This is a genomic window from Nostoc sp. EspVER01, from assembly GCF_034530635.1.
GTDB lineage: Bacteria > Cyanobacteriota > Cyanobacteriia > Cyanobacteriales > Nostocaceae > Nostoc.
Genome location: NZ_JAVRCS010000051.1, coordinates 1 through 41,401 on the forward strand (window position 1 = coordinate 1; position 41,401 = coordinate 41,401).

At 41.7% G+C, this 41,401-nt stretch carries 42 protein-coding genes; 19 read left to right on the plus strand and 23 right to left on the minus strand.

Features of this window, described 5'->3' with window-relative positions; all coding sequences use genetic code 11:
* Positions 1 to 319: 319 nt before the first annotated feature.
* The 4 genes from RMX69_RS26845 to ndhL all read right to left on the minus strand — a co-directional run bounded on the left by RMX69_RS26845 (position 320) and on the right by ndhL (position 2,724).
* Complete coding sequence (locus RMX69_RS26845) at positions 320 to 994, minus strand: heterocyst differentiation related protein (protein ID WP_322639238.1); 675 nt, start codon at positions 992 to 994, stop codon at positions 320 to 322.
* A 236-nt stretch (positions 995 to 1,230) separates the two neighbouring features.
* Positions 1,231 to 2,058 (minus strand): tryptophan synthase subunit alpha, encoded by an 828-nt coding sequence (gene trpA, locus RMX69_RS26850; protein WP_289797390.1) that lies wholly within the window; start codon positions 2,056 to 2,058, stop codon positions 1,231 to 1,233.
* Positions 2,059 to 2,175: 117 nt separating this feature from the next.
* Positions 2,176 to 2,487 carry a DUF3007 family protein gene (locus RMX69_RS26855; protein ID WP_289797391.1) on the minus strand — a complete coding sequence of 104 codons (312 nt, stop codon included), beginning with the start codon at positions 2,485 to 2,487 and terminating at the stop codon, positions 2,176 to 2,178.
* Positions 2,488 to 2,511: 24 nt separating this feature from the next.
* Positions 2,512 to 2,724, minus strand: coding sequence for an NAD(P)H-quinone oxidoreductase subunit L (ndhL, locus tag RMX69_RS26860; protein ID WP_185581107.1), 213 nt, complete (start codon positions 2,722 to 2,724; stop codon positions 2,512 to 2,514).
* 1,056 nt (positions 2,725 to 3,780) lie between these two features.
* On the opposite strand from ndhL, the gene RMX69_RS26865 reads away from it, so the two are divergent.
* A complete protein-coding gene (locus RMX69_RS26865) occupies positions 3,781 to 5,103 on the plus strand; it encodes a hypothetical protein (RefSeq protein ID WP_289797392.1) in 1,323 nt (440 codons plus the stop codon).
* A gap of 12 nt (positions 5,104 to 5,115) precedes the next feature.
* On the opposite strand, the gene RMX69_RS26870 is transcribed toward RMX69_RS26865, so the two are convergent.
* Positions 5,116 to 6,036, minus strand: coding sequence for a lysylphosphatidylglycerol synthase domain-containing protein (locus RMX69_RS26870; protein ID WP_322639239.1), 921 nt, complete (start codon positions 6,034 to 6,036; stop codon positions 5,116 to 5,118).
* 335 nt (positions 6,037 to 6,371) lie between these two features.
* Here RMX69_RS26870 and RMX69_RS26875 point away from each other — a divergent pair, with 335 nt between their 5' ends.
* The 3 genes from RMX69_RS26875 to RMX69_RS26885 all read left to right on the plus strand — a co-directional run bounded on the left by RMX69_RS26875 (position 6,372) and on the right by RMX69_RS26885 (position 9,561).
* Positions 6,372 to 6,971, plus strand: a complete 600-nt coding sequence (locus tag RMX69_RS26875; RefSeq protein WP_289797394.1) for a hypothetical protein — start codon at positions 6,372 to 6,374, stop codon at positions 6,969 to 6,971.
* Positions 6,972 to 7,826: 855 nt separating this feature from the next.
* Positions 7,827 to 9,362, plus strand: coding sequence for an AAA-like domain-containing protein (locus tag RMX69_RS26880; protein ID WP_322639240.1), 1,536 nt, complete (start codon positions 7,827 to 7,829; stop codon positions 9,360 to 9,362).
* Positions 9,355 to 9,561, plus strand: coding sequence for a hypothetical protein (locus RMX69_RS26885; RefSeq protein WP_322639241.1), 207 nt, complete (start codon positions 9,355 to 9,357; stop codon positions 9,559 to 9,561). The genes RMX69_RS26880 and RMX69_RS26885 overlap by 8 nt, the downstream gene beginning before the upstream one ends.
* Before the next feature lie 102 nt (positions 9,562 to 9,663).
* On the opposite strand, the gene RMX69_RS26890 is transcribed toward RMX69_RS26885, so the two are convergent.
* Positions 9,664 to 10,536, minus strand: coding sequence for an S-methyl-5'-thioadenosine phosphorylase (locus tag RMX69_RS26890; protein WP_322639242.1), 873 nt, complete (start codon positions 10,534 to 10,536; stop codon positions 9,664 to 9,666).
* A gap of 467 nt (positions 10,537 to 11,003) precedes the next feature.
* Here RMX69_RS26890 and RMX69_RS26895 point away from each other — a divergent pair, with 467 nt between their 5' ends.
* Positions 11,004 to 12,131 (plus strand): metallophosphoesterase family protein, encoded by a 1,128-nt coding sequence (locus RMX69_RS26895; RefSeq protein WP_322639243.1) that lies wholly within the window; start codon positions 11,004 to 11,006, stop codon positions 12,129 to 12,131.
* A 74-nt stretch (positions 12,132 to 12,205) separates the two neighbouring features.
* Here the strand turns inward: RMX69_RS26895 and RMX69_RS26900 are convergent, their stop codons facing one another.
* Positions 12,206 to 13,438 carry an FIST signal transduction protein gene (locus tag RMX69_RS26900; protein WP_289797398.1) on the minus strand — a complete coding sequence of 411 codons (1,233 nt, stop codon included), beginning with the start codon at positions 13,436 to 13,438 and terminating at the stop codon, positions 12,206 to 12,208.
* Positions 13,439 to 13,812: 374 nt separating this feature from the next.
* Between RMX69_RS26900 and RMX69_RS26905 the strand changes: the two genes are divergently transcribed.
* The 8 genes from RMX69_RS26905 (at position 13,813) to RMX69_RS26940 (ending at position 20,652) form a co-directional block, all read left to right on the plus strand.
* Positions 13,813 to 14,058, plus strand: coding sequence for a Calvin cycle protein CP12 (locus RMX69_RS26905; protein WP_069074399.1), 246 nt, complete (start codon positions 13,813 to 13,815; stop codon positions 14,056 to 14,058).
* Positions 14,059 to 14,539: 481 nt separating this feature from the next.
* Positions 14,540 to 15,136 (plus strand): DUF3177 family protein, encoded by a 597-nt coding sequence (locus tag RMX69_RS26910; RefSeq protein ID WP_322639244.1) that lies wholly within the window; start codon positions 14,540 to 14,542, stop codon positions 15,134 to 15,136.
* Between the two features lie 36 nt (positions 15,137 to 15,172).
* Positions 15,173 to 15,469, plus strand: a complete 297-nt coding sequence (locus tag RMX69_RS26915) for a hypothetical protein (RefSeq protein ID WP_322639245.1) — start codon at positions 15,173 to 15,175, stop codon at positions 15,467 to 15,469.
* 570 nt (positions 15,470 to 16,039) lie between these two features.
* Positions 16,040 to 16,264, plus strand: a complete 225-nt coding sequence (locus RMX69_RS26920; protein ID WP_322639246.1) for a DUF433 domain-containing protein — start codon at positions 16,040 to 16,042, stop codon at positions 16,262 to 16,264.
* Complete coding sequence (locus tag RMX69_RS26925) at positions 16,261 to 16,593, plus strand: DUF5615 family PIN-like protein (RefSeq protein ID WP_322639247.1); 333 nt, start codon at positions 16,261 to 16,263, stop codon at positions 16,591 to 16,593. The genes RMX69_RS26920 and RMX69_RS26925 overlap by 4 nt, the downstream gene beginning before the upstream one ends.
* 34 nt (positions 16,594 to 16,627) lie before the next feature.
* Positions 16,628 to 17,743, plus strand: a complete 1,116-nt coding sequence (gene cbiD / locus RMX69_RS26930) for a cobalt-precorrin-5B (C(1))-methyltransferase CbiD (RefSeq protein ID WP_322639248.1) — start codon at positions 16,628 to 16,630, stop codon at positions 17,741 to 17,743.
* Positions 17,744 to 17,971: 228 nt separating this feature from the next.
* Entirely contained in the window at positions 17,972 to 19,594 is a 1,623-nt protein-coding gene (gene guaA / locus RMX69_RS26935; RefSeq protein WP_322639249.1) for a glutamine-hydrolyzing GMP synthase, read from the plus strand.
* A gap of 653 nt (positions 19,595 to 20,247) precedes the next feature.
* Positions 20,248 to 20,652 (plus strand): response regulator, encoded by a 405-nt coding sequence (locus RMX69_RS26940; protein WP_322639250.1) that lies wholly within the window; start codon positions 20,248 to 20,250, stop codon positions 20,650 to 20,652.
* A gap of 245 nt (positions 20,653 to 20,897) precedes the next feature.
* Here RMX69_RS26940 and RMX69_RS26945 read toward each other — a convergent pair whose 3' ends face one another.
* On the minus strand, positions 20,898 to 21,803 hold the full coding sequence (locus RMX69_RS26945) for a cation diffusion facilitator family transporter (RefSeq protein WP_322639251.1): 906 nt from the start codon (positions 21,801 to 21,803) through the stop codon (positions 20,898 to 20,900).
* A gap of 377 nt (positions 21,804 to 22,180) precedes the next feature.
* On the opposite strand from RMX69_RS26945, the gene RMX69_RS26950 reads away from it, so the two are divergent.
* Both RMX69_RS26950 and RMX69_RS26955 read left to right on the plus strand, forming a co-directional pair.
* Positions 22,181 to 22,390, plus strand: coding sequence for an SDR family oxidoreductase (locus RMX69_RS26950; RefSeq protein ID WP_322639259.1), 210 nt, complete (start codon positions 22,181 to 22,183; stop codon positions 22,388 to 22,390).
* Between the two features lie 249 nt (positions 22,391 to 22,639).
* Positions 22,640 to 22,993, plus strand: a complete 354-nt coding sequence (locus tag RMX69_RS26955; RefSeq protein WP_194046709.1) for a hypothetical protein — start codon at positions 22,640 to 22,642, stop codon at positions 22,991 to 22,993.
* A gap of 526 nt (positions 22,994 to 23,519) precedes the next feature.
* On the opposite strand, the gene RMX69_RS26960 is transcribed toward RMX69_RS26955, so the two are convergent.
* The 3 genes from RMX69_RS26960 to RMX69_RS26970 form a co-directional block, all read right to left on the minus strand.
* Positions 23,520 to 23,756, minus strand: coding sequence for a DUF4327 family protein (locus tag RMX69_RS26960; RefSeq protein ID WP_094347157.1), 237 nt, complete (start codon positions 23,754 to 23,756; stop codon positions 23,520 to 23,522).
* Positions 23,757 to 24,595: 839 nt separating this feature from the next.
* Entirely contained in the window at positions 24,596 to 25,015 is a 420-nt protein-coding gene (gene rbfA / locus RMX69_RS26965) for a 30S ribosome-binding factor RbfA (RefSeq protein ID WP_099099512.1), read from the minus strand.
* Positions 25,016 to 25,138: 123 nt separating this feature from the next.
* Positions 25,139 to 25,345: a DUF751 family protein gene (locus RMX69_RS26970; RefSeq protein ID WP_289797409.1), complete on the minus strand. Its 207-nt coding sequence runs from the start codon at positions 25,343 to 25,345 to the stop codon at positions 25,139 to 25,141.
* A 165-nt stretch (positions 25,346 to 25,510) separates the two neighbouring features.
* Between RMX69_RS26970 and RMX69_RS26975 the strand changes: the two genes are divergently transcribed.
* On the plus strand, positions 25,511 to 26,368 hold the full coding sequence (locus tag RMX69_RS26975; RefSeq protein WP_322639252.1) for a DNA adenine methylase: 858 nt from the start codon (positions 25,511 to 25,513) through the stop codon (positions 26,366 to 26,368).
* On the opposite strand, the gene RMX69_RS26980 is transcribed toward RMX69_RS26975, so the two are convergent.
* The 3 genes from RMX69_RS26980 to RMX69_RS26990 form a co-directional block, all read right to left on the minus strand.
* Positions 26,340 to 26,816: a PD-(D/E)XK nuclease superfamily protein gene (locus RMX69_RS26980; RefSeq protein ID WP_322639260.1), complete on the minus strand. Its 477-nt coding sequence runs from the start codon at positions 26,814 to 26,816 to the stop codon at positions 26,340 to 26,342. The genes RMX69_RS26975 and RMX69_RS26980 overlap by 29 nt on opposite strands.
* Before the next feature lie 454 nt (positions 26,817 to 27,270).
* Positions 27,271 to 28,491, minus strand: a complete 1,221-nt coding sequence (locus tag RMX69_RS26985) for a HetZ-related protein (protein ID WP_289797413.1) — start codon at positions 28,489 to 28,491, stop codon at positions 27,271 to 27,273.
* 405 nt (positions 28,492 to 28,896) lie between these two features.
* The gene (locus RMX69_RS26990) at positions 28,897 to 29,556 is read right to left on the minus strand and encodes an L-threonylcarbamoyladenylate synthase (RefSeq protein ID WP_289797414.1); all 660 of its coding nucleotides are present in this window, start codon (positions 29,554 to 29,556) and stop codon (positions 28,897 to 28,899) included.
* A 202-nt stretch (positions 29,557 to 29,758) separates the two neighbouring features.
* On the opposite strand from RMX69_RS26990, the gene larC reads away from it, so the two are divergent.
* A complete protein-coding gene (larC, locus tag RMX69_RS26995) occupies positions 29,759 to 31,045 on the plus strand; it encodes a nickel pincer cofactor biosynthesis protein LarC (protein ID WP_322639261.1) in 1,287 nt (428 codons plus the stop codon).
* 41 nt (positions 31,046 to 31,086) lie between these two features.
* Here the strand turns inward: larC and RMX69_RS27000 are convergent, their stop codons facing one another.
* Positions 31,087 to 31,488 carry a hypothetical protein gene (locus RMX69_RS27000; protein WP_322639253.1) on the minus strand — a complete coding sequence of 134 codons (402 nt, stop codon included), beginning with the start codon at positions 31,486 to 31,488 and terminating at the stop codon, positions 31,087 to 31,089.
* Entirely contained in the window at positions 31,445 to 31,834 is a 390-nt protein-coding gene (locus tag RMX69_RS27005; protein ID WP_322639262.1) for a hypothetical protein, read from the minus strand. Before RMX69_RS27005 ends, RMX69_RS27000 begins: the two co-directional genes overlap by 44 nt.
* A gap of 167 nt (positions 31,835 to 32,001) precedes the next feature.
* Between RMX69_RS27005 and RMX69_RS27010 the strand changes: the two genes are divergently transcribed.
* Positions 32,002 to 33,687 (plus strand): SulP family inorganic anion transporter, encoded by a 1,686-nt coding sequence (locus tag RMX69_RS27010; protein ID WP_322639254.1) that lies wholly within the window; start codon positions 32,002 to 32,004, stop codon positions 33,685 to 33,687.
* Between the two features lie 512 nt (positions 33,688 to 34,199).
* Here the strand turns inward: RMX69_RS27010 and RMX69_RS27015 are convergent.
* Both RMX69_RS27015 and RMX69_RS27020 read right to left on the minus strand, forming a co-directional pair.
* On the minus strand, positions 34,200 to 34,871 hold the full coding sequence (locus tag RMX69_RS27015; RefSeq protein WP_322639255.1) for a pentapeptide repeat-containing protein: 672 nt from the start codon (positions 34,869 to 34,871) through the stop codon (positions 34,200 to 34,202).
* Positions 34,872 to 35,114: 243 nt separating this feature from the next.
* Positions 35,115 to 35,789, minus strand: coding sequence for a cadmium resistance transporter (locus RMX69_RS27020; protein ID WP_289797415.1), 675 nt, complete (start codon positions 35,787 to 35,789; stop codon positions 35,115 to 35,117).
* Positions 35,790 to 36,376: 587 nt separating this feature from the next.
* Here RMX69_RS27020 and RMX69_RS27025 point away from each other — a divergent pair.
* A complete protein-coding gene (locus RMX69_RS27025; RefSeq protein WP_069074674.1) occupies positions 36,377 to 36,817 on the plus strand; it encodes a Crp/Fnr family transcriptional regulator in 441 nt (146 codons plus the stop codon).
* 129 nt (positions 36,818 to 36,946) lie between these two features.
* Here RMX69_RS27025 and psb35 read toward each other — a convergent pair whose 3' ends face one another.
* The 5 genes from psb35 to RMX69_RS27050 all read right to left on the minus strand — a co-directional run.
* Positions 36,947 to 37,174, minus strand: a complete 228-nt coding sequence (gene psb35 / locus RMX69_RS27030; protein ID WP_289797416.1) for a photosystem II assembly protein Psb35 — start codon at positions 37,172 to 37,174, stop codon at positions 36,947 to 36,949.
* 227 nt (positions 37,175 to 37,401) lie between these two features.
* A complete protein-coding gene (locus RMX69_RS27035) occupies positions 37,402 to 38,391 on the minus strand; it encodes a D-alanine--D-alanine ligase family protein (RefSeq protein WP_289797417.1) in 990 nt (329 codons plus the stop codon).
* Between the two features lie 3 nt (positions 38,392 to 38,394).
* Entirely contained in the window at positions 38,395 to 39,549 is a 1,155-nt protein-coding gene (locus RMX69_RS27040) for a KamA family radical SAM protein (RefSeq protein WP_322639256.1), read from the minus strand.
* Positions 39,550 to 40,108: 559 nt separating this feature from the next.
* Entirely contained in the window at positions 40,109 to 40,732 is a 624-nt protein-coding gene (locus RMX69_RS27045; RefSeq protein ID WP_322639257.1) for a Uma2 family endonuclease, read from the minus strand.
* Between the two features lie 255 nt (positions 40,733 to 40,987).
* Positions 40,988 to 41,401, minus strand: a 414-nt coding sequence (locus RMX69_RS27050; protein ID WP_322639258.1) for a hypothetical protein, incomplete at its 5' end; no start/stop codon positions are given.

Consider the following 41,401-nt stretch of genomic DNA (forward strand, 5'->3'; position numbering starts at 1 on the left):
CAATGGTCGAGTGAGAAAACTTTTTCTCTCCCGACAATTAATCCACCCTGCTTTTCAAGGGGGGTTAGGGGGGATCGAAACGATGTGGAATAAGGTAATCAAACTTGTGTGTACACCGTAGGCTTGCGGGGAGGGGGTTGGGGGTGGGGTGTAATGCCTGTGGAAATCATAACTAATTATGCGGACATAATATGACTGGGAATGACTAAAGAAGGGCTGTCGCCTGCCGGATTCGCAACAGTAGATCAATAAATCTCGTTTCCAAGTTATACCTGGAAACGAGATTTTCAATAGGTATTTATCTGTTATTTTATTTTCCCTATCCGTGCATTTCGTCGTATTCTTGGGCTTCAACTCGTCTTGCTTCCATCCGCGAAGCAGGCAGAAACTCAGCACGACGGACTGGAACCAAGGGCGGTGTATTTCCTTGGTAAGGGTGAATAACTTGTACAGTACGGGCTGGGCGCTGCCGTGGTGAGAACAAAGCCAATACCCCAGCGACAACAACACCACCACCAATAGTGAGAGTTGCGCCTCCCACAGCCCAAAGCACGGGTGAAGACCACCAATTATTTTGCGGCTGGAATGTTGCTGCTGATTTTTGTTGGTTAAACTGCTGGGCTTGTTCCCACTGCTGCCGAGTATTGAAATTTTGGACTTGACCCTGGAGTTGTTGATTTTGCAACTTTAGCTGTTCATTGTCGTTTTTTAAACGCTCCAGTTGCATCTGCGTGTTCAATTTCTCCATCTCTAGGCGCTGGTCATTATTACTACCAGTCGGTGGCTGAACCTGACCGGGATACACTGGTGGCGGCGCATAAGGGTTGTAAGGAGAATACATTTGTGCCGGCGGCATTCCCGGTGCTACAGCACCTTGGATTTGTGGAGGAACAGCGAAGTTAGATTGTAGAGGGGTATTTGTTCCTTTGAGCAATACGAGAGCCGCCAGCCCAGCTACGGCTACCCCACCGATAAACGCCATACTCTCACTCATCGCCTTTGCTCCTCGATTGCGACGTAACTATAATCATTCGTAACTGACTCACTCTCACACTCATAAATTATGCCTACTTAATTTCACATAATACTCAAACTATAAGCGACTATATCAGCTAGTTTTTTTACATCATCATATCTGATGTTAATATTCAAGACCATAATGGTCAAATTGTCTACCAAACAAGGATAGAAAAACTACACTGTTATACTTTTTTAATCTACTTTCTCAGTCTAATCAAGAGAAGTATTTATGCTGGTGTTGGTCGTCTTGATGGCTGCCTTGAGACTTTGGCAAAATTGGGCGATCGCCGAAAGTCCCTGCTCTGGTGTCCCTTCTGCTAACCGTTTGACAACAGCACTACCCACGATCGCACCATCTGCGCCCCATTCCCTTACCTGACGGGCTTGTTCAGCTTCAGAGATGCCAAAGCCGACTGCGATGGGTTTATCAGTAACACTACGAATTTGTTTGAGTAAATCGGACACCCGGTTTTCCAGTTGCGATCGCACCCCTGTAACCCCAGTCACGCTGACTAAATAAATAAATCCTTGGGAAGAACGAGCGATCGCTTCTATTCGTTTAGCATCACTGGTGGGAGCAACCAACAAAATTACGTCAATTCCCATCTCACTAGATGCTTGGAGCAATCCTGCTGCTTCCTCTAAGGGCAAATCAGGTATTACCAATCCTGCAACCCCAGCCGCAGCAATTTGCTGAAGAAATTTTTCAATTCCCCGATGCAAAATTGAGTTGTAATAGATTAACAGAACAATGGGCGATCGCAATTTGGGAGTAATCCCTTGCAGCATTTCTAGCACCTGCTCCAATTTCGTACCTTTTTGCAAGGCGCGAGTAGCAGCAGCTTGAATAACTGGCCCATCAGCCAGAGGATCGGAGTATGGTATACCCACTTCTATAATGTCGGCTCCACTACGATCTAGAACCTGCAAGGCTTTTGCTGTGGTTTCTAAATCTGGATCGCCAGCAGTGATAAACGGAATCAGAGCGCACTCATGATTGTGCCCAAGGGTTTCAAAGCAATCAGAAATTGCAGTCATTTTAGTCAATAGTCAGTGGTCAGTGGTCAGTGGTCATTAGTCATTGGTCATTAGCTTTAGGCAAGTTACAAAGGACAAATGACAAAGAACAAATGAGACAACTGACTAATGATAACTTTACACCTGAGATTGCTCTTCTTGTTCTATTTCGGCTTGAATTCGTGCTAGTTCTTCAGGAGTAAGCTCATCTAGCCGCTTTTGCAGAAAGTCTTGCTCATATTGTTCCCGTTGTTGGTGGTAGGTCATTTTTTGTCCCACCGCACGGAAAAAATAGGTCGCTAACCAGCCAATTAATCCACTGACTAGTAAGACTTGGCTCCATATACCAGCTTTTTGATTATCCAAACCGACTAGCTGCAATCCTAGATAAGCCAAGCCGCCGGCGATAAAAACACCTAAGCCAATTCCAATAGCGTCAATCCGTCGCATGAGAGTTATGACCTACCAATTTCGTTAAACTTGAACTTGTCGCCGTTGGGGTCGGAAATTTACAAATGGCGATAGAACCAACAAACCCGGAAAGAAGAAAAACACTAAAAAGTACATCAACAAACGCTCGATGGAGCTAGCTACATACCAACGCTGCTTCAGGTAGAACAGTACAGCAATGGGGATTACCAGAAGGTAAGCTCCAGCCAAAATCAGATATAGCAGGGCGACAATCATAACTTTTTTGGTCTAAGCATCTGTTTTCCATAATAGGCTGAACAGCCAAACTGAGGGAAGTATAATCATGATGCTTTCAAGATTACTACGACAAAATTCCTTTTTTATCCAGATTGATTGATAAAAGCTAATTTTATGCTAACATCGTAAATCTACTAGCAAATAAATGCTTTAGTTACACCAGATGGAAAACCCCTCTAGGTTGATTACGAATAAAACTTCCGATTTGGAAGCGATCGCACAATCTAGAAAAAATATTTTCAATCTAGTTGGACAAAAGACACAATTGATGGTGGAATAGATAAGGCGGTATTTGCTGCCTCCAAAAAATAGCTAGTTATACTAGTTATTTACCAAACACCTGCGGGGGTGTGGCGGAATGGTAGACGCTACGGACTTAGATAACTGAGCCTTGAAGGAGAAATCCCTCAAGTGGAAGCTCTCAAACTCAGGGAAACCTAAATCTGGTGACAGACATGGCAATCCTGAGCCAAGCCGAAGAAAGTCCTGAGTCATGAGTGTTGAGTGCTGAGTAAATTTAAAACTCTTAACTCCTAACTCCTAACTCATAACTGTTCGGAAGGTGCAGAGACCCGACGGGAGCTACCCTAACGTAAAGTCGAGGGTAAAGGGAGAGTCCAATTCTTAAAACCTGATTTGGCTATAGTCATCAGGCAGCAGTGAAAACTGCGGGAGAATGAAAATCCGTTGACCGTAATAGGTCGTGTGGGTTCAAGTCCCTCCACCCCCACTAAAAATTTAAAATACCGAAAGGCTTCGGTAGAAGGCATGAGCGGGTTGTATCTAAATGTATAGATAAACCCGCTCATATCTATTTATGTATGTATGGTCTTTTCTGGTTATAAATAAGTAATTTCACTGAACTATTTGATGAAGTATTAAACAATTTGTCTTTAATACTTTATTTATAGTCCTATTTAATCAAATTTATGTAAAAAGATGACTGAATTTCTGAAGAATAGATTGATGCTCCTGTTCACCAAGGTTAAGCTGGTAATAATATGAACAGGAAGCCTTTTTGTCCTGATAACTGAAATGACCGCTAATCGTTTATCAATTACTCAGGAAAATCCCCATTATGCTACGTCTAACTCTAGTCAACTAGATGTGCAAACTGCCCAAGAGGAGGTTTATAGCTTCTTTTTGGAAATTGTCAATAAATTGCCGCCAGAGGATGTTTTACGTGAATTCAAAGGTTTATTTATAGAAGGACTTGATTCCGAATATTCTGATTATATACCTGGAATATATAGTGTTTTTCTAGATGAGCATGAGCAGGAACTATATAATACACTGAAGCGGTGCTGTTACATCATAGTTAATAATTGGAAAAGTAATCGAAAAGACAAATATATCCAAGATTTAGTTAATTTATTTGTTAATGAAAATCTGAAAATTAAGGACGATAATCCTCCAGTAGTAAAAACTTGTAAAATCTGGTTAGAGAATTTTGCCAAGAGCAAAGATTACAAGGAATTGAAATTATTTGCTACTAAGTATGAAGAATCATCTAAAGGTCATTGGGCTAATCGCTACACTTCCTATTTATTGATCGATCAATCTGTTAATAATAAGAACCCTAAAGAACAACAAGAGGCTGCTAGGAGGCTTTCTAAACAGATAAAAGAGAAATTTAAATTTGAACTTGCAATGTATATTGCTCGTTCTCAATCTGCCGTTTCAAGCACAACACGCTATAAAAATCCCAGTATTTTGGGAGATCAAGCTCTGCGCTTAATAAAAGCAATTGTTTTAAAAAGAGGTGTGTTTAGTCATGATAATATTGCCCATATATTTATTAAGCAAACTGAAAATCAAACTCTGAAAGAATTTAAAATAAACCTAGAAAAATATCTATTTTTTTCTGTAGAAAACCAAACATCAGTCGAGGCTTGGCGGCAGCAGTTTGCACATAGTTTATCCTTATGGAAAACGGATTATAATCAAGAAATTATCACTAAAGAATTTTTCTTGAGAACTTGTAATCGAGTGATTGATTACTTTACAACAGAAAATGCTAAAGAGCCTTCGGACTTATTTCTATTATTAATTAACCAAGGTCATGCTTTAACCTTGGTAATTATGTTATTAAAGATTATTTTGATTTGTAGAAATTCCCGGAGACACTTAGAAACTCGGATTGCTCATTTGATTCGTTTTTACGAAAACTATTCCGAAGAGGAATGCAAAGGGGTAATAAATTTTATCGAGATTTTTAATATCACGTTTGCCATTTATGCAGAAAATGTAGAATATAACTTGATTAAGATGGAAGAAGAGGAACAAAACAGTAATCAGCAATTAAATCTAGATGGTTATCGTGTGTTTTCCCAGATGAAGGTAGATAGACAAAAATGAGTTTTACCTGATTCATGATTTTGCAAGACGTTCATCTAACCAAGCAAGGGCAGCACCGGCAGTTTCAGCTAAAATACTAATGAGGCGATATAGAGCGATCGCACTAAATACTAAGGCAGCTGGAAAGTGGTGTCGTAAAAGTTCATACGCAGTCGCTTCAAACACACCTAATCCCCCAGGCGCACCCGGTATAACGAATCCTAACAACCAAGCGCAACTAAAAGCCCCTAACAACAAAGGAATTTGATTCGCATTCAACGAACCCAAGGCGAACATAGTTAGTATAAACCCAGTGGCGCGTAGTCCCATAAAGCCCACTTCTCCTAACAAAGGGCGTAGGGGGTAGCTTTTAAGACTGAAGGGAACAGTAGGTTGAGTGGTAGCAGCAGACTTTTTTGCTTTTAATTTATACAAAAAGCGAATAACCGGGTTCAAAAACCAGGGATGAATCGCACCAAGGACTACAGCTAAACTGAGAAATTGTAGTACTTGTATAACAAGGGTGGTATTCGCTGCTGCAAACTGGCTACTGCATAGGACAATGATGATTAAAGCAGCTGCTAGCATGAGTAACGGTTCTAGTAAAACGCTTAAGGTAGCTGCACCTGTAGGAATATTGGCATTTTTGGCGGCGACAATTCGTCCGTAGTGATGCCAGATGTTACCTGGTAAATACTTCGCGATGTTCGTTTTTAGGTAAACCTGGATGAATTGGGGAGATGATACAGGTTGATTTAACTCTTGCAAAATCCAAGTCCAGATCCAGCCTGCCCAAGTATGAGCTAGTAAAGTTACCCCTGTAGCGATCGCCATAATTGCCCATCCTACCCCATCAATGCGGATAGCTGTCACCCCAATCCAATTATCCTTCAGAGCTTTTCCTAAAAAAAACAGCGTCCCTCCCAAAATTATCCAGCGTAAAAATTGCTTCATAAATTTAGTCATTTAATGGTATAGCAACAAAAGCTAAATACTCAAATATTATGGGACATCAGCTATATATCCAAAGCTTTTGAAGTATCAAACAGGTTGACGTAACTCTTTTGACAACAATCATATTATTTTAGTTTATATCTCTCTAGAGTTAGATAAAATTATTCCTTTTGTGCTAATTAAAATGTGACTTGCGCTAGAGGTAAAAATTATTTAATTATTAATATCATTAAATAAAGTTATTATTCGTTCTGAAAGCTTGGGATACAAAATTAATTCCAAATGCTATCTTGGTTGAAGTTTAACTAGTCACAAAAATGCAAGGAGTGAAAACTATGAAAAAAGCAATGATTTGGCTGAAAAACATTCGTCCTTTGAAAGTTTTAACTGTTTTTTTAGCAGGAATATTCCTATTTTTGACTCAGGCTTGTGGTGCTCCAGGAGTAGCATCACAGCCACCACAGCCTGGTTATCAAGCACCTAATGTCGAGCGAGCTGATTCCACTAAAGATTATCCTTTGAATTCTCCTGCTGGTGGGATGAATAACTTTAGTGATGTAGATCCTAGAGCGATAGATGAAAAGGCAGCTAATGACAGAGCTAAGGCATTAGTGAAAAATGCTCAAAAGAATATTGAGCAGAAGTCAGTTGACAGTCGAGAGCAATATGGCCGGAATCTTCAGCAAGGGACACCTCTTGGTGAAAGAGTAAAAAACCTGGGTGAAGATATCGGCAGTTCCGCTGATGAATTGCGCGAAGGGCTTGTAAAGGGGACTCAGCGAGGAATTGAAAATATCAAGGGTAATACCCAGAATGCTGCCGAAGACGTGACGAAAAATGTTCAGCGTGGGGCTGAAGATGCTGGTAAAAATGTTAAGCGCACAGCCGAAGATGCAGGCGATGCAGTGAAGGGAGCAGTCAGAAACATTGATTGAAATTAGTCTTTCAATCTTTTGCAAAAATATCAAAGCACTCACAGACTTATAGTCTGGTGCTACTAAGCAAAGCCTGTCTATGCAGGCTTTGTTTTGGTTTGAGATGGGGTTTAATTCAATACGGTTCACTTAAGGCTCAAAACTAAAACTGGCGTAGGCGTAGGTTGGGTTGAGGAACGAAACCCAACATTATCAAGGCTTTGTTGGGTAACGCTTAAGCTCAACCCAACCTACTATTCTTAACTGAACTGTGTTGGGGTTTAATTCCCTTGAATTCTATTCTATAGATACAGCACTTCCAGCTATTATGCAATACAGACCGCCAGCCAGCCAGGGAATTCTATTCCCTGTCTAATGGTGCAAGTCCTCTAGAAGAGGACTAGAAAAACTTGGGTTAAAGCACTGATAGCTATTATGCAATACAGTACAGTTTTTCTTTTTGCCCTTTTCTATCATAGCTTTCAGCTTTGAGGATGTACCTCATAGCTGCCGGAAGTGCTGTATCTCTAGAAATTAAATATGCGTTATCCAGAACCTTTGTAGAGACGTAGCAGTGCTACGTCTCTACATTATTTTCATATCTCTAATGAGCCTTTGAACTCCATTAATGAGCCTTTTAGCTGCGTGAACGATTTTTTTGTGCTGTCGGTAATTGCCTGCAACTGCGCTGTAGTAGAGTGTAACTAATTGATAGCGCTGTGAATAAAATCCTAATTTGTTCAGCTAATCCTCAAAATAGGCAAAAATCGCCCTTGGATGACGAAGTACAGAATTATCCAACTTCTGTACAAGATTGACTCGCAACTAGAAAAGCTTTTCCACTCAAAAAGCTGAAGGAAGACAAGGTTAATAGTAATGTTAAACTCACAGACTAAACGCATCTTCATCAGCTACAAGCGTAATGCTAGCCCTGATGAACCAGTAGCGCTGCAAGTCTTCCAGGCGCTATCGCAGCAGCACAAAGTCTTTATCGACCAAACCATGTCCGTTGGCACGCGCTGGGCTGAATGTATTGAAGCAGAAATCCGCCAAGCTGATTTTTTGATTACTTTTCTTTCAGGCTTGTCAACCAGCAGCGAGATGGTGGTAGCAGAAATCGAGACAGCACATCACTTGGCAAAATCACAATCAGGACGCCCGATAATTCTCCCGGTGCGTCTGGCGTATCAAGAACCGTTCTTGTATCCCTTGAGTGCTTACTTAAATGGGATTAACTGGGCGTTCTGGAAAGATGCAGAAGATACGCCGCGCCTAATTGCAGAGTTGTTGCAAGCTGTCTCTGGCGGTGCATTGGCGATTAGTGAAGAAAAATCGAAAGCAGATTTACTCCAGATGAGTCAGCCGTCACCTCTACCTCATCCCTTTCCTTCAGCACAGCCTTTCTCGCTGGAAATGCCGGAAGGAACAATGGAATCGCAATCTGCTTTTTACGTGGAACGCTCATCTGATGCACTTACCTTAGAGACTATTGAGCGGCAGGGTGTGACAATTACAATTAAAGGCCCCCGGCAAATGGGCAAAAGTTCCTTGTTAATCCGCACGATTCATACTGCTGTGAATGCTCTTAAGCGGGTTGCTTTGCTGGATTTCCAATTGTTTGATAAAGCCGCCTTAACTAATGCTGACCTTTTCTTTCGCCAGTTCTGTACTTGGTTAACCGATGAACTGGAAATGACAGACAAAGTTGATGAGTATTGGAATATGCCTTTGGGCAATAGTCAGCGTTGTACTCGCTACGTCGGCCGCTACTTGCTTAAGGAGTTTGGCAACCCCATTGTCTTAGCGATGGATGAAGTTGAAAGGGTCTTTGATACAGATTTCCGCTCTGATTTCTTTGGAATGCTGCGAAGCTGGCATAATAGCCGCGCCACTAATCCTATTTGGAAGCAACTGGATTTAGCGCTGGTTACTTCCACCGAACCCTATCAGCTAATTGATAATCTCAACCAATCCCCTTTTAATGTTGGGCTAGTAATTGATTTAGAAGACTTTACAGCAGCACAGGTTGCTGATTTAAACCGCCGTCATGGTTCACCTTTCAACGCTAGCGAAGAAAAGCAATTAATAGCGTTACTAGGTGGACATCCTTATTTAGTAAGGCTTGCACTTTACTCAGTTGCTAGCGATCGCCTCTATCCTACCGAATTATTTGCCAATGCGATCGCAGATAATGGCCCCTTTGGCAATCATCTGCGTAACCACCTTTTCCGGCTGCATAATAAACAGGAGTTGGTTCAGGGTATGTTCCAAGTAATTCACCAGAATACCTGTGAAGATGAGCGCATCTTTTTCCGCTTGCGGGGTGCAGGTTTAGTGCGCCGGGAAGGGCGTGTAGTGTTTCCCCGTTGTCAACTTTACACCGATTATTTCCGGGAGCATCTGCGTGGCTAATCCAACCATTTACACCGTGGGGGGGACGGTACAGGCTGGCGGTGGCATTTATATTCCTCGTCAAGCTGATGAGGAATTGCTCGGTTTATGTCGGTCAGCAATATTCGCTTATGTTCTCACGCCGCGCCAAATGGGTAAGTCTAGCCTGATGGTACGCACGGCGCAAACACTAACGGAGGAGGGGATTAGCTCAGTATAGCAGTCGCCAAAGCCGTTAGGACAGTTTGCGGGAAACGCGTCTTCAACAGCGTACTTTGTGATTTTATTGCTGTCCTAAGCTACCTGTCTGTTGCTATATAAGCTACAAATACTTCTGCAACAATAACCCTAACTTTTCCTTCGTCGCTGCGGGTGCTTTATCCAACTGAGTCAAAATCGCATACTGCAACGCCGAATGCGCCTCACTGGTTGGCGGATTTTCACTCAAGCGTCGCACAGTTTCTTGAATCACCTTTTGAGCATTCACAGCATTCCGCAGCAAATTGCCAATCACCATCTCCACTGTCACACTGTCATGGTCTGGATGCCAACAATCATAATCTGTCACCAGCGCTAAAGTTGAGTATGCAATTTCCGCTTCCCTTGCCAACTTCGCCTCTGGTAAATTCGTCATCCCAATGATTGTTGCACCCCAACTGCGATAAAGATTCGATTCTGCCTTAGTGGAAAAAGCTGGCCCTTCCATGCACACATAAGTGCCGCCGCGATGGAGAGTAACTTCTGGTAAATTGAGAGATGCGATCGCATCTGCCAATACAACCGCCAAATTCTTACAAATCGGATCGCCAAAGGCAATGTGAGCCACAATTCCCTCACCGAAAAACGTTGAAATCCGATTTTTTGTTCTATCAATAAACTGATCTGGCACCACCATATCAAGTGGTTTCGCCTCTGCTTTCAAGGAACCCACAGCACTAGCTGAAATTAAATACTTCACACCCAATTGCTTCATCGCATAGATATTAGCGCGAAACGGTAACTCAGACGGTAGAAGCGTGTGATTGCGGCCATGACGCGCTAAAAAGGCTACCCGTGTACCATCCAAAGTCCCCAGAATCAAAGCATCAGATGGTGAACCAAAAGGAGTCTCAATTCGCACCTCTTCAACATCTTTGAGGGCATCCATTTTGTAAAGACCGCTACCACCTATAATCCCAATACTAGCTTGAGCCATGATTCTGAACCTGTTCTTTGCCGATCTACTCAGTTATTTTATCGAAAAGGGGAGTAGCAGAAAACAAAGTGATGTCTACGATGAGATATGCGACGCCGAATAGCCCGCACTTCAGCAAGCTCAGTGACCACACTTCGGCAAGCTCAGTGACCATCGTAGACATCGCATTTTGTGCCGCTAACACTATTGAATTATTACCCATTCATTATTTATTCAGTTACAGATAGCAGCGATCGCCCAATTATTCGAGCATTAATTAATAATTTTTAGCAATCAAATTTCCGATAATTTTTGGAAATTAAATGCTTATGATTAACCCTTAAATCAATTGTCACCATAGTGTATAATCGATGCTTTCTGTATACAAATGTTAATTAGACGCACTCCTACGCACGGAAACAAAGCAAGCGTTATACTTTTGGGAAAAGGCTTATTTTAACCCCTGCTTTTAACATTTTCATAAATCAATGACTCTCAATTTTCGCTTTGCGGTAGTCAGCGACTTACACCTGGCACTTCCTCACACAATCTGGGATCATCCTAGCCGCTTTCATCTGGTAGAAGTAAGTATCTCAGCATTTAAAAGTGTACTAGAACATTTAACACAACTCGATTTAGATTTCTTGTTGTTGCCAGGAGATTTAACCCAGCACGGCGAACCAGAGAATCACGCCTGGTTGCAACAATGTTTAGCCCAGCTACCTTTTCCTGTCTATGTTGTTCCTGGCAATCATGACGTTCCTGTGCTGTTGGCCGATCGGCAATCAATTGCTTTTGCAGATTTTCCCTACTATTACACGAAGTTTGGCTATGACGATCCACAGCAGATTTACTACATTCGTCAGTTATTGCCTGGAGTTAAGCTGATTGGACTGAATTCTAACTCCTTTAATGACCAGGGTGAGCAAGTGGGATCTTTAGATGCCAAACAGCTACGGTGGTTAGAAGAGGTGCTGGCGGCATCTGTTGATGAATTAGTTTTGGTGATGGTGCATCATAATGTAGTGGAACATTTGCCTAATCAATCGAACCATCCACTGGCAAATCGTTATATGTTGTCCAATTCAGCAGAACTATTGCAGCTGCTGAGGCGCTACGGAGTTAAGTTAGTATTTACGGGGCATTTGCACGTCCAGGATATTGCTTACTCAGATGGGGTATATGATATTACCACTGGTTCATTAGTGAGCTATCCTCACCCTTATCGAGTGCTAGAGTTTCATCGGGATAACCAAGGTAAAGAATCGTTGCAAATTTTATCCCATCGCGTAGAGTCAGTGCCTGAGTTCCCCAACTTGCAACAGTCATCACGGCAGTGGATGGGCGATCGCTCTTTCCCTTTCCTAATCAAGCTGCTAACTCACTCTCCATTAAACTTACCGTTATCACAGGCAAAAAAAATAGCTCCTGGTTTGCGCGATTTCTGGGCAACTATTGCCGATGGGGATGCAGTGTTAGATTATCCTCATTTTCCCCCAGAAGTGCGGCGCTATATTCAGACATATAGTGCATCACAGTCTAACTCAGCGATCGCCACTGCTGGAAATTTGACCATGATTGATAATAACAGTACACTTTTGCTGAATAAGAGTTAGGAGTTAGGAGTTAGAAGGTGATTCAATACTCATTACTCATTACTCATTACTCATTACTCATCACTCATTACTCATTACTGATTTTGGCGACAAATTCCAAATGCTGAAGTGTAGGCGTGTAAGAAGGTTCTGCCACCAACAGGGCCGATTTCACCGCCACAGAAAAAGCCACCTACAGGAATATCTTTAAGGTAGCGCTGAAATAGTTCAGAATCAAAGTTGGGTTTACCATAAAGTCCTTCACCTCGTCCCAGACAGGAGAACATTAAAGCAGCTACAGCAGAGGGTTCAGATTCTCGTTGGTGTTGATAACTTTGGAGGAGTAATTCTAGGTCTTCAGCAGAGGCTTGGGCATCGCGGAGGTGGAATTGTAGCCTTTGTCCTGGACGGACGCGATCGCCAATTGCGATCGCCCCAGCATTTGGATCGACCCCAAGAATACCACGAATTAAAAAGTCTCCTTGCTGCAAAGCCAGCTTAAACTCATCCATTGCCACACCAACAAACAGAGAATGCTGTGCTAAAATCCGTTCTTCTTCGCTGAGACTAGCAATCAAATCTCGCAATACCACTAAAGGTACTTTCTCATCTAACTCTAAAATGATGTTGCGATCGGCTTTTGTAACTTGCAATGGCTTGCCAATTGGTCGGCATCCTTGGGCGACAATCGTTTCCAAAACAATATTGCCAGTCAAAGCTATACCAACAGTGCCCTCGCGATATAAGTTTTGCTGTTCCTCACCGTTAGTATCGTTACAAAAAAGGGCAACACGACCACCCATACCTCCACCACTAGCCTGTCCCCCCACGATCGCCGATCCTGGATAAGCAAAATCCAGCCCCTGCAACAAATCGTTGATTCCAGAGGCGAAAGAACTAGACAGCAAGATGAACTGCGGTGTCGGTGATGGTGGGACACCGATCAAATCAAGCCAAGCATCTGGTGAACTATCTAAGTCAGGTAATTCTTCAGCAACAATATGAAAAACTTGAATTTTCACTCCTGGAAGGTGTGCTAAAGTCAAGCTAATAGCTGGTTCAGACTCCAGTTCTTGCGTTTCTCCGCTAACTGTCGTCCCAATTACACCACCACCACTACAGCCAATTAGCACAGGCACAGAAAGTTTTTCAGCTAACAAGGGTAATAGTCGGGAATACTCACTCGTAAAAGCAGACGAAATGAATACCAGTCCTAAATCCGCAGGTGCTGTTAACGATGAAACAGCTCGTTCCACCACATCTGTAACAGCGGCTTCCAGAGAATGACGGGTTGATAGGGCATTTGCCCACTGCATTTGGTCTGCCATGAGTTTTGAGCTTCTTTCTCTTTTTAGGCTAGTAGATTTTGACTTTTTATTTTGGGAAGAATTGCATCTTACAAGAATTGATGCCAGCCCTTTGTCTCCTCCATCCCAAGAAGTTGGGGTTGTCATTCCCTAATATAGGCATCTAAATATATTGTATGATTATTTATCTATGGTACTAATTCCACAAAATCTTAAAAAATAAAGGTAAATGTATTATAGATACGGTATCTTGCTGTATAGGTTATAAATCAATAGACTAAAACACTAACTTATGATCGACTAAATGGTTAGAATGGTTAGTAATCAAGCGAAAAACTGCCATTTCTGAACATTTTCTATACTAGTATTAACAACACACAACGAGACTAAAGCTAATGACCAACATCCAAGAAACAGCAAAAGGCGACATCCAAGAGAAAATCCAAGAAGAAGTGGAACAAGCGCGTACTGTCTGTGATATTAACGGTAGCAACTCACCAGAGTGTGCTGCTGCTTGGGATGCAGTAGAAGAATTGCAAGCCGAAGCTTCCCATAAACGCCAAAGCAAGCCAAAAAATTCTCTAGAACAGTATTGTGATGACAACCCAGATGCAATTGAATGCCGGGTTTATGACGACTAGAAATTGAGGCAACTGGATTTTCTGTTGTTTGGTCAGCAAAAACCAGCATTGACTAAAGAAGACGCCTAGAGTGGAGGACGCAGGAACTCACCAATGTCCTTCACTTCCAAGCGTTTATTTAGAGCTAACAATTTTACTCGTGAAAACAAAAAATAAATTCCTTATTTCAATCAATAGACTTCTTCCAAAGGCATAAGTTGCGATTTTCATAAATTAAACAACCAATTAATTGACACTAGGGGCGTACATCTGTACGCCCCTATAAATTTTTTGTAATACTCGTGACTTCTAGTCATACGAGGTTCAATAAACTATTATCAAGAAGAATTCAGGATGAATTGGAGTCCGACTGACTCCTGAATAAAAGGGTTTAATAGCCCTGGTTTATTTAGCAGTCTATGACAAGTTAGTGGTATAAAATACTACTTAATTTAATATTTGGACTCCTGACTTCTTCTTTATCTATTGTTTGAGAAAAAATATGGACTATGATATTTGGTTTCGACCTTTCGTCTGGATTGATTACCGACTGGCAGTATTATTCCTGGTAATTATTCCGCTAATTCTTCTGATTTGGGCATTTGTACAAAAAGCAGAAGGCATACAACGCTTATTGGCTATATACTGGCGAGTATCAAGCCTGGTAGCAATCACAATTTACTTAATGATTGCCCAGTATCCAGTTAGCTTTATATCTGGATTGATAGCTCAGATTTTGATCCCGATTTCATTGTGGTTCTGGGTGGATATCAACGATGAAATTGAGTATCAAACCAGTGGTTCTTTAAAATTGATTTTTACCTCTTGGCGCTGGGCGACAACTGTTTATTGTTTTTTGGGCGCACTAGCATTTATACCTTTTTTGGGTTGTGCTTTTTCTGGCAATATGCTTAAGACTCCCTATTGTCGTGTCTGGTTCGAGGCTCCGTTACTATTCAAAGAATATTTTCATGCTAACAGCAAGGCTGAGTTCTTAGGTTTTCTTGGCATAACTAGTTTAGTAATTTATGTGCTTTACTTGAGCTATTTTGTTTTGATTAAGCTAGGCAAACAGGGGCGTTCAGCCACACCACAGTAACCATCGTTGCGCCACCATACCCCTACTCTAAAAACAATGAATTCCATTGGTAAGCGACTGGAACAATACACCGCTAAACGCACCAAAGAAGTCCTAATTGTAACGGTGGAAATTGCTGATGAGGAAGATACAATTGCTATTTTCAAAGGCTTTTCCAGTTCTTTAATGCACCCTACAGCATTTGATGCAGATGTACCAGTCATACCAGATGGGGCAAACATCCTCAACATTGACCGAGTAGCCAGTCCTTACAATCCTGAAGCACCCCGTTATATTCAACAAGGAATTTCTTGGGAAGCTATGGAAGCTCTATTATCAGAAGTGGGTGTTTAACTAATTACTAATTCGTAATTTTACAGCAAGGCTAACTTTGAGATTGTTGATGAAGCGATGTCTACGAGAGGGTGTGACACTCGACGATTCGCTAACGCTGCGTTATCGGTGACGCAACGGGAGTATTATTATTCGGGATATTATGGACGGATTGGGCAGTTAAACCCTGTCCATTCTGAAACCTGGAGTTTTTAGGGAAAGTATATTATTCGTGTGCAGTTAAGTAAGATACAGAAAAATGCTGAAATTATTTCACAGTAAGGACTTTGGTGTTCTCATATAATCAAGAACTGCTATATTTCAATTGTTGATATTTTTTAATTTGTGCTACAATTTATAGTACTACTGTAACATTATTTCAAGCCCAATGTTGGTTCAGTGAATTGTACATATATATTACTGTTGTTGGTGAATGGAATTGAGATGGATATTGAACAAGTAAGGTTACAGTATCAGAGATTAGATCGCCATTACCAGGAAGCATTAACTAAGGATTCCATAAGCTTTCTGGATGCAATTATACTATTACTTCCTGTTCGCATTGATTAAACAAATATCTTGACTAAATTTATGAATTCCCACGACATTATTACGCTTGAACCTGGAAAACGCAGTGGTAAACCCTGTATCCGGGGAATGCGAATCACTGTTTATGATATTTTGGAGTATCTTGCTGGTGGAATGACTGAAGCAGAAATCCTAGAGGATTTTTCGGAATTAACTTCTGAAGATATCAAAGCGTGTCTAGCTTTTGCTGCTGATCGTGAGAAGAAGTTATTTGTGGTATCCCTGTGAAACTCCTTCTAGACGAAAATTTGTCCGATCGGATTATTTCACAGATTGTAGATTTGTATCCTAATTCAATACACGTTAAAACTTTAGGGTTAATCAACACCGATGATGTGGTTATCTGGGAGTACGCTAAAGCAAACGATTTTGTAATTGCTTCCAAAGATTCTGATTTTCATCAGCGCAGTCTTCTCTATGGTCATCCACCCAAATTTATCTATCTCCGTATTGGCAACAGCCCAACTTATAAAATTGTCCAAATCCTGCGAGATAACTTTGGTATAATCAGCCAGTTTGCAGATAGTGAAATGGAAAGTATTTTGGTGTTAGCGTAGGTTGAAGAATTATTTTGACTTTTAAATTTACAAAATGTCCCGTTCTGGATACACACTTCCTGTCTTTGCCTGCGCTGCTTCTGTTGCAGCTTTACACTGGTTACACGATCGCAAACCCCTAACTTTAGCATCTATAGATTTGATTGAACCCGCTCAAATTGCAGAAATCCCCATTGAACAGGTAGCGGGACTATCTGAGAATACAGCTTTAGCGATCGCTCGTAGCGATCCCGGCGATAATCTTGATTTGACTAAAGATACACCGATTTGGGCATTGGTGGAATGGCGCGAACAGGGTGATGATGCAGTAATTATTAAAGGTGGAGAAGGAATTGGTAGGCAATTAAACGCTGATGACAAGCCGGCTATTTATGCTTATGCTCAAAGGCTGTTACAAGAGAATTTGCAACGAATGTTAGCACCTGGGGAAAAAATCACGGTGACGATTATTTTACCTGAAGGGCGATCGCTTGCTGTTCGGACTTCAAATTCTGCCTTTGGTGTGGTTGAAGGACTTTCCCTTTTAGGCACAACTGGTATTTCTCAACCTTTAAGTACACCAGATCAGCTTGCGGTTTTTCGGGCGGAATTACAAAATAAAGCCAGTCGTTTTGAGAGTTTAGTATTTTGTATTGGGGAGAATGGCCTAGATTTGGCGCGTAAACTAGGGATTAATCCCGAACAATTGGTCAAAACTGCTAACTGGCTTGGCCCAATGTTAGTAGAAGCTGATGTGCTGGGTGTCAAAGAAATTTTATTATTTGGCTATCACGGGAAGCTGATGAAGTTGGCTGGCGGGATTTTCCACACCCATCACTACTTGGCTGATGGACGGCGGGAAATTTTAGCATCTCACTGTGCGATCGCAGGTTTAAAATCACCTGATATCCAAGCTGTATTTAACAGTGCAACTGCTGAAGCAGCACTAACACACCTAAAATCCCTAGATGCTGCAACTGATAGTAATTGGGTAAATAAAGTTTACAGTGCGATCGCCGAAACTATCGATGTTCGTGCCCAAGAATACATCCAAAGTCATAGCGAAAGCGGCACAAAAGTAACAGTTTGTGGCTCGATTCTCTTTGATCGCGATCGCAAAATTATCGTGAAGAGTAAAACTGCTGGTCTGTTGATGGGAAAATTATGTTAATTTATTATGAATAATCGTAAACAATCCAAAAAAATAATCCTTTAAGTAACCACTCTAGGGTAGATTTATCGTTTTAATACCATCTCCAACTCCGGGGTTTGACAAATGCACGTAAACTAGCGTTTGTCAAGGCTTTTTATACCATTATCAGCCTATCCAGGCTGGATAATAGCATCACCATAGACCACAAAGCATCTATTTATCCTTAACAGATATAACACTTCCGTCATGAATACAGCGGTGACTCTACCAACAGAACAAGCGCCCCAAACATTGGAAAATTTTGGGAGACTTGATCGCCAATTAATTGTAATTCTGGATTTTGGCTCTCAATATTCTGAGCTGATTGCCCGTCGCATCCGCGAAACTCAAGTATACTCCGAAGTTTTATCCTATCGCACTACTTCTGAACATTTGCGCCAACTCAATCCCAAGGGAATCATCCTCTCAGGTGGTCCAAGTTCAGTTTATGGTGATAACGCTCCCCATTGTGACCCAGAAATTTGGAATTTGGGAATACCCATCTTGGGTGTTTGCTATGGGATGCAGTTGATGGTAAACCAACTCGGTGGGGAAGTGGCAAAGGCCGATCGAGGTGAATACGGCAAAGCTTCATTATATATTGACGATCCCACAGATTTGCTTACTAATGTCGAAGATGGCACTACCATGTGGATGAGTCATGGAGACTCAGTTACCCAAATGCCATCGGGGTTTGAATTGCTGGCACATACAGAAAATACTCCCTGTGCTGCTATTGCTGACCACGAAAAGAAACTTTACGGCGTTCAGTTCCATCCAGAGGTGGTGCATTCTGTTGGTGGCATAGCATTAATCCGTAATTTTGTCTACCATATCTGCGATTGTGAACCCACTTGGACAACAGCAGCTTTTGTTGAAGAAGCAATTCGAGAAATTCGCGCCAGAGTTGGCGATAAGCGGGTGCTGTTGGCGCTGTCTGGGGGAGTGGATTCTTCTACCCTGGCTTTCTTACTGTATAAAGCAATTGGCGAGCAACTGACTTGCGTGTTTATCGATCAAGGCTTTATGCGAAAATATGAGCCAGAGCGATTGGTAAAGCTGTTTCAAGAACAGTTTCACATTCCTGTTGAATATGTTAACGCCCGCGATCGCTTTTTAGCTAAAGTTGCTGGGATCACCGATCCTGAAGAAAAACGCCGCCGCATCGGACACGAATTTATCAGTGTATTTGAGGAAACATCCAAGCGCCTCGGTCACTTTGACTATCTAGCTCAAGGAACTCTTTATCCAGATGTGATTGAATCTGCTGACACCAACGTTGATCCCCAAAGTGGTGAGCGGGTAGCGGTAAAAATTAAGAGTCATCACAATGTTGGCGGTTTGCCCAAAGACCTAAGATTTAAATTGGTTGAACCACTGCGGAAACTATTTAAAGATGAAGTCCGCAAACTTGGACGTTCTATTGGTTTACCAGAAGAAATTGTTCAACGGCAACCTTTTCCTGGGCCTGGTTTAGCAATTAGGATTCTGGGGGAAGTTACATCTGAGCGGTTAAATATTTTGCGCGATGCTGATTTGATTGTGCGGCAAGAAATTAACCAACGCGGTATGTATCATGATTTCTGGCAAGCATTTGCTGTATTGCTGCCAATTCGTAGTGTTGGCGTTATGGGAGATCAACGTACCTACGCTTACCCCATTGTTTTGAGGATTGTCACCAGTGAAGATGGCATGACTGCTGATTGGGCGAGAGTGCCTTATGATGTCCTGGAAGTGATTTCTACTCGAATTGTGAATGAGGTAAAAGGGGTGAATCGGGTGGTTTATGACATCACCTCTAAGCCACCTGGAACCATTGAATGGGAGTAATCAAGTTTTGAGTTGACTTAACTAAAAGCTCATTACTTTTTGCTATGCTTCAGATTAATTCCAGGAGTTTAGATTTGCATACAGCAGTTTGCAAGTTAATAGTCAAGTATATTACTTCTGACTCCTAATTCCTGACTGGATCTGGAGCGTCTTCGGCTCCGTTTCGATAAGCTGGAGTTAAGGGTTATTGGTGTAGATAATTGGTCTTTCAAGACGCGATAAATAGCGTCTCTACATCTGGGTTTTGTGCTTATCTGAACTGTATTGATTTTAAAATGACAATGCCGACCTGACTCGTTTTAAGACTCGGTATTGTCTATTTTTTTGACTTTTTTCAAGCTCTATCAAAATCCAAACCTGTTAGTAATAAAGCAGTCAGTAGCTAGTAACATTATTTTTTAACTTAAACTATTCGTTAAAGTTAATTTTTTAATGTAAAGGAATTTCAACACTAACATAATTTTATCCAGTCGATAATTATAAATGCCAGTGAATAATTAAGCATCAATTGGATGGTGACAAGACAAATTGAGTTATTTTCTAGGAAAATCGGCGCGATCGCAGTAAAATTACCAATGGTATGGTGACAGAGAAAAAATAAGCAGCTCAAAATTAGAAATACATTTCATTCGATCAACATTAATGGAGATGTTATGGAACCTGCTCTTCCCCTTGCTGGCTTAAACATCCTTGTAGTTGATGATGATGATGATAGCCGCTTTTACATTACTACTGTGTTGGAAGCTGATGGAGCCACCATTATGGCAGTTGCATCGGCAGCGGTAGCATTGAAAGTATTACCTGAGTTGCAACCAGATATCTTGATTTGTGATATTGCGATGCCTGATGAAGATGGCTACACCCTCATCCGCAAGATCCGAGCATTGAAGCCTGATATTTATGCAAAACTTCCCGCGATCGCTTTAACTGCTTATGGTGATAGCGAGTATCGTAGCCGTGCTTTGGAAGCGGGTTTTCAGACTCATGTACCTAAACCAGTCGATCCCGGAGAACTAGTTGCGATCGTCTCAGAATTGGTTGCTTCTTGTAAGAATTAACACAAAGATGTATTTATTTGTCGATCGTTATTTGTTATTTTCCTTATCATATTTTTGAAACGAAGAAATCAAGGTTATAAAACATCACCTTTGGTAAGGTATTGGCTTGGAAAAATGTTGGTAATAACACAATATACTTAGGTTCAGGCTTGATCCCCCCTAACTCTCCTTTTTAATGAGGGAATTAAAGCAAGCCTTTTTAAAGGGAACCAGTATATATAGGGTGTGATTTAGAGTTGCTGAGACTACTTTGTTTCAGCTTCAAAGCTAATTTGCTCAGACTTATATGCTGGTGGCTCAACGTGAATTAAAATTCTCACTGGACGAAATCGTTCTTCTAATCGGCTTTCTACTTCTTCGGTGATGTGGTGGGCGGTTTCTACGTCTGATGCATCCACTATTAAATGCATTTCAATAAATACTTGACGACCAAGAACACCACGAGAAGCGATCGCATGACAGTTAATTACACCTGGAACAGAAGTAGCGATCGCGTGTATTGCTTCTGGTGCGATCGCCATTCGATCTACAAGCCAAGGCAAATTCTCTTTTAAAACTGACCAGCCACTCCAAAATACCAACAAGGCGACAGGAAAAGCTAACACCAAATCCATCCATTGATAACCTAGCCAAACTCCTACCAAGCCGCCAATTACAGAGATTGTTACCCAAATATCGCTCATGGTATGTGTCGCATCAGCAATAAGAATTGAGCTACCTACCCGCCTACCCACGGCACGTTCATAAAACGCCACAAAAATATTCACACCCAGCACAATTAGTAATAACCACAATTCCGGTGGCGATATTTTTATCGGTTCCCCACCACCTTTGAGAATTCGTTCGATTGCTCCTTGCAGAATTTCAAAACAGGCTATTCCTAAAAACGAGGCAATTCCTAGAGCGCCTATTGCTTCAAACTTGCTGTGTCCGTAGGGATGCTCGCGATCGGGTTGTGGAGAAGAAAATTTACTCGCAATTAATCCTAAAACGTTGTTGGCGCTATCTGTCACACTATGCAAGGCATCAGCTAATAAACTCAACGAACCTGTCCAGTAGCCCACAAGTACTTTCAATCCCATTACAAACAGGTTGAGCAATAAGGTAATAATTAAAACCTTTCTTACTTCGGCGCGGTTATCGTAAATCATAGATAATTTATCACATCAAGTTCTATGACTTCTAATGTAGACCTCAAAATAGCAATAAACACAAATGAAGTGTATCAAAGTCTTACACAGTAAGAGCTAAGTCTCTCTATAGTCTCTATGCTTTAGATCAATTTGTTGAGATTCTTTTTAACTAACAATAGCTACAAGTTGTATAGGCATTAGTAATGGCTTTATAAATAACCGCGTATATTTGGCATTAATTTCAGGAATATTTTAATTAACTTTGTTATTAATACATCAACTGAGGTCATATCGAATTGTATTCAAAGAGATTATGATGACCATTAGTGGTCTGTATTTACTCTAAATAACCGATGGCTTAATAAGTGTTATTTACTGCCTGATAACCTCGTGGCATTACAGTAAATAATATCCAACCCGGCCCGGTGGATATCGACATGAACCCAGCGGAGGGTTCCTTTGCCGATACCATGAGAAGTATGATTGCCCTCCAGCGCTATGGTTGGAGTGAAGAAGTCGCCGATATGGTTTCCTATCTCGCCAGCGCGGAAGCCGGTTTTGTCACTGGTGCGAGTCTGAAAATTGATGGCGGCTTCGCAGCCTGATTCGGCGGTAACAGAACGACCCGATAATACTGTGATTGCAAACTGATGACAACCTGCTACGTATTAAGCACTGAAGTGCTTAATACAAACTTATTTACCTAGGACAAGATACTTATCTTGACAGACTAACGAATTACGCCAAGCTGTACTAGTGGTCTTTGAAGAAGACGCCTGGAACTATCAGAGTGAGATTGAGACCACTTCTTCCGGTAATATAAGTACTTATCAAGAAGTTTTAATAAAAAAAATATGTCTTCAATTCCTCTAACATTGAACTTAATTGAAGGTTCAGTCTCCTTCAGTTTTTCACCCCAAGCAGCACGAGAATTAAAGACAGCGACGGATCAACTGATGGAACGCCTAAAAGCGATCGCTGCTAAACCCACTCCTGGCGGTGGTAGAGTCACTCCCCAGCCTCCCCTGGAATATCGTTATACGGGTGAAGTATTTTTAGAAGTTTTTTGTAATCCTAATATCTGGCCAACGCCCTTCGCAGCCAAAGTTTTGCTGACTGTCCGCAATGTCAACATTCGCTTGACTACTGAAGCTGAACTTACTCGCATCATTGAAGACATTAATCAATATTTAGAGCAAGTAGGATAGTAGTTCATCCGATTTTTCTGGGCTTTGCAAGATTTTTTTAGAAAAAATACTATAAAAATTTTGGATTTTGCGAAAGTTGAGCCAGTTGCTTGCGGAGGTTCTCTGTATTGTCGTAACTGGTGACGGTTATGCCTGTACTTAGCAAACTTTTCAAGGCTGATTTTGGCTTTTAACAGCAAGCAGACAATGGCTTCCCTGAAGTAAGGGATGCAATAAATTGCGGGTCAAATGTGAAGTTCCTACACTTCTATCGGATCGATGTAGGAACTTCGCAGAATTTACATACTAAACTCAAGCCGTGACACCATATGTACAGAACAAATGGTTTTGATGCCTTCTTTAACTAGAAAAGTTGTATAAGTTCAGACTCAAATGCTTCTGTATTAATCAAAAACGCAAGATTCTGTATAGGGCTATGCTCATTCAAAACTAGAGATTATCCCCCAGATTGAGCGTTGAATCTTTGATGGTGACATCCACACATCAAAAACAAACTCCCAATCCCAAACTCCAAATCAAACATTGATTAGTCGTTGTCCCACTGTTCGCGACCAATTAGGTCGCCAATGCGATCGCGCAACAAAAAGTCACATTTCTCTAATTCACATTCAACGCAAACCCACTCTCTAGCTGGAATGTATTGGCAGAGGCTATATATTGGCTGTTGTCGGCTAACCATTCCCTTTTGCACCAGTCGGCGTGCTTCGTCTTGAATCACATCTAGAGAGTAGTAATTGATAGAAGGCACCGTATTCACACTCATGTTTTTTACTCACAAATTAACACTTACGATAGTGTTCCCGTTAAAAATTAGGAACAAACATTACAGAAATTAGACTTGTGGCTAGGATTTTGTAGTTTGCTATACGGAACTATTTTTATTTTGACGCTACATCTCCTGAAATTATCTCAAGAAATGTTAAGAAAGTCAACGAATCCTGACATTTTTCAATAATCCGCTTTACAAAAAAAATTCCAAGTAGTTAACTTAACCTGCTTATGTAGCTGTATGACTTTGATGCCACAAGTCTGAAAGTCTTGCCGTTACTGTATTTAGGCAAAATTTAGTTGGTGGGAGGAGTTTATATCGAGATCGCTTACATATCAAATAATCACCTTAAAACCTGGATCTATAACTGCGAGTATTCATCTAAGGTAAACAACACAATAATGTTTGTCAGTCACTAGGGTATAAACTGTTGCAAAACATAACGGACAAAGTATACTACGAAGGCTCTAACCATAGCATCTGTTAACAATTTCTTAAGTAAGCCTGTAATTTCTTAGTTAATTTCAGCACTAATATCATCCAGTTTTGTTTTAAAAAACATCTGTAAAAGGGTCGGGTAATTCTCTAATTCGTAATCAGGACACACATAAACAGGAGTCAGAATTTCAGAATTAGTGAATATTCCACCCATAAAGGAATGGATTTCTAGCAAGGAAGAATGTTTAAACCTTGTTTCGCCTACAAAAAGAGAAGTATCTTGCTGAATTGGGTTATGTTCACATTAAAACAGACGCGATCTAGTCACGTCTGTAAACTGTTTGGCGGATTTGCTGAGATTAATTGTTCTGAAGTTACATTGTTGTTTTAGTTACTTATTCGGAGAATTCTTCATCATTTTGAACAGTGCTGTCTTCTACTGCTACCAGATTTTCTGGCGGGCGATCGTGGTTAAGTTGGTTTAGTAGTGCCAATACTTTATTACCGCGTTCTATAGAGCGATCTTCGAGAAATATCACCTCTGGTGTACGACGTAGCCGTACCCGCGCCCCAAGTTCGCTGCGGACATAACCTGTGGCCGACTTTAAGCCTGCCATTGTTTCTACCTTAGCTTCATCTGTTCCATAGATGCTGACGTAGATTTTGGCGTGTTGGAGATCGCCGGAAACATCAACATCAGTCACACTGACCATTCCAGTACCCACACGGTCATCCTTAATGCCGTTGAGTAGCATTTGGCTAACTTCCCGTTTGATCAGTTCAGCAACGCGGGAAACCCGACGATTTGTAGCCATAAAAATTTCGCCTCATCACAGAGGTTGTACGACAAAAATAGATGCAAATTGCGTAGACAGTACTTAGCGAGAGCAAGGCTAAAAGCAACCGTCTATAAGGCATAGCCTCGATATAACGCTAGTCTAAATTGTACTCAAGCCCAGCATTGCCCGTAGGGTGAAAGTAAGAAAGACTAGGCTGCTCACAAATAACCCCAAGATAGCGATCAAGGTGATAGGGCGTTTCAACAATGGCATTAATGGCGCAAAGGTGTTCAGAAACAAGCCTAAGACGATCGTAATTAAGTATCGGGGGTAGCGAAAGACGTTATCCCAAAATCCGTCAAACATCTGAATGTAAACTGCCTTGTTATATACTTACGTTTGTTTTGATATGCTTTATCTACTCAATTGTAATATATGCGGCTGGAAAATTAGTCAGTTAATCTAAAATTTGGCTTGTCGGTTATATTGGCTTTATTTAGTCATAATTATTTTCAGTTAAATTGTAAGTAAATGGTAATTCAAGTCTCAAAGGAAACTAGCCCGCGTCCATTTTTGAAGTGGGCAGGGGGTAAAAGTCGGTTGATACAGCAATATATTCCTTATTTTCCCAAGAGTTATAAAAATTACTATGAGCCATTTTTAGGTGGTGGTGCTGTTTTTTTCTATCTCCAACCAAGTGCAGCCATTTTAACTGATATTAATGCCGAGTTAATTAACACTTATTGTTGTGTTAGAGATCGCGTTGAGGATTTAATTTCTCTATTGAAAGAGCATAAAAGCCGACATGATAAAGATTATTACTATAGTGTCAGAAACAACTCCATCGGTACTGATATAGAAAAAGCTGCTCGTCTAATTTATCTTAATAAGACTTGTTTTAATGGTCTTTATCGAGTCAACTCACAGGGTAAGTTCAATGTGCCATTAGGCAGATATGACAATCCCAATATTTGTGCTGAGGTTTTACTAAAAGCAGCCTCAGAAGCACTTTCCCATGCAGAAATTAAACAAGCAGATTTTACAGAAGTCCTAAATCATGCGACTAGCAGTGATGACTTTGTATTTTTTGATCCGCCCTACCATCCTATCAGTGATACTAGCTATTTCACTGCTTATAGTCAAAATTGTTTTAGTCAAAAAGACCAAGAACTTTTAAGAGACACTTGTGCAGAGTTAGCAAGTCGTGGTGTCAAAGTTATGGTATGCAATTCTGATAGTGAATTTATTCAAAAAATTTATACAGATATCAATTTTGAAACCTATAAAATTAAAGCAGCGCGTTCAATTAACTCAAATATAAAAAATAGAGGCGTTATTAACGAATTATTAATTACATCCTTTAAAGATTTTTATTTGCCCAAGCAATGAATCTATCTAAGCTATAAACTGCTAATAAATTATGGTTATCATTAACCCTTGCTCTAAGCCATTTGCTTGCGCCTTCTCGCATACCTTCACCGCCTAAAATTACGATAGTTGGTGCTGGGTAATAGTGCTGAATATTCATGTTCAAGTAAGGAAACTTTTCATCAACTGAACCGGGGCTTTCTTGCCATTTGCACTCAAAAATTAAACCAGATGGCATTGCAGATGAGCCGACAACATAAAAATCAACCTTCAGATAGGTATGATAGATTCCAGTTCCAATATAAACTTCTTTCCCATAACGTTTTGGCAATAAAGTAGCATTTAGTATAAATTCTTTTTGGACATAGTTCCCTACTTGGAAATAATTATGCCCATGCAAGATTGCTTCTACATTTGCTTCTAAAATATTCCCAGACTTATTTGCCCGTCCGCCTTGAGTCAGAGCCATCTTTAATCCCTCTGCCAAAAGTCCTGCTTATTATAGGATTTCACAGAAGCAGTAAAAAAGGTTCAGTTGCTTAATATGAATTTTTGATTTTGGCTAAAGGTAGTTGGATTAATGGGTGAAAAATCGAAAAATATTGGTATTTTTGTACTAAATAAATACAAATGTATTAATAATTTTGATGAGGGAGGAGTTAGTAATTTAGATAAATTCAGATAAGAGTTATTTGTGGAAAATTGCGGCGAATTGAGGGGTAAAATTTAAACGCATAGGCGCTTCTCTACGAGACGCTACGCGAACGCCTTCCCGAAGGGTAGGGACGCAGAGGGAAGCGCAGAGACACACAAAGAATTCGCTACGAATTAATGAAATTTTGTATTTAGTCTATAAGCTAAATTCGCGCTCCTCTTCACAGTCATAAGCTTCGATAATGTTTTTTAGTTATTTCACCTTAGCTTCAACCTGTTTGTGCCTCAGTATGACCGTTGCGGATAGACCATGCTATTTCTAAAAGTTGAGTCCAGCGCTTTTGTAGCTGTTTGGGGGTGCATTTGATGGTTTTGGCGATCGCCAGATCATTCTCCCGTGCAGTTTTTAACTGTAATATTTGCTGTTGCTGTTCTGTGAGTTGATTTACAAAGATTTCCCACTGCTGAGAAGATAAACCCAATTTTTGCTCTAAACCCGCGCCTAACCATTGATGTACTAATTGCCAGTGGTGTTGTTTGGCAAACTTTTCTACGTGGTATTTAAAGCGTTGTTGGAGATAATCGCGCTGACGGCTGGTTAAACCGAGAATTTGGTCAATTTCTGGGGCTGAGAGGTCTTGAAGTTTCAAGCTGAGGTAGTTCATACAATCAGATTGACCTTGAGATTCCAGGTATTTCATCAATTCAGCGATGACGCGATCGCGTTCTGATTCTTCAGATGGATCGAAATTAGTTTGGGCAATCATTTGCGATCGCAGCTGTTGCACCGCCGAGTTGCGCTGGTAAGATTCTGCTTCTTCACCCTTAGCAGACTCTACCGCCATTTCAATATCCACGGTCGTTTCTTGGGGCTGACGACGAGCAAAACCTTGGGCGCGCAAGATAATCAATTGCTGATTTGCACCACCAGGTAAATTGATCCGGCGTTTGGCATACTGCTCTGTAAAAGCCATGTATTCAGCTAATTGCAGCTGAGTACGCGGTGTGTGATTCTCTGGTAGTTCGTTTTCTCTACGGAAAGCTTTGATTGCTTCGATATAAAATGCTTGTAAAAAATCTTCAATCAGGCTGTAACGAGCATCAAAGCCCAACTCAGAGCCGGACATAGTTACATGACGGTAAACCATAGCACCCAAATTGCTATGTAATTCCACTCGCCCTTGTTTGGAACCTAGTTGGTAGTAACGTAAGCATTTTTGCATCCGATGCCTTCCCAACGTCATCTGCCAGGACTTGATTTCCCCAGATGTTTGAATGCGGGAGCTTTTATCGCAAATGCGTTCTACTTCTACGGCTATGCGTTTTGCTAAAGCTTCTACACACTTGGGTGTTGCTTTCACTTGCGCTTGCATTTCCTCAGACAGCAATTGAATCAAGCGATCGCTGCTGCTATTTGAAAATTCTTCAGTTGAAACGTGGTTATCAAAAATGGGTGTAGAGTTTGGTAGATTGACGACGTTAGCTTTCATGACTTTTCCAGTAGTATTGCACCGTAATTACAACGCAGACACAGCAATCAAAGCTGTCCAAGGCTTGTGAATCTTTAGGCATTCATCCATCAAGACTTGCCGTATATAATGCTCACATTTAAAGCTCATATATCAAAACTATAGGAAATACGAAAGAGTTACAGTTATGGCAATGTGTCGGTTTTCTTCACAAGCCACCATCTCAACGCTGGCACAAGAGTACCCGCCATTTTCTTAAAGTTGTCAAATACCTTACTGTGCCAAGTTTTGCCACCATCCTCTTATATCCACTGTTTCACCGAACAGCCCATCCTAGACATCGCTTTTAAATATGACAATTTTAAAACTGGAGTTATTTTTATCACAATTTCCGAAACGGAGAGGTGCGCCTGTGAAGTGGAATTTTTATACCCATGCTGCTGCTGCTTCCCAACCTAAACCCCTCCGTATAATTGCTGCTTCGTCTCCAGTCATATCCAAGATGGTAGATACTTCATAAGTAGGTTCCTCGCCAGTGTCTACAATTATGTCTACCAACTTGTCCAAACGATCGAATAGCTCTACCCGCGACTGAACAATTTCTGGATCTATCCGAATCATGCCATTATCTGCTTCATCTGCTGGCAGATGTGCTGAAGTTGAAATAATCGGATTGCCCAATGCTGCCAGCAGCTCCAAACATACAGTATGGTTTGGTACTCTAATTCCAGTAGTTTTTCGCTTGGGGCTTTGCACCAATCGCGGTACTAACTTCGTAGCTGGGAGCAAAAACGTGTATGGCCCTGGAATCAGGCGTTTCATAATCCGATAGGCTGTGTCACTTACGAAGGCATAAGTTGCCACATTTGAAAGCGAGGGACATAAAAATGTCAATGGTTTATCGTTTGCTAGCTGTTTAATTTGCCGCACTCGTTCTACCGCCGACTTGGCATTCAAATCACAACCGATGGCATAGACTGTATCAGTAGGGTAAAGCATGACTGCGCCACTAGAGAGCGCCGACTTTATTTCCTCTATTCGGCGAGTTTGAGGATTATCCGGATGAACTGGGAAAATTTTTGCCATAGGACGGGGATTGGAGATTGGGGAGGGAAAGGGGGAGCAGGGGGCAGGGGGCAGGGGAGCAGGGGAAAAGGTTAAAGGTTAAAGGGAAAAGGAATAAATTTAATCTTTCCCCTTTTCCCCTTACCCTTTTCCCTTTCTCCATGCCCAATGCCCAATGACTAATGACCAATGACTAATGACCAATGACTAATAACTAATGACTATGAATAAAATCGCTTATCTTCAATGTCCGACAGGAATTTCTGGTGATATGTGCCTGGGTGCTTTAGTAAGTTTGGGTGTTCCTGTGGAGTATTTAATTGAAAAACTTAATGGGTTGGGTATTGAACAGGAATATCAGTTAAGGGCAGAACTTGTCCAACGGAATGGTCAACAGGCAACTAAAGTCTATGTAGATTTAGTAGATGATCACCATCACCACCATCACCACGATGGCGAACACAGTCACCATCACACACGCCATTTGCCCGAAATAGAGCAGATGATTCTCAAAGCTCAGTTGCCATCACGGGCAGAAGCTTGGAGTTTGGCGATATTCCGACAGCTAGCGGTGGCAGAAGGGGCGGTGCATGGCATTTCACCTGAAAAAGTTCATTTTCATGAGGTAGGTGCTATAGATGCGATCGTAGATATTGTGGGTACTTGCCTGGGGTTGGATTGGTTGGGGATTGAGAGCAATCAGCAAGGATTGCCCCTACTTTACTGCTCGGCGTTTCCGACTGGTGGCGGCACTGTTCGGGCTGCACATGGTCAGATGGCAGTACCAGTCCCAGCGGTATTAAAGCTATGGGAAATGCGGGGTTGTCCAGTTTATAGCAATGGCATTGACAGAGAATTAGTAACACCAACAGGAGCCGCGATCGCCACTACTTTGGCAAGAGATTTTGGTTCACCACCTGCGATCGCTATCAAGCAGATAGGGCTGGGAGCAGGAACCATCAATTTACCCATTCCCAATATTTTACGCCTCTGGTTGGGTGAAAGTGCAAGTTTACAGTCAAATTTCAGTGATTCTGAAGCTACTAGCTCAAATTTGGAAACCATCTCGGTACTAGAAACCCAAATTGATGATTTGAATCCACAAGCGATTGGCTATACGTTTGAGGCGTTGTTTGCGGCTGGGGCGCTGGATGTTTTTACCCAAGCGATCGGTATGAAAAAGTCCCGTTCGGGGATTTTGCTGACTGTGATTTGTCATCCAGAAAATTTACTCAATTGTGAAGCCGTTATCTTCCGCGAAACTACAACTTTAGGCATTCGGCGCACAACTCAGCAACGCGCCATTTTACAACGAGAAATTCAACAAGTGGAAACCGAATATGGCAAAGTGCATGTCAAAATAGCATGGAAAGGGCGATCATCAGAAAAAGTTATTGCAAATGTGCAGCCAGAATATGAAGATTGTGCAGACTTAGCCCGAAAACATAATATTCCTTGGCGTGAAATTCAGCGGTTGGCGCTACAACGTTGGTATTTAGTCAATGCCTGATCCCAATTCCTCGTTCCCAGTCCTCGTTCCCAGTCTCCGACCTACCGTGTATACACAAGTCCACCCAGAGCGAGTTTCCAGCCAAGAAAGATAGATTCAAATTGTCTTAAACCATGAACAAGAGTAGGCATTCCAGGAGGTCTACCAGAAGTATAACCAGACCATCCACCAAGTCGAGCAATGATCCAATTAGCCCAGGGCAAACAACCGCGTGGATAAGGATTTTGCAGTTTTTTAGTATCGCCTTCAACAGAAGATTGAATCCCAGATAAGCATTGCTGCTGTTCAAGACAAAAGGTAAGCTGGGCAGAAAGTTGAGTATTATCGCGTCCTTCAACCATTTGTAAGGTTCGCACGGCTACGGACAAAGCAAGAATTGTTAGGCGTTGGATTGCAATACTAGACTCTAACTGAGTGATTATTTTTGTTGGGTATGGTGGCAAATTCCTCAAATAGATCCGATTCGCGGTCGCCAATATGAGTTACCATTTTTGCTCCACCCACTTCAAAGCATCGCTTACTACTTTCTGCCGATGCTAACCATTTGTAAGATTCTTTCTCCTCAATTGGTAAATTTTGATAGTCTCGCTGATGTTTATCTGCATGGTTTATAGCTCGGCTCCACAGTTTTACTGTGCTTAACCCCAGTGGAAATCCACTCTCACCATTGCTTACTTCCCCATGTTCGAGCTTATCTGCCAAAACACGCAGAGCTTTAAACCTACCAGCCGTCGTCCTGCTAAAGAACTTTGTAGCGATCGCACACCATACAATACACAATATATCCATTATGTCAAGTAAGCCTGCGTTTTGATTAATCAGCAAATAGGCGAACTTTAACCAAAACCCATATGCAATCAGGGAATTCTCGGCAACCCTGATGAAATTTACCGAAAAGATGGAATAACATTTGTGTGTGCTTCAACAAATTGTGTATAAGAATTGAAAATGACGATATGGCAATATCTAATATCCTCAAAGAACCACAGCTTTTACGTTTGAATCGCTTGTTTAGTGGACTTCGTGGCGATTTCACGGGAGGACTAACAGCAGCAGTAGTAGCATTGCCTTTAGCTTTAGCCTTTGCGGTGGCCAGTGGTGTAGAACCAAAGGCGGGACTTTACACCGCGATTGTGGCGGGAATTGTCGCAGCAGTTTTTGGTGGTTCGTCAGTACAGATTACAGGGCCAACAGGTGCAATGGCTGTGATTTTGGTGGGAATTGTCGCCAAGTACGGCCTTGAGAAAGTTTGGATTGCTGGGGTGATGGCTGGGATTATCCAGATTGCCTTGGGGGTTGCCAAACTTGGACAGTTAGTAAAGTTTATTCCCTATCCGGTGACGGCAGGTTTTACTAATGGTATTGCCGTCATTATTTTTTGTGGTCAGTTAAATAATTTCTTTGGTTTAAAATTACCACGTAGCGAACATTTTTTGCCGGGACTGTGGCAAAGTCTAACTCATGTAGAAGCTCTAAATTGGGCGGCGGTTGCTTTAGCTGTAGTGGTGATTGCAACCAATGTTTTGTGGCCCAGAATTAATACGACAATACCAGGTTCTTTAGTAGGGCTGGTGTTAGCAACTGCGATCGCTTCTTCTTTCCATCTAAATGTACCAACAATTGGCACGATTCCCCAATCTTTACCGATGCCTCAAGGTATTCCCCATTGGAATAATTTTGGCTTGATTCGAGAACTAATTAATCCGGCTTTGGCTTTAGCTGCACTGGGGAGTATTGAATCGTTGCTATCGGCGGTAGTGGCTGATGGCATGACGGTTAGCGAGAAACATAATAGCGATCGCGAATTAATTGGTCAAGGTTTGGCTAATATGATTGTGCCATTTTTTGGTGGCATTCCTGCCACAGGTGCGATCGCTCGGACTGCTGTAAATGTCCGTTCTGGTGGCAAAACCCGACTATCTGGAGTAATTCACGGTCTTGCCTTAGCCATCATCGTTTTAACTTTAGCACCCCTAGCAGCACAGATTCCTTTAGCTGCACTTGCTGGCATTCTGATGGTGGTGAGCCTGCGAATGATTGAATGGGAAGCCATTGGTTTATTGATGCGTGCTACCTACTCCGACTTTGCGGTGATGATTCTCACCTGGCTAGTGACAATCTTGTTTGACTTAGTTCTCGCTGTCGAAGTGGGATTGATTGCAGCTGGAGCCTTGTTCATTAAACGGATGAGCGATTTAAGTTTAGTTAAAATACCTGAAACCGAAGTATTTCCCCCTGGTACTCCTTTGGAATTAGGTAAGGAAATTGCCGTTTATCGGGTAGATGGCCCCGTGTTTTTTGGTGCTGCTGAACGATTTGCTACTTTCCTCCGCGATGAACCGGAAGTGAAATATTTAATTTTGCGGTTGCGATTTGTACCCAATATGGACACAACTGGATTAGTAGCCTTAGAAGATATTTATCATGACTTGGAACGGCACAATTGCCGATTAATTCTCACAGGTTTACAACCCGAAGTCCAACAACTACTAGAACGTACAGGATTGTTAAATACAATTGGGTTATCAAATTGTTTTGAAACAACCACAGAGGCGATTTGCTCTATCTCTCCTCAGATTGCATGTTCTCAACCTGTAGCAGCTGATTTGAAAACAAAAGAATTGCTGGAATTGATTGACTGAAAATATTTTGCCATTAAGAGAATGTTTGAAAAGTCGCAAAATATCCTAGAAAGCCCTCTCGAAACCTCTTTCCTTCTGAGAAGAGGCTTTGATGTTAAGCTAAAACACATGAACCTATCCCACTATTGTAAAAATCCCTAGTTCTTTTCGTAAAATGTGCTTGAAAACCTTGATTTTTCGTTTTCAGTTCTCAATAAGCTTAAGCTTTGTAGCACAGATATTATTAGTGGGATAGGTTCATCTAATTTGCAGATGAAAATTTTCTCAATATCCTGTGGGGTGGGCATCTTGCCCGCCCTGATTATGCAACTTAAATGCTGATTAGCTTACCAAAAAAACTTTTTAAACATCCTCTCTATTTCTCCTCTCTCTGCGTTCTCTACGTCTCTGTACTAACCGGCGGCAAGCCCCTTTGTATCTACGTTTATTACGAATTAATTAAAGCCTGTATTCATTGCTGAATCAGGCTTTTGATATTTTTTATTCAACTCGCAGGGAGAACTTCAGTTTAATTACTGAATAGCGAATCCTTCCGGTCTAATTGCATCGTCCAAATCAACGCCCATCAGGTTAGCTCCCTGGATGTTTGCATTTGTCAGATTTGTATTTTCCAAGTCTGCGTTTTGTAGGTTAGCGGATTGCAGATTTGCTCCCAAGAGGTTGGCTTTCTCTAAGTCTGCATCAAAAAGGTTTGCTCCCACCAGGTTTGCTCCCCAAAGGTTTACCTTGCCTAAATCTGCTCCTTGAAAGTTAGCCCCTTGTAAGTTTGTTTGCTGCAAGTTAGCCCTTTCTAAGTCTGCATTTTGTAAGTTAGCACCTTCCAAGTTTGCTGCTTGCAGGTTTGCATCCTTTAACATTGCTCCAGCAAGGTTACAGCCGACACATTCATTGGTTTGTAATAAATGTCTAACGTTGTCTGCTACAGACACTATTGGCGATACAACCGGAGATATTACTGGTGCTGTCACAGGCTCCATTGGCGATACAACTGGAGATATTGCTGGTGCGGTTATAGACTCCATTGGCGATACAACTGGAGCTAGTTCAGATTCCGTCGGTACGGATGGAGCTAGTGTTTGTGCTTTAGCGCTGGGCTGGATAAGCAGAGTAAATCCCGCTACAACTACCAGAAACACTGCTTTTACGAGCCACTGAGTTAATTTTTTAGAGTTTGATTGATTCATTAGTTCCTTCATAATCTGATTCCTATTGGTGGGCTTGCTTTTATAAGAGCCATCGATAATGTGCTTTATTTTCACTTTAGATAACTTGATTGATAAGAGCAAATATTATTGTTATTCATATTGATAACTTTAAGTGATTAAAAAATCTTTACTTGGATGGGAACCGATCGCTGATTTGTTTGCTTACATTCAGGAATTGCGATCGCGTGGAGCATCCACTGGAGGGGGGCGATCGCCTCATACTTAGTTCCCAAGCATTGCCAGACTAGGTAAAAGTCGATATGTTTCACTTTTAATTAAGATAGAGAGTCCCAAGTAAATTAAGACAAAGGGGAAGATTTTGCGACCGTAGCGAGTTAAAACGGGAGTCATCAGAGGATTACGAGTCAGGTTGTAAGAGAGTAAGCACCACATCCCAACAGTGCAATAGCAAACACACAGAATTACACCCAAACTTGGAAGATTACTAGTGGCAAACAACGGTACATAAATTCCAATGTTGTTTCCTCCATTGGCAATGGTGACAGCAGAAACACGGTAAGTTTGAGGATCGCGGATGGTTGCAAATAGTGATTTCTTCTGGCGTCCAGATTTTACAGGAGAGTTTAAGTCAACTGACACAGCTTGCACTGTCTCTCCTTCCTCTTCTCGACTGATGAGATTACTGATACCAATAGTGATGGGAAGTAAACCTAGTAAACCAATCCAACTGCTGGGAATGAGCAGACCGCCGAAGAAACCAGGGAGACTGGCGCATACTAAGGTAGTAAATCCCAGAAATTCACCGATAACAATATGCTTAGGACGAAAGTTCCGATTGACCTTCCCGAAGAAAGCCGTCAAATATAAGTTGTCGTCAAAGGTAGTTGCAAAAGCGACAGAGATTCCAATCAATAATGTACTAATTAGCCAAGCCATAATTGTTGCTCACAGTAATTCAATGCTGTTTGTCTTAGTCCTCTCTGCTTCTCGATGTGAGGGCAGGTTAGGCGATTTTGTGACTGTTTTTCTAACGACAACCGATCGATATTCGTTATTTATCAGCCAATTACCCAATTCTTAGAGGCATCGCCTCCAATCAAATTGGTGATTTTTTTCTCAGCAAGGTACCTTGGGAGCTCATGAAGTCAATATTATGGCTTTCAGCCAAATAAGAGCAAATACTCTTGTTTTTTAAAATGATAAATAGAAGTGATTGACAAAATTACTAGATGTTTTGGGCTTTGTACCCATTGACACTCATAAGGGGAAAAGGGAAAGAAAAAACCTTTAACCTTTTCCCTAAACCAAATTCTGAGTTCAAAATGCACAAAACGAGTAGTATTGAATACTGAGCTATTGTTTGAGAAACTTCTATGCGCTCGCTCTGATTGAAGAGAACCCTTGTCAGATGGTAAAGGCTCGGATATCCTTGACGGCTAGCATTCAACATCGGTAATATGACTAATCGCCCTCTGACTTCAGTTTTGAGATGTTCAGTAATGTTGGATTTTTAACTTGTAATTATGCTAACCAGTGTTGACCGTTTATTATTTGTCCGGCGAGTCCCGATTTTTAAGGAATTGCGGGATGATTTTATTGTGCGGCTCACTTCAGTGATGAACGAATTGTCATTCCCAGCTAATTACACCATCTTTCGACAGGGAGAAGAAGGGCGATCGCTCTATATTGTCGTCTCCGGTCGAGTTAAAGTTCACATTGGGAATAAACAGTTGGCAGAGGTGGAACAGGGAAAATATTTTGGTGAGATGGCAGTATTTGATACTCAACCTCGATCTGCCACTGCCACGACTCTCGAACCTTGTGAATTTTTAGAACTGACGCAAGAGCAACTATATGATGCGATCGAAGAAACTCCCGAAATTGCGGTGAATATCATTCGTGAGTTATCCCGTCTGATTCGCAGATTGAACGACGATATGAATGTAACTTCTTTGCGGAGTTAATAGACAATTGTAGAGACATAGCAGTGCTACGTCTCTACAAGGGTTCTGGATAATGTAAAATGTGGTTCAAAATAAAAAATGAAAACTGCTGTAAGTTTGATTATTAAACTCAGCACTCATCACTGCTTATTACTTAGGTTCACCCAGACCTGGAGTTTCTTCTTTATCAACTTTAGGCACAAAATCAGGACGTTCTTTGCTTTCCCAACCTGCGGGGCGTTTCGAGTTGTACCAAGCTATTGACCCAATGGTGACAGCAGCAATAAAACCAACGACATACACCAAGGTAAAAGCAACAGGAAAATGAGGGCCAGCATCTATAGCTGGTGCTGCTGTTTGCATAAATAATAAATTCATGAGTATATTCTCCACAGTTAGGTAACAGTATTTAACACACTATAAGATGAGCGTATCACCTAACATCCCTCTGTAGTTTAGTTTGAGCAACTTCATATTGCATAAAAAAGGGCAGAGGGGAGGGCTGGGGAAAGGGAAAAGGGTAAGGGATTTAAAACTTGTCTGCGACACGCTACGCGAACGAACGTCACGAGCGTCTTGATTCTGACTCCTGAATTCTTCTTCAATCAGCATTTATATCTTTGCCATGCAGACTCGACTATTTCAGCAATGATTTCAGTGTATGTCACACCACCCAAACGTCCTATCATTGGCAAGTCTGAGCGGATATGATCTAGCCCTGGCAATGGGTTAAGCTCCATAAACTGTAATACACCACTAGCATCGCAGCGCAGATCCACGCGAGCAGCATCACGGCAACCAAGAGTATGGTAAGCATCCAGCGCCAATTGCTTTGCCTGTGCTGCCAGTGGTTCAGGATCTATAAGTAAACGATAAGATACCCGTTCTAGATACTCATCTTTGTTGAGGGTAGTATAGGCGAAGGCTTCTACTTTTCCTGTAAAAATTACTTCCATCACACCTACTACCCGTGAGTTACTACCGTTGCCAACAATGCCTACTGTTACTTCTCTACCAGGAAGAAAGGTTTCTACGAGTATTGGTTGCTGAAAAAGTTCGTGTAACGCTTGATAAGTATTTACTAGTTCCTCGCGTTCTTTGACAAGAGAACGACCAGTTACCCCTTTAGAACTGCCTTCCGCCATAGGTTTGAGGAAAAGTGGCATTGGCAGCGACACAGCTGCTGCTTCTGCGGTAGTATTTACGACCTCAAAGGGAGCTGTCGGCAAACCGCGATCGCGAACTACTCTTTTAGCTAGTGCTTTGTCTAACGTCAGGGCACAGGTAAGCGGATCGGAAAAGGTGTAAGGTTGAGCGAATAATTCGCAGATTGCCGGGACTTGAGCTTCACGAGAACGACCCTTTAAACCCTCAGCAATATTGAAAATCAAATCCCAGCGATCGCCTTTTGCCAAACGCAGAGCAAGTTCTCTACCATTGCCAACACGTTCAACCTGATGACCTAACTGCAATAGTGCAGTTTCCAGCCCGATGATAGTTTCTTCATCGTCAAACTCCATCACCTCAGAGGCACTGAAACCAGCCTGAAGATAGTCCGCCTTCAGGTCATAACATAGTCCAATGAATAACCCCATAGTCTACTCCACTGGATCTGTATAGGTGTACGTCTTACCCGCCCAATTTTGCACTGTAGCTGTCCCATTCTCATAAGCAACTAGAGTTTCGGCTTGAATTGGGACTTTGCCACCACCACCAGGGGCATCAATTACATAGGTTGGTACAGCGTAGCCAGTAGTATGACCACGCAATTTAGAAATTAAATCAAGCCCAGTTTGCACACTTGTTCGCAGATGTCCAGTACCAACAACAGGGTCGCATTGATAAAGATAATAAGGTCGCACACGCAGTTTGAGAAGACCGTGAAACAGATTCTTCAGGGCTTTTTCAGAATCATTCACACCTTTTAACAGCACAGTTTGGCTGCCTAAAGGAATCCCGCCATCAGCGAGGCGATCGCAAGCTTGTGCGACTTCTGGGGTAAGTTCCCGCACATGACAAAAGTGCAAAGATAGCCACACACGATGTTTACGAAGCAAGGCAACCAGTTCTGGTGTAATTCGCTGCGGTAAGAAACTCGGCACACGAGAACCAATGCGGATAAATTCAATATGCTTAATGGCACGCAGCCGCCTAAGCAAATTGTCTAAAGGTTCATCAGCCATCAATAGAGGATCGCCACCGGAAATTAGCACGTCACGGATCTCGGTGTGTTCCTCTAAGTAAGCAGCGATCGCATCTAACCGTCGCGTTACTGGGTACATCTCACCTTGGCTCACCAAACGAGAGCGGGTGCAGTAACGGCAATAAGCGGCGCAACTGTCTAAGGCAAGCAGCAACACGCGATCGGGGTAGCGGTGTACGAGTCCTGGTACTGGAGTGTCATTATCCTCACCGCATGGATCTACCATGTCTGCTGAACTAACTATTAGTTCTTCTTGCCGTGGTATCACTTGTAACCGTAATGGACAAAGCGGATCTTCTGGATCAAGTAGCGATGCAAAGTATGGAGTTACGGCTACAGCAAACTTCTCTGGTGCAATTAAAAGTCCCTGTTCTTCGGTAGCACTAAGCCTTAATAACTTCTGAAAGTGTTCCAGCTTAGTCAACCGATGCCGCATTTGCCAGCGCCAATCGTTCCAGCGTTCCTGGTTGTAAGTCTCTCCCAAAATCTGACAAATTTCTTCACACCGAATATCAGTTACTAGAGGATCTAGAATAGTGTTTTTGATCATGATTTAGAACTAAATTAAACTAAGAATAATAAACTAATCACAGCCTAGTAGAGTGCGACGCAAATCCAGCTACCATCTCAATTAAGCATACAAGTAAGTAGAAGCAATTCATAAATTGCCCTACTCAAACCCCTTGTTAAGGGTAAGCAAATTTCCGTTACAGTGTATTAGTATGTTTACTTAGATTTTTAGGTAAAATAAAAAAATCTACTTCAAGGTTCACGAGAAGTATTTTCCTATACAGGAAATACTTGTGCTGTGATAATAGCGATCGCTCTTTCATTGTCTTTGTTAGCTTGAGGCCATCGGCTTTCCGTGTTGTTGTGTCGTATTAATACATACACCAATGTCGCATATTTAATTATGTAAGGATTTTTTGGGGTGCGATCGCACGCTGCATCTGCTCAAAATATTGTGTGAATTTGAGTGATGTCAGAAAATCCTTTAGAAATTCCAATAATAGAAAATGTGGAGCCGCCAGAAGTTCAACTGACAGCTCCGACATTAGGCTAAAACAGAAAGCAGTTGGTTAGTGGTAGCTAAAAATCGTCGTTGCTAATCAGCGACTCATTGCAAAAATCTTTTCAGCCGTTAAGGCAATGTTCGGAAACAATTTAAAATCAATTCGATCCTGTCCTCGAAACACCTTTGGGGGTAAATACTCTCCATCTTCAAGTTGGTAGATTGTAATCGTTGGCTGCTTGGGAGAGCCAATGAACCGAATGCCACCAAAAGCAGCATAGTCCACAATGATGTACTCAAAAACGCCCAAGTCCTCATATTCAGCAAGTTTTGTCAGATAGTCGTCCTTCCAGTTGTTGCTAACGACCTCAATGATTCCCGGTGGTGGAATATATGCAGCAGCAGAACTAGAGCTAGTTTTCATCCTCTGCCATTCAACTCTTGCAAATATGACAATATCTGCTTTCCGGCTTTTTTCCTTTTCTCCTGATGCTGTTTTGAGCCGAACCTGCTTGGACTGGCGCGACACGTAAGGCAGGTCATTTTCTTGGCAGTGATTTTCTAAGTAGGCACACAGTCGCTGGATCAAATCCTCATGATTTGCATTTGGTTCTGATAATGGCACGGGAATCCCATCCAATAGCTCAAACTCTCTGCCTGAACCATCGTCCCAGGCAAGAAACTCTTCAAAAGTCAGTGGTTGTGTGACGGTTGCGTACATCGCCCTCGCTCCCTTGCTGACAGGTACTTCACTCAATGCTACCAAGATGTACAGCTTTATCTATGAGTCTTGGCTGATTTTCCTGCCGTGGTTCTGAAACAACAGCTTGAGGTTGGATAATAGAAGGCGATCGCAATTGGTGAGTGTAGTGCGATCACTCGAATGTAACAAGTGCGATCGCATTTAGGTTTCCAATCACTCAACTCGCATTTTTTGGGATTAGGTGACTATTTTAACGCTAATACGATTAGAACTCTACCATTTGTAGGGAGTATATTGATAGTCAGTTTGTTTAATAATATTTTCTTTGCGCTTATAAATCCAGGACTTAATCATGGTTTCCCTTTGAGCATTACATTCGTATTTATCACTTAAGAAATCTGCCTGATATGCGCTTTTACTGCCGTTGTTATCGACAATTACATCTTCAATCTCATCCAGGTGAGAGTAAATTGTTAGGCTTTTGTGACAATAGATTGCAACATCATATGTACTCCCTTGAAATTCAATAGGTTGAGATTTTAGATCAGTCCAACAGCTAAACTTCCTGCCATCGCTCGTTTCCAAAATTGTTTTTGTAGTTATTTTTTGGGAATCCATTCTATCTTGATTCCCTGACGGGGTGACAAAGAGGCTAGAGCGCTGATTGAATAAGGGCCATAGCACGTA

Excerpts from the sequence above, each read along its gene's own strand:
- RMX69_RS26845 (WP_322639238.1), bottom strand. The coding sequence starts at position 994 with ATGAGTGAGAGTATGGCGTTTATCGGTGGGGTAGCCGTAGCTGGGCTG.
- trpA (WP_289797390.1), bottom strand. The coding sequence starts at position 2,058 with ATGACTGCAATTTCTGATTGCTTTGAAACCCTTGGGCACAATCATGAG.
- RMX69_RS26855 (WP_289797391.1), bottom strand. The coding sequence starts at position 2,487 with ATGCGACGGATTGACGCTATTGGAATTGGCTTAGGTGTTTTTATCGCC.
- ndhL (WP_185581107.1), bottom strand. The coding sequence starts at position 2,724 with ATGATTGTCGCCCTGCTATATCTGATTTTGGCTGGAGCTTACCTTCTG.
- RMX69_RS26865 (WP_289797392.1), top strand. The coding sequence starts at position 3,781 with ATGACCGCTAATCGTTTATCAATTACTCAGGAAAATCCCCATTATGCT.
- RMX69_RS26870 (WP_322639239.1), bottom strand. The coding sequence starts at position 6,036 with ATGAAGCAATTTTTACGCTGGATAATTTTGGGAGGGACGCTGTTTTTT.
- RMX69_RS26875 (WP_289797394.1), top strand. The coding sequence starts at position 6,372 with ATGAAAAAAGCAATGATTTGGCTGAAAAACATTCGTCCTTTGAAAGTT.
- RMX69_RS26880 (WP_322639240.1), top strand. The coding sequence starts at position 7,827 with ATGTTAAACTCACAGACTAAACGCATCTTCATCAGCTACAAGCGTAAT.
- RMX69_RS26890 (WP_322639242.1), bottom strand. The coding sequence starts at position 10,536 with ATGGCTCAAGCTAGTATTGGGATTATAGGTGGTAGCGGTCTTTACAAA.
- RMX69_RS26895 (WP_322639243.1), top strand. The coding sequence starts at position 11,004 with ATGACTCTCAATTTTCGCTTTGCGGTAGTCAGCGACTTACACCTGGCA.
- RMX69_RS26900 (WP_289797398.1), bottom strand. The coding sequence starts at position 13,438 with ATGGCAGACCAAATGCAGTGGGCAAATGCCCTATCAACCCGTCATTCT.
- RMX69_RS26905 (WP_069074399.1), top strand. The coding sequence starts at position 13,813 with ATGACCAACATCCAAGAAACAGCAAAAGGCGACATCCAAGAGAAAATC.
- RMX69_RS26910 (WP_322639244.1), top strand. The coding sequence starts at position 14,540 with ATGGACTATGATATTTGGTTTCGACCTTTCGTCTGGATTGATTACCGA.
- RMX69_RS26915 (WP_322639245.1), top strand. The coding sequence starts at position 15,173 with ATGAATTCCATTGGTAAGCGACTGGAACAATACACCGCTAAACGCACC.
- RMX69_RS26920 (WP_322639246.1), top strand. The coding sequence starts at position 16,040 with ATGAATTCCCACGACATTATTACGCTTGAACCTGGAAAACGCAGTGGT.
- cbiD (WP_322639248.1), top strand. The coding sequence starts at position 16,628 with ATGTCCCGTTCTGGATACACACTTCCTGTCTTTGCCTGCGCTGCTTCT.
- guaA (WP_322639249.1), top strand. The coding sequence starts at position 17,972 with ATGAATACAGCGGTGACTCTACCAACAGAACAAGCGCCCCAAACATTG.
- RMX69_RS26940 (WP_322639250.1), top strand. The coding sequence starts at position 20,248 with ATGGAACCTGCTCTTCCCCTTGCTGGCTTAAACATCCTTGTAGTTGAT.
- RMX69_RS26945 (WP_322639251.1), bottom strand. The coding sequence starts at position 21,803 with ATGATTTACGATAACCGCGCCGAAGTAAGAAAGGTTTTAATTATTACC.
- RMX69_RS26955 (WP_194046709.1), top strand. The coding sequence starts at position 22,640 with ATGTCTTCAATTCCTCTAACATTGAACTTAATTGAAGGTTCAGTCTCC.
- RMX69_RS26960 (WP_094347157.1), bottom strand. The coding sequence starts at position 23,756 with ATGAGTGTGAATACGGTGCCTTCTATCAATTACTACTCTCTAGATGTG.
- rbfA (WP_099099512.1), bottom strand. The coding sequence starts at position 25,015 with ATGGCTACAAATCGTCGGGTTTCCCGCGTTGCTGAACTGATCAAACGG.
- RMX69_RS26970 (WP_289797409.1), bottom strand. The coding sequence starts at position 25,345 with ATGTTTGACGGATTTTGGGATAACGTCTTTCGCTACCCCCGATACTTA.
- RMX69_RS26975 (WP_322639252.1), top strand. The coding sequence starts at position 25,511 with ATGGTAATTCAAGTCTCAAAGGAAACTAGCCCGCGTCCATTTTTGAAG.
- RMX69_RS26980 (WP_322639260.1), bottom strand. The coding sequence starts at position 26,816 with ATGGCTCTGACTCAAGGCGGACGGGCAAATAAGTCTGGGAATATTTTA.
- RMX69_RS26985 (WP_289797413.1), bottom strand. The coding sequence starts at position 28,491 with ATGAAAGCTAACGTCGTCAATCTACCAAACTCTACACCCATTTTTGAT.
- RMX69_RS26990 (WP_289797414.1), bottom strand. The coding sequence starts at position 29,556 with ATGGCAAAAATTTTCCCAGTTCATCCGGATAATCCTCAAACTCGCCGA.
- larC (WP_322639261.1), top strand. The coding sequence starts at position 29,759 with ATGAATAAAATCGCTTATCTTCAATGTCCGACAGGAATTTCTGGTGAT.
- RMX69_RS27005 (WP_322639262.1), bottom strand. The coding sequence starts at position 31,834 with ATGGATATATTGTGTATTGTATGGTGTGCGATCGCTACAAAGTTCTTT.
- RMX69_RS27010 (WP_322639254.1), top strand. The coding sequence starts at position 32,002 with ATGGCAATATCTAATATCCTCAAAGAACCACAGCTTTTACGTTTGAAT.
- RMX69_RS27015 (WP_322639255.1), bottom strand. The coding sequence starts at position 34,871 with ATGAATCAATCAAACTCTAAAAAATTAACTCAGTGGCTCGTAAAAGCA.
- RMX69_RS27020 (WP_289797415.1), bottom strand. The coding sequence starts at position 35,789 with ATGGCTTGGCTAATTAGTACATTATTGATTGGAATCTCTGTCGCTTTT.
- RMX69_RS27025 (WP_069074674.1), top strand. The coding sequence starts at position 36,377 with ATGCTAACCAGTGTTGACCGTTTATTATTTGTCCGGCGAGTCCCGATT.
- psb35 (WP_289797416.1), bottom strand. The coding sequence starts at position 37,174 with ATGAATTTATTATTTATGCAAACAGCAGCACCAGCTATAGATGCTGGC.
- RMX69_RS27035 (WP_289797417.1), bottom strand. The coding sequence starts at position 38,391 with ATGGGGTTATTCATTGGACTATGTTATGACCTGAAGGCGGACTATCTT.
- RMX69_RS27040 (WP_322639256.1), bottom strand. The coding sequence starts at position 39,549 with ATGATCAAAAACACTATTCTAGATCCTCTAGTAACTGATATTCGGTGT.
- RMX69_RS27045 (WP_322639257.1), bottom strand. The coding sequence starts at position 40,732 with ATGTACGCAACCGTCACACAACCACTGACTTTTGAAGAGTTTCTTGCC.